We start from the raw sequence: 56,556 nt of genomic DNA, 5'->3' as shown, positions 1-56,556 counted from the left end.
GCCGCCGGTGCGATCGCCCGGCTCGAGCGGGCAGTTGCCGACGTTGCGCTGCCCGGACCCGTCACCGTACCGGTGCTGCACGACGGCTTCGTCGTCGGTTACGTCGAAATGCGTGGCCAGGGGCATCAGTTCTTCGGCTTCCTGCTCGGCGGCGTCGGCGGCATCCTGGCCTGCCTCGCCGTTAGCGTACTTGGCGCCTATGTCAGCTCGAAGCGCGTGGTGCGCAACATCGTTGCCCCGCTGCGCGCGCTGGCAGGTGTCGCCCACGCAGTGCGGCGCGAACGCGCGTTCGAGCGACGGGTCGAGCCCGCGGCGATTGCCGAACTGAACCAGCTCGGCGACGACTTCAACGCCTTGCTCGATGAGTTCGAAGACTGGCAAAACCACCTGCGCAACGAAAACGCGTCGCTCGAACACAAGGCAACCCACGATGCGCTCACGGGTCTGCCCAACCGCTTGCAGTTCGAGGCGCGCCTCAAGCGTGCTCTCGGCGAGGCCACGGTGACGGAGCAGCGGGTCGCCGTTCTCTATCTCGACTGTGACCGTTTCAAGGAGATCAACGACTGCTTCGGCCATGACGCGGGCGACGCGGTGCTGATCGGCATCGCGGCGCGGTTGCGCACGCAGTTGAACGAGGTCGATCTGGTGGCACGCCTCGGCGGCGACGAATTCGCCGTGATGCTGGCACCGATGCGCGAACTGGCCAGCGCCGCCCGTATTGCCGAGGACATCCTGTCCGGCACGACGCTGTCGATCACGTTGTCCGATGGCCGCACGGTTGCCGCCATGATGAGCATCGGGATTGCGCTGTATCCCGATCACGCGCGCGACGCGAACGGCTTGCTGCGCGCTGCCGATGCGGCGATGTACCGGGCCAAGCGCGCGCGACCGGGCTCGTGGCAGTTCGCCGAAGGTGTTGCCGGGCCGGCTTGACGCGATGGCATGGCGCAGCAGCCCGAGCGTCGCAAGGATTCGAAACAGCGCGTGCGAAGCCGGCGCGCAAGAGGGGAATGCGATGAAGAAATGCTCGTTTCCTGCAAGGATCTGGCGATCAGGCATTGTGAGCGCACTGTTCCTGTGTTTGCTCCTTGGGGGCTGCAAGACGCCACCGCTCTACCGTGGTCTGACGCAGAAGCAGGTCCAGGCACTGACGTCTGCGGGATTCGAGGAGACCGGGCAGGGCTTCGAGTTCGGCTTGACCGGCCCCATCCTGTTCGACTTCGACCGCTATAACCTCAAGCCCGACGCGCGACGCACGGTCGAGCGGATTGGTCGCACGCTCACATCGGCGGGGCTCAACAGCGTGCGCGTCTATGGCTACAGCGACGGCGAGGGCTCGAACGCCTATGACCTGGAGTTGTCCAGACGCCGCGCCGAGGTCGTGGCGCTCGAACTTGTCGACACCGGCCTTCCTGCCGAACACGTCGAGATCATTGGGAAAGGCAAGCGCGACCCGGTTGGCGACAACCGCACGGAAGTCGGCCGCGCACAAAACCGCCGGGTCGCCATTGTCGTCTCGCCGCGCTGAGTCGGCGCGGCGTTTCGTTTATGGTGGCTTCACCCAAAATGCTTTGACTGCGTTTCCAGACTGCCTGTGGATGAGTTATCCGAACCAGTTCGATCGGTCGCGCTTAGCATTACGAAATCCCTTCGAGAAGGACAAACGTCCCGGTCGCTGCCCCGGCGCGCAGCGCCCTGGCTGCCTGGTATTCAGGGCTTTCATAGAACCGCTTGGCCTCGGCGAACGAATCAAACTCAAAGATCACATGCCGCTCGTGAGCCTCGCCTTCGAGGTTTTCATACTGTCCCGACGCCGCGATGAGCTTGGGGCCGAAATTGCGCATTGCGTCGCCTGCGGCTTTTGCATAGGCGGCGTATGCCGTTGCATCCGAGATGCTGACGTGTGCGATCAGATAGCCTTTAGGCATGTTTAGCTTTCCTTCAATGTTGGTCTGAAATTGAATAAGGGGCGGTTGCTTGCGATCGCCCCCGTCGTAGTGCCGGTATGCGGGAGGCGGTTCGCCTCCTCCTGACCCGGTGCGCCAATCGCCGTCCACATGCCGGCGTCAGCATTGCCGCCCAGCGTCATCGTGCTGAGGCACAGTTCGGACACATACAGCCCGGCGTTACCGGGTTGCTTGTATTTCATGGCGGTTCCCTTCGAGACAAGGACATGGGAACCCAGTCTACTGAGTTACCATTGAGCTATAAATCAGGCCAGAGAGAACGTTCTGTTACTCACCGAGTGAACAATGCAAAACCTCGATGCACTTTTGATCTTTGCCCGTGTTGCTGAAATGACGAGTTTCACGCGTGCGGCTGAAAGCCTGGGTCTTCAGAAGGGACGTGTCTCTTTGGTGATCCGCGAGCTTGAGCAGGATGTGGGCGTTTCTCTCCTCCATCGGACCACGCGGAATGTTCAGCTCACGGAAGATGGCCGCGCCTTTTATTCACGCGCACGCGACCTGCTGGCTGAAGTGCAGGAGTTGCAATCGATGTTCGCGAATAACGGTGCGTCGTTACGGGGGAAATTGCGCGTAGACATGCCGACGGAGTTAGCGCAAACCGTAGTGGTTCCCGCGCTGCCGCAATGGCTGGCGGCGCATCCAGAGCTGGAACTGGAGCTGTCCAGCACCGATCGACGTGTCGATCTCGTCCAGGAGGGTTTCGATTGCGTGGTTCGTCTGGGCCCGATTGTCGACGAGACGTTGATTGCCCGCCCGCTTGGCAAGCTGCGCATGATTAATGCGGCGAGCCCGAGCTATCTTGCGCGGCATGGCACGCCCCGCACGCTCGACGAACTGCGCGGTCTGGGGCACCAGATGATTCACTACACGCGCACACTCGGCGGGAGGCTTGCCGGGTGGGAATATCCAGACGGCGACGGCTATGCAACGCTTGCTTTGCCCGGCGCGATGCAAGTCAACAACGTGCAGACCTATCATGCGGCCGGACTTGCTGGCATTGGATTGATCCAGGCGGGATATTCGGCGCTTGCGCATCACATCGAACGGGGCGCGTTGGTGGAGGTACTGCCCGATCTGCGACCTGAGCCACTTGCCGCGTGGCTTGTCGTTGCCCATCGACGTAATTTGTCGCAACGGGTCCGGGCTTTCATGAAGTGGATGGAAAGCGTATTGGAGCCGTATTTTGATCAACCGGCAAATAGAGCGGTCTAGGTAATTGGCCAGCCACCGTCAGGTCTCGACGGCGGATTCAACCTCGGTGTCTGACTTTTCAGGCTACGCTGATCAGCGAATCTTTGCGATGGCGGTGTCATCCTGTTTGGACGTATCCCGCAGTCGTATGAGGAAGTCGTCCCGCGGTGGGTATGACTGTCATTCCGGAAGACCTGTTGCGCCCGCTGCCAGACCGTCGCTACCGTCCGGCGTCGCAGTGAACGCAGCAGATTGCGACCGGCCCGCGGAAAATTGCCCTTTCGGCAAGCCTGGTTGAAGCGTAAGGCGTTCAGCGCCGCGATGATGCCATGTCCTCCTCAATGAAACGCAGGACGGCCTCGGTTAGCGCTTCGCGCGGATAGGCATTTCCGGTCACGAAGATGGCACCGATCGCGGAATGTCTCCGCGCGATTGGCACCGCAATCGCCCAGTGGTCTGCATTCACATAACCGAGTAGCGTGCTTCCGGGGATCACCTGGTCATAGAAGATCATCTGACTGTCGTTGCGGGCGTCGATGCGTGCGAGCTTGTCGTAGCTTCCCTTAAGGATGGATGAGATGCGCTCGGGTTCCGGAAATGTGACGACTGAGTAATAACGCAGGCCGGGCGGAAGCGGGTGTTGCGCGAGCCAGGCCCTGCGCGTTGCGGGGCGCAGGCTTTCTACTGCGCCACCGTCGCCTTTGGTGCACGTCGCGCCCGGAAAATACTGGAGCCATTCTGCCTGGGACTGGTCGGCGTCGTTTGCGAGAGGCGAGCCTCCCACTGCGCCGGCCACGCTGACCACGGCTGCTACCCGGGAACGCATTTCCGGATACTCGGCCAGGGCTTCCAGAATGTCGGGGGCGCCCTTCGAGTAGCCGATCAATACCAGGCGCGGAGTGCCCGGTTCCGCTGGCATGGCCATGACCTCGTCGCGTATCTGGCGCGCGTTGTGCCCGGAACTCGATAACGCATCGACCGGAAGCAGCATGGCGTCATAGCCAGATTTGCGCAAATGCAGGGCAACAGTACCCGCCGGATCGAGCCAGGATTCGAAGCACTCGTATCCAACACCTGCCACGATCGCGGCGACCAGTCGTTGCCTCGACGGGCCGAGATCAACAAGCTTGCCGGTTCCTGCCAGTTCTGCGCCCACTCGCGTCAGGGCGTCGTCGCACGGTCTGTAGTCGGGTAACTCGTGGGCATGTGCGTCCAGTACGGCGCAATATATTTCCCGGAATCGCGCTCGCTGGTCAAGCACGCCGGCTTGTGCGGCGGGAACGAGTACAAGCGGAGGCGTATCGGTCGAAAAAGGGACGAGTGGCTTCGTTGCACAGGCGCTGAATGCGAGGATCAGGGCAAGCGTTTCGAGCAGGGTACGGGCACGCCGCAAGGTGCTGGACAAGCTGCGGTTGCCGTGCGCGTGGCCGTCCTGAACGACAGCGGTGCGATCACTTGTGCTCATTGCTGCCCGCCTCCTCATCAGCAGACTCGTGCGGCTGAAGGTACGGTACCCAGTTCAGGAACTCGACATCGGACAGGCTCAACGGTCGTGTCGCAAAAAATAGTACGGCGCGCAAACCATCGGTATGGTAGGTCGCGCCGTCCAGTGTCGAGCGAGGATGGGTTCGCGGCGCTGGCTCGACGCCATGCACGAAGCCAAGCTTCTCAAGACCACCCGAATACATCATGTCCTGAACGAAGTGGTTTCTGGCCTCGTCAACATCCTGCTGCAAGATGAAACTCGCATCTTCGCGTGATATGAACCGTCCGCCGATGGGACGCCCAACCTGCACCAGATAGACTGGTTGAGTTCGAAAACGTATGGGCACAAGCCACATGCGAAGCCATATAGCAGGTGCATCCCCGGCCGCCTCCTTGCGCAACACCACATCGGGGACGCGACCGTCAAGCCGCTGATTCAAATCGTCCGCCCGCTTGTAGCTGTGGTAGTCGCGTCGGACCAGCGCCGCAGCCAGATCGTCGAGATGGCCCACGAACACCGCATTGAGCGGATCGCCCTGTTCCGTACCACTCGTATCGGTTGCGCAGCACGGCATCCGTTCAAGGGCGCCTCTTAACGAATCAGGATCGTTATAGTCAGTGACTGCGGAGTCGGCGTAGCGATACTGTGTTTCCGTGAAGCGTGGATCTCCGACATCATCCGGCACAGGCAGGAACAGCGAGAAAGGGATGAGCGTCCTGTTTGCGAACAGGTCGATGTTGCAAATTTTCGTTCCGCGATCTGGATTGGTGAAGAGCATGCCCGCCTGCGTCTTTCCTGGCGGTATGGGGTTCTTGAGGCTGAGTTTGGTGAAGTATTCGTCGATGCGTTTGTTTCTTTCGCCGCCGAACATTGAATGCAGCGACCACGCGACTTCAAGTGGCGAGAAGTAGCGCGGGTCGGTTCCGGTGCGCAGGAGCCACAACGCCTGCGAGGTTCCATTGCTGACTTCGATCCAGACTGGCTGTACGCCAAAGACAGCGAGGTCGGCGCCGAGCATCCGCGTGCTGTCGTCTCTTCCGAGCACGGCGGCACGCACCTGCACCCCGCGACCTGTTGCCGGGACTGCTCGCTCGCGCAGGGGCCCGTCGTCGACGCTCGCAGGCTCGCGCCACGTCGTACAGCTCGCAAGGGCGAGCAGCAGACTGGCCCAGAGCAGCGCGCGGCGCCACGCAAGACGGGGCGGCCACGACGGCGTCATCGATCGGCTCCCGGGATGGCACCCTGGCCATCGTTGCCTGTACCCCACTGGAAGAAGGCAATGCCAGATAGCGAGGTCGGACGCTGGTCGAATACCAGCACCACGCGAAATCCGTCCGTGTAATAGGGGTCCCCCGTCAGGTTTTCTCCAGGGGCGCTTTGTGGCGCAGCGTCGGCTCCCTTCACGGCTCCGATCTTCACAAGATTTTCGGAATATGCCATGTCCTCCGTCAGGGCGGCGCGTGCCTCGTCCACATCGGGGTCGATCTTGTGGGTCGTGAACGTCGGTGTGTGAGTCGTGAACCGGATTCCGATGTCCCGGCTGATCTGGCCAATCCACACCGGCTTGTTGTGGTAGCGCATGCGGCTTAACCAAAGCCTCAGATGGTTGCGTTCATGAATCGTGTCCCGGGCTGTCTGCAACGCCAGATCCTGCGGGCGTCCAAACAGGTAAAGATCACTCACTGGCGCATTGACGTAGGGCTCTCCCGCAAGAAAAGACTTCACCATTTTCATGATGGCCCCGGACCATTTTTCCTCGGTTGGGGCCCACCCGCGCCGCACAAGTGCAGGGAACGCATCGTCCAGGCCGCCCACGACCACCAGGTTGAGAGGATCACCATTCTTCGTGCCGTCCTCGTTGGTTGCACAGCACGGGAGCGCTTCCAGTGCTGCCCTGAATGCCTCGTCTTCGGTGTAGTTCACGACTTCTCCCTGCGGATAGATGTCGCGCGAAAAAACCCTGCTCGCCTTGTAGTCGGCCTGGAAACCCGGTACTTCGGTAAACAGGGAAAATGCTTTGGCGCGCTGGCTCGCGACGAGGTCGATCTGTACGAACTTCACGCCCTCGTCGAGATGGGTCATCACGAAACCGGAGGTAGTTTGACCGGGCGCCACGGGATTGTGAAACGCCAGCTCGCCAAACCGGACGTCAAGTGCCGCAAGTGTGCGTTGCGACTCTGCGCCTGCAAACGTCTCCGCGACTTCAGACGGCGGGAAGAAGCGTGGGTCGAGGCCTGGTGAAAGCAGAAAATAGCTATGGTCGTCGCCGTTATGGACTTCGATCCAGACCGGTTGAACTCCCTTCGTTGCGAGGGCAACGCCGTAGACAGACCGGCTTTCCTCAGCGGAAAGCGGAGCCGCTGCAACCTGTACGCCGCCTTCGCTGCGCGTGACGACACGGCTCCTGTACCCGGCTTCGAATGCGCCCGGCGAATGCCGCGCGCAACCTGCCAATACGAATGCCGTGAGTGTCACGGCGAGCAATGGGAAGAGGATGGGGCGCATAACGATCGCTGCTCGATCGAGGTTCGACCGTGGCGACGGTCTTGTTGGCTGGACGATCGAATCACGGATCCAGCGAATGCTACGGCTTTCGCGCAGCCTCGCGTCAACGGTGCGCGCCAGTCCGGCGTTGCTGGCGAGATGAGTGAAACGTCCGCTGCATCCGGTTAGCCGCAGGCATTGACGGAGCGGTTCATCCCCGTAGCGTTTTGATATTCGATATCCGTTCACACACCGTCAATTCAGTTCGTCGTCCGCATGGTACCTGGACCCTTTGGCGGTGAACTCGACCGCAAGACCTTGATCGGTGAGCTGAAAAAGCCAGTTGCCAGGCGCCACCGCAATTGCACCCTCAAACGAGGCCCCGGTGTCACCGGTCTTTGCCGCAGCGGTTGCGTGTCCGCCGGACTGCCATCCGGAAGTCATGAATTTCTTCAGGGCGCTCTCGTTCTCAAACACCCCGATCTGCTGAGATTTCTTGACTCCCATCCCAAGGCCCGCCTGAAGCTCCGCCATCTTCATGCAGGTCTTTTCTTTTGTCTTGTTGTTGACCGCGACACCTTCACCCTTGCCGCTACCGGCCAGGAGGATCTTCATACCAAAGTCGCTGAAGGCCGCATATCCCGCAGCAGATTGCACGCCTTTGCGCGCCGACGGTTGCGCTTTGAATAGTGCATTTCGTGCATCTTGAGCTGATTTGCGCACTCCGCCTGCTTTTCTTCCTTGCTTGCGACGAACGCCATCTCCGGCAATGCGAGCGCGAAAGATAACGTCAGGCTTGCCAGGCGACGATTCATGATAGCCTCCTTCCGAAGACGGACGCTGCAATCGGCAGAGACAGGAACCATTCGACGCATCCGGACCGGGCGATTGCGAAATCGTGCCGCTACCGGTGCCCCACGAACGCGCGACCGGCAAATGGGTCGCGATTCCGACACACGATGTAGCGTCGAAGAAAAAGGCTGCCAACCCCCTTAAGCATAGCTTGTCGCGTAGGGATTTGAGGTCAATCTGATCCTGGTTTTACAGATGCATATCGCAACGGCATGTTGAATGCCTGTTGAAACCATGGTTGAGGGAAAGGCCGCGAACGAAGACATCGTTTAGTGCAAGGCCGGCATGGCCAAGGTCTCACCGTTTCAACGTTTCGTTGCACGCCGGGATTGCGAGCAGAATGGAAGTTAGCGGGCTTCGAAACGGGAATGCCCTGCGGGCGAAGCCACGAGTGCCCCGGCATCTTCATGTGGTGTGGAGTTTGTTCAACTGCTTGCCTGGCAACGTATGTTCGTGGTGAACAAGCATCAAGTTAATCATCCGTCGTATTACTATAGACGACGAAATTCGCTGTCTCTTTCACGTTCAATCTCGCAGAACGGGTAATGCAGAAGTTTTCTGATAATTCGAGTGTGGAAGCAAGAACGGAGCCAGGGGTTGTCTCGGTGGCATTGAGGTCGTGCGAAAAAAACGCCATCTTTGAAAGCGGTTAGCGATTTGAAAAACCTGAAGATGAAGATCTTGAGGTATTAATATGTTAATTAACAAGGTTGGTGAATTTTTCGGAAGAATTTTCTTCCAGCGATGTTTCTATTTGTTCGTGGTATTGATGGTCTTTGTCTGTACTGCTCCGTTTGTGGAGCCTACACCGATTGGACGTTTCGCGATCAACTGTGCGAATGCGTTGATTATCATCGCGACGGTGGCGTCAGTCGGCCGCTCAACGCTTTCCTTCGTGATTGCCGTACTTCTCGCCAGCCCGGCGCTGGCTTTTCAATGGATAGCGGTATCGGGAACCGACCCACATGCGGTTGCAAAATCGTGGCTTTTTGGGGCCTTGCTCTACGCGACAACGATCGCATATCTGCTGCGCTACGTCTTTCGGCACGAGGTCATGACTGCTGACAAGCTGTTTGGCGCAGCATCCGCTTATCTTCTCCTTGCTGTCTTCTGGTCATTCATCTATGCACTTGTCGCTCATTTTTACGAAGGATCATTTGCACTTTTTGGAAACCAGGCATCGTTGACGTTCTATGATTTCGTGTATTTTAGCTTCACCGTTTTGACTAGCACGGGTTTCGGCGACATTACGCCGATAAGTCGCCAGGCGCGGGGGACTTGTGTAGTTGAACAGATTGTCGGCGCATTGTTCGTTGCCATTTTGATAGCACGGCTCGCAGGAGTGTATCCACCAGTAAACGACCGAGGGAAACCGTGAGCCGTCCGGAGCTCAGGCGGGCGTATTGCGCCGGAGGATTGCTGACGTCGCGTCAAAACCGGCTGAATGCTCTCAGTCGATGCCTTCGAGTCGCAGAGCAAGGTCGAAGGCGTTGTCGTCGAAATTCACGATTGCAGCGGTGTTGAACGGTCCGGATTTTGATGCCTGGTTTCCACCAGAGGAACTGGCGCATCTACTCCGTGCCGCTCAGCGACAGCTGACCCCAGTTTCAACCAGACAGGAAGGAGCCTGGAAATGGTCGAATCAAGAAGCGGACTTTGGAAGCGCACGGGAGCAGCACTGGTCGCAGCCGGACTCCTGGCGCTCTCGGGCGCTGCCTCGGCTACCAACCAGTCGCAACAGCGACAGCAAGGCAGGAACGCCAACCAGGCTGCCAAACAGGAAGCGCGCGCGGGTAAGGTCGACTGCCGGGCTGCAAACCAGAAGAGCAACTCCCAGTGTCGGCAAGACAAGCGCAACACGAAGCAGGAGGGTCGCCAGCAAAAGCGGGACATCAAGTACTAGCGCGGATTGCAGCCGGGTTTGGGGGAACAGCTGGAACTCTTCGGCGAGGTGCCAGTGAGATCCGTCTGGCAAAAGGCGAAATGCCCAAACGACGATCGGGTGGCGAAGTATTGGTCACCGGAGGATGGCCGCGCGGTCGACGCGGCTTTCAGGGTGCGAGCTTAGTCGCGTCCGTTGCACCACGAGACCTTCGACCTGCACCGCCGGATTGTTATGGCCCAGGCAGAAACTGGATGTCACGATACCAGGCCCGTGTCGCAGTAGCGGTATTGTCGGTGTCGTTGAGCAGGCCGTAGCCGCTGATTCGTCCTCGCGGTTCGTGAAAGACCATTCCATAGTAGTGCTACACAATTTATCGACGCAAAGATTGCCGCTGGCCAGCATTGCCGGGCTGTCCGGAAACGACAATCATCTGGACACGGGCTGTGTGAGGGTTGGCAATGACACCGCCTCGCGGAGCCGAGTTCGACCAGACGTACATGAGCGTCGCGAGCAGGACGCCAACAAGCCGTGGGTGCATCAACTCGTCGCCGCCTATCAGTCCCCCGAAGTGAAGCTGTTCATCCTGTCGCGCTATAAAGGCGCGATGATCCCGGCGTTCTGAGCAGCACGCGGCTGCTTGCGGCGGCCCAACCGACGCCCATCTGCCAGGCAAATGGCAAATCGAAAGTTAGCGTCGCGATGCTGACGTTGACGCGGTCGATATAGGCGACAAAACGGCACGATGCGCCGCGCGCTTGCGGTAGAGGGCGATGGCGCGAACGGCCCCGCGGAGTGCCCGATGGCGGGGATTTCGCGATGACTGGGTACGCGCGCCTTCGGCATGGCGCGCGCATTGTTCGGCAAATGCGGCCACTCCATTCGGCGGCAGGCTCTTTTTCGCGCCCCGCGTACCCTCTACATTGTCGTTGAGCACCGACGCAAGCCGCGATGCGGCAAGCGGACGGTTCAACCCATATTGGAGGTTTGTCATGGCCAGGCTCGAAGGCAAAGTCGCGCTCGTTACGGGCGCATCGAAGGGAATTGGCGCGGCGATCGCCCGTGCGCTCGCGAAAGAGGGCGCGGCGGTCGTGGTGACGTATGCAAGCAGTAAGGCGGGCGCGCTGGCGGTTGTCGAGCAGATCCAGGAAGCGGGCGGCAAGGCGACGGCCGTGGGCGGCGACGTCTCGCAGCCCGCCGACGCCGCGAAGCTCGTGCAAACTGCCATCGACTCGTTCGGCCGCCTCGATATCGTCGTGAACAATTCGGGCGTGTACGCGTTTTCGGCGGTCGAGGACATTACCACCGAGGAATTCCATCGGCAGTTCGACACCAACGTGCTCGGCCCGCTGCTCGTCACGCAAGCGGCGGTGAAGCACCTTGGCGAAGGCGCGAGCGTCATTAATATCAGCTCGGGCGTCACGCGTATCACGCCGCCCGCGAGCGCGATTTACACCGGCACGAAGGGCGCGCTGGACGCTATCACGAACGTATTGGCGCTGGAGCTTGCCCCGCGCAAGATCCGCGTGAATTCGATCAACCCCGGATACGTGGAAACGGAAGGCACGCATAGCGCGGGCATCACCGGCTCGGACATGGCTTCGGACTTCATTGCGAAGACGCCGCTTGGCCGCGCCGGCCAGCCGGAAGATATCGCCGATGTCGCGGTGTTCCTCGCGTCCGACGAAGCGCGCTGGCTGACCGGCGAGCATCTGCTGGCGGCGGGCGGCTTCCGCTGATCGTCCACGCGTGCGCAAGGCACGCATTGCATGAATGGCAATCAGGCGCCGCCTGCGTTCGCGCGGGAGGCGCCTGAGTCGTCAATTCGCTGGTCTTGCTTCCAAAGCGCTGTGGCGAAGCGCACCTCACATTCTCATCAAAAAAAGCGCACGATCACGCGGCACCGCACGCGCATCTGGTGCTTTTCTCGCCCGCGAATACGCATTCGCGCACCATCATCGAGCAGGTGAATCCCCGATTGCGCGGGAATTATTTTTTCACTTGCGCCGTGGTTTTTTGATTGTGCACTATGTGTTGTGCACAGCACAAACGTACGCCACGTACCGATGAGGATGTCCATGAGTGTCTCAGCCATTGCAACTCCGCACGCGGGGGAAATCGCTTCGACGCACGCGTCGGGTACGGACCGCCTGATGGTCCATCAGCTCAGTCATGCGTTTCGGACTGCCGACGGTATCGACGTGCCGATTTTCGAGCGGCTCGACTTCAGCGTACGCAGCGGCGAGATCGTCTCGATCGTCGGCCGCAGCGGCGCGGGCAAGAGCACGCTGTTCAATCTCGTCTCGGGGCTGATCGAGCCGCAGTCGGGGCAGATCGGCGTGGGCAGGCGCGACGACGGCAGTGCCGGGCGCATCGCCTACATGTTGCAAAAGGACCTGCTGATGCCGTGGCGCACGGTGCTGCAAAACGCCGTGCTCGGCATCGAGCTATACCGCAAGGTCAAGGCCGCCGACATCGAGCGCGCGCGTCAGATGCTCGCGCGCTACGGTCTGGGCGCGGTCGCCGATGCGTATCCGCATTCGCTCTCGGGCGGCATGCGTCAGCGCGTGGCGCTCACGCGCACGCTGCTGGTCGATCCCACGCTGGTGCTGCTCGACGAGCCGTTTTCCGCACTCGACTACGAAACGCGCCTCGCGCTGGAGGACGACGTGATGGCGCTGCGCGAGCAGAACGGCACGAGCGTCGTGCTCGTCACGCACGATATCGAGGAAGCGATTGCGATGAGCGACCGCGTGATCCTGCTAGGCGGCCGCCCGGCGCGCATCGAGGACGATATCGACGTGCGCCTGACCACGCACGGCCCGCGCACGGCGGTCTCGGCACGCGAGGCGCCCGAGTTCCGCACCTTCCATTCGCGCGTCTGGAACGGACTGCGCAGCCATACCATCCAGCACGCGGGAGCCACGGCATGAGCGATATTGCGATCTCAACGAATGCGCCAGCACGCCGGCGCGCAAAACCGCGCCGCGCGGCGAAGCTCGGCACCACGGGTGCCTTGGCGCTCATCGTCGTGGCGCTGATCGCGCTGTGGCAAGTGGCGGTCTCGGCAGGCTGGATCAACGGCAAGCTGCTCGGCTCGCCCGTGGGCATCTGGCAGGCCGCGCAGCAAGGGTTGAACGGCGGCACGCTGGTGCCCGACACGCTGGTCACGCTTTACGAAACCGTGGTGGGCCTCGTGGTGGGCAGCGGCCTGGGTATCGGCCTTGGCCTGCTGCTCTGGTTCGTGCCGCGCGTTTCCGGTGTCGCGGAAGGATTGTCAGTGATCCTGAACAGTATTCCGAAGATCGCGCTCGGGCCGCTGATCGTCATCTGGTTCGGGTCGGACATGACGTCGAAAGTGTGGCTCGCGGGCATTTCCACCTTCGCCGTGGCGATGATTTCCTCGTGCGCCGCCGCGCGCGAAGTCGACAAGGATCTGCTCAACCTGTTCCGCTCCTTCAACGCGAAGCCCTCGATGATCTTCACGAAGCTGATCCTGCCCGGCGCGCTGCCGTGGGTGTTTTCGACGCTGCGCGTGAACATCGGCTTCGCGCTGATCGGCGCGGTGGTGGGCGAGTACATCGCTTCGCAGGCGGGGCTCGGGCATGAGGTGTTCGTCGCCGGATCGCTGTTCGATCTGAATACGGTGTGGCTCGGCATTATCGTGCTCACGCTGATGGCGACGCTGCTGGGCTGGATCGTTCAATTCACGGAAGCAAGGGTCATTTCATGGAAGTCAGCACGATGAAACGAGTAAGCACGATTGCCATTGCGGCTGCGGTGACGGGGTTGAGCGTTCAGGTCTGCGCGCAGGCGGCGGAGCCGGTCACGGTGTATCAGGCATTTCAGTCGATCCAGTATTTGCCGCTCTACGTGGCGATCGACAAGGGCATCTTCGCGAAGAACGGACTCGACGTGAAGAAGGTCACGGCCGGCAGCGGCGCGGCGGGCGTGGCGGCGGTGATCGGCGGCCATGCTGATTTTTCGCTGCAAGACCCGATGACGGCCGTGCTCGCGAACCTCAAGGGCGCGAACGTGATGGCCGTCGCGAACGTGGTGGCGGGCGTGCCGGTATGGGTGATCGCGCCGCCCGACGCGGGCGTGCATCAGCCCGGCGACATGGCGAGCAAAAGCGTGGCCACGGCGCTGCCGCCCTCGACCAGCACCTATCTGCTGCAACGCTTGATCAAGGATCAGAAGATCGAGAAGGTGTCGCTCAACACGGTGCAACTCGGCACTGAACTCGCGCCCGTGAGCGCGGGCCGCAGCCAGGCGGCGGCCGTCTACGAACCGCAGGCGGACACCGGCATCGCGCAGGGCTACAAGGTCGTGTACGGTTTCCCGAAGGCGTATCCGGGCGGCTATGCGTTCTCGACCATCGACACCCTGGCCTCGACCATCAAGGACAAGCCGCAGATGGTGGCGGCGTTCGTGAAGTCGATCGGCGAGGCCGAGGCGCTGATTCACGAGTCGCCGGAGACCGCCAAGGCGGTTGCGAAGACGGAGTTTCCCTCGCTCGACGCGAAGATCGTCGAAGCGGCGGTGGGCCGCCTGATCGACCAGAACATCTACGCGCCCACGCCCGAGATTTCCGGGCAGGCGTTTCGCAACGCGCTCGATTTGCAGGAGTCGATCGGCAATATCAAGCCTGGCAGCGTGACCTATGCGAGTGCCGTCGACAATTCGTTTGCCGCGACCGCCGCGAAGAAGTAAGCGCCGCGCCGCCCGCTATCGCGCCGGCGCGCTGCGCCGGCGCTTCGAAGGGAAGGACAGGATGAACGAAGCCAAACCGTCGTTCGTGGCGGCCCTGATCGCGCAGCGCGGCAATCCAGCCGCGAGCCGCGCGCGGCTCGACGAGGCTGTGGCGCGCGCCGAGGCGCTCGAATCGCTGCACGCCTTCACGTATCGTCCGGATGCGTATGTCGAGCCCAACGCGTATGCGCCGCTCGCGGGCCTGCCCGTGGCCGTGAAGGATCTGATCGACACCGTCGACATGCCGACGTGCTACGGCTCGCCGATCTGGAGCGGTCATCGTCCGCAGGCCGACGCGCCCATCGTCGCGCAACTGCGCGAACTCGGCGCGCTGGTGTTCGGCAAGACCGTGACGACCGAATTCGCCTGGCGGCAGCCGGGGCCGACCGTGAATCCGTGGCGCCGGGATCATACGCCGGGCGGTTCGTCGAGCGGATCGGCGGCGGCCGTGGGCGCGGGCATCGTGCCGCTCGCGCTCGGCACGCAGACGGTGGGATCGGTGATCCGTCCCGCCGCGTACTGCGGCGTAGTGGGCTACAAGCCGAGCTACGGCACGATCTCGCGCGAGGGCGTGCATGCGCTCGCGGCGTCGCTCGATCACATCGGATTCCTCGCGCGCGACGTGGAAGTGGCGGCGCTCGCGCACGCGCTATTCGTCGCCCAGCGCGTGGAAGCGATCGACAGCGCCGACGCCTGGCGCGCGTGGTTCGCGCCGCTGCCCGCGCCGCCGCGACTGGGCGTCGTGCGCATGCCGTTCGACGCGCGCTTGCAGGACATGCAGAAAGTGAATTTCGACGGCGCGCTCGCGCAGTTGCGCGCGGCGGGCGCGGAGATCGTCGAAATCGAGTTCGACGCCGATCTCGAAGAGATCGTCGATGCGTTGCAGGTGATCCTGCGCGTGGAAGCGTGCTATGCGGTGGGCCCGGAGGCGCGCGCGCATCGCGACCAGTTGAGCGAGCCCATGCGCGCGCTCGTGGACGAAGGCGCGGCGATGCCCGAGGCGCGCTATCGGGCGGCGCTCGCGTTGCAGGCGCAGTGGCGCGCGCGCTCGGCGGAACTGCTCGCGGGGTGCGATGCGCTCGTGAGCGTGCCGGCCACGGGCGTCGCGCCGCAAGGACTCGACGACACCGGCGACCCCACTTTCTGCGCGCCGTGGAGCCTGCTCGGCATGCCCGCCGTGACCGTGCCTTCAGGGTGGACCGAGATCGGTTTGCCGCTGGGTTTTCAGACCATCGGCGCGTTTGGCGAGGATCTCGCGACGCTGCGCGTGGCGGCGTGGATCGAGCAGGTGATCGGCGCGCGGCGCGAGCTGGAACCCGCCGCGAGTGTGGAAGCCATCGCCTAGCGTCAACGCGACCCGCGAGCGACCCGCAAGCGACCAGGGAGGCAACATGGGCAAGCCGTATCGCACGATTCAGGAGTACGTACTCGGCACGCTGCGCGCGGAGATTCTGAAGGGCATCCACAAGGCGGGCACGCGCATGCGCCAGGAGGAGGTGGCGAAGCGGCTTGGCGTGAGCACGACGCCGGTGCGCGAGGCGTTTCGCGATCTGCGCGCCGAAGGGCTGGTGGCGATCGACCCGAACAAGGGCGTGGAAGTGCGCGGCCTCACTGCCGACGACGTGAGCGAGATCTACGAGTTGCGCATGATGCTCGAACCCATGCTCGCCGCGCGCGCGTGTTTGCGCACGAGCCCCGCGCAACTCGATGCGGCGCAGGCGAGCCACGCCGCCATGCGCCACGCCGCGCCAACCACCGAACAATGGGCCTTGCTCAACGAGGATTTCCATCAGCATCTGATGCAATGCGAGGCGCACACACGGCTGTTCGAAGTGGTGCGCGGGCTTTCGCTGCACGCGCGGCCATACGTGTCGTTGTCCATGCATGTGCAGCCGGACATCATGGCGAGCAACAACGACGAGCATGCGCAACTGCTCGCGGCCTGGCGCGCGCGCGCCGCTGCGACCGTGCACGAGCAGACGCGCGTGCATCTGCTCAACACGCGCAATGCGATCGTGGCCTGCGTCGACCAGTTGGCGCACGCGATGGCTGCGTGAAGCCGCCTTCGGCGGGAAACCCCGCCGTTGAGGAGGCCGAAAGATCAAAGCCAGTGCTGCGCGCGCACCTTTTCGCCGTCGGTGAAGCGCGAGAGCCGGAAGGGCGCCGCATTGACGACGGGCGTGTCGCCGCACACCAGGTCGGCGGCGAGGCGCCCCGCAGCGGGCGCAATGCCGAAGCCATGTCCCGAGAAGCCCGTTGCCACGACCACGCCGCGCAGCGCATCGACCTTCGAAATCACGGGAATCGCGTCGGGCATGGTGTCGATCAACCCGGCCCACGTTTGCGAGACCTCCGCTTTGCCGAACGCGGGCATGTCGCGCTTGAGGTCGGCGAGCATGCGTTCGAGGGTCGGGCGGTGCGGCTGCGGATCGAGTACCCGGATCGCCTCGTAGATCGAGGGACGATCGGCCGTTCCAGGTCGCCAATGCAGCGCCTCCTCAAGGAAGCGCTGGCCGAAACGGACCTTGAGCGCCGAGCGTTCGGTGAGGTAGGCAGGCAGGAACTGCGGGAAGAAACGGATGGCGTCGGGCGTGACGTCGGCGACGTTGGTCGCGGAAGTCGCCACGGTCCAGCCGCCGTCCAGGCGCTGGCGGAACGCCACATTGCCGAGACTCACGCACGGCTCGATCGGCACGGCAAGCGGACGCGTACGGAGTACGCTGGAAAGCACCTTGAGTTGCGGCAGTGGCGTGTCGAGCCCCTTCATGAGCAGGCGCGACCAGGCGCCGCCCGCTACGACCACGGCGTCGGTGCGAATGCGGCCTTGTTCGGTGACCACATGCGTCACGGCGCCGTTGCTCGTCTCGATCGCACGCACCGCGCATTGCTGCTGGAGGTTCACGCCGTGGCGCATCGCGGCGTGCGCCATCGCCGAGGCGGCTTGTTGCGGTTCGGCACGGCCGTCGCTGGCGGTGTAGAGACCGCCCACGCACGAGCCGGGAAGTTCGGGCAGATGCCGGCGCAAGTCGTTCGTGCCCAGCACGCGGCTCTCGATCCCGTGCGCGCGTGCCTCGGTGGCCCACGTTTCGTGGCGCTCGAGCTTTTCCTTCGTTTTCGAGGCGTAGAGGATGCCGTGCCGACGGAAACCGGTTTCGCGCCCGGTATCGACGTTCATGGTTTCCCACATGCGCATGCTTTCGACGATCAGCGGCAACTCGCGCAGGTCGCGCCCGGTCTGGCGGCACCAGCCCCAGTTGCGGCTCGACTGTTCGCCCGCCACGATGCCCTTTTCGACGACGACGGCATTCACGCCGCGCTTTGCGAGCGCAAGCGCCGTGGCCACACCGACGATTCCGCCGCCCACGACCACCACTCCCGCATGACGCGGAAACGCCGTCGAGGAGACGACGGTGTCTACCACTGGTCCCATACCCAACCACCTCTAGTTCCGTTTCATGTTGAACAAACGCCGCCGGGCCCGCACGCTCACGCGCCGGGCCCGGTGAACGGCCAGCCAGCTACGCGCGCCCCGGCGCGGTCAGGCGCCGGTCGAGCGGATTCAGATTCGGTGCGACACGCGCGACTTCTTCCTTCAGGAGTGCCACGCACTTTTCGATGAGCTCCGGGGTGAGCCGCGCGGAGAGGAACGTCAGTCCGAGCGACGCCACGGGCCCCGACTCCACGGCGAAGATCGGCACCGAAATGCCTGCGACGCCCACGAGCAGCTCGCCGCGATCGAGCGCGTAGCCCTGCGCGGCGGTTTCGCCGACGAGCGTGCGCACGCGCGCTTCGGTGAGGCTCGCATAGGTGCCGATGCGCGGCAGGTTGCGCGCGATGATCGCGTCGCGCTCGCCCTCGTCGAGAAACGAGAGCATCGCGAGACTGCCGGTGCCCACGCCTAGCGGCACATAGCCGCCGATCGCGCCGGTGAGCGTTTGCACGAAGCACTCGCCGTCGAGGCGGTCGATACAGACCGAGTCGTCCTGGTCGCGCGCCATCAGCACGACGGTTTCGCCCGTCGCCTCCATGAGCCGTTGCATGGCCGGCAGGAACTGGCTGCGCAGCCCCGGCCCGTTGGCCGCCTTGGCGCCGTACACGAGCATCTTGGTGCCCAGCCGGTAGCGCCGCCCCTTGTCCACCTTGGTCAGCAGGTTGTGGCCGACGAGCGTGGAAAGAATGCGGTGGCAGGTGGCCTTGTTGAGCTCCGTGTGGTCGCAGACGTCCTTGAGCGTGATGCCGGTGTCGCGACTGTTGGCCACCAGGTCGAGGATGAGCACGACCCGATCGATTAGTTGGGCGCCTGGTTTTGCGTTGCTTTCGGTCATGGCGGGTTTCTCAAAGTTCCATAATGTAGAACATAACATATCAAAAACACACAATGTGAGATTTTTCTTGACGTGGTGTTTTTGGCTTTTCATGATGATTTCACGACATCGGGGATGCGGCTGGCCACTGCGCTCTGGAATCGGGGTCTCCATGGGCGTTCGGCAAAGACGTCGGGCGCAGGGGTTGAAAGATCAGCGAGCAGGGGTGCGAGCGTGCGCGGCGCGCGACATCCAGGCGGCGCGATCAGCATGTCGCAATGCATAGCCGTCATCGACAGGAGCTTGCAATGAAGCAGTCGCAGTCGCTTTCACTTGACCACACGGCCCCGGCGCATGCGCCGGAGGCAACGGCGGCGCCGGCCGATCACGCGCATACCACGCGTTATCGCAAGGTCATCGTCGCATCGGCCCTCGGATGGGGCCTCGACGGTTTCGATCACACCATGTTCGCGCTCGCCCTCGGCGCGATCCTCACCTCGTTGCAGCTTTCCATCGGCCTGGGCGGCACGATCTCCACCGCGAGCCTCGTAGCCTCGGCCGTGGGCGGCATGTTCGGCGGTGCGCTCGCGGACCGCTATGGCCGCGTGCGCGTGCTCGTCTGGGTCGTGCTCGGCTTTTCCGTGACGACGGCGCTCACGGCCACGGCGCAAAACGCCACACAACTGGTGGTCTGGCGCACGCTCGAAGGCCTGTGCTTCGGCGCCGAGTGGCCCGTGGGCGTGGCCTTGCTTTCCGAATACGCTAAGGCAGAAAGCCGCGGCCGCCTGATGGCGTTCATGCAGAGCGCGTACTCGATCGGCTGGGCCGCCTCGACCATCGCCTATTACTTCGTGTTCTCATTCGCGCCCGCTCACGACGCGTGGCGCTGGCTGTTCGTGCTCGGCCTGCTGCCCGCCATCGCCATTTTCATCATCCGGCGCGGCATGCGCGACCGTGTGGTGACGGGCGAGCACAAGCCGCTCAATCCGTTCCAGGGCATCGCACGGCTCTTTCACCGCGATCTGCGCCGCACCACGCTGTCGTCCACGCTGTTCCTGGTCGGCGCGCACGGCAACTACTACGCGATCGTCTCGTTCCTGCCGCTTTATCTCGCCACCGAGCGCGGGCTGCATGTGGCGGGCACGACCACCTTCATGCTCGTGCAGATCGTGGGCGGCTTCATCGGCTACAACTCGAGCGGCTGGTTCCACGACCGCTTCGGCCGCCGCCCCACGCAAACGGCTGCGTTCGCGTTCGCCATTGCGAGCATTGTCGCGTTCCTCTACACGCCGGTGCAGTCGCTCGCGCTCGGTTACGTGCTGGTGTTTCTCGTCGGCATGAGCATTTCCTCGGTGGCGGGCGGGCTCGGCGCGATTCTCTCCGAGCAGTTCCCGACGCGCATTCGTGGCGCGGGCGTGGGCTTCACCTACAACGTCGGGCGCGGCATCGCGGCGTTCGGGCCGATGCTGATCGGCTTCATGGCGAGCCGCTATGGCCTGGGCTGGTCGATGATGGTCGTCGGCATCTGTCTCGCGCTGCTGTCGACGGCTGCGCTCTGGACGCTGCCCGAAACGCGCGGCAAGCAAATCATTCACAGCGGCGAAGTGTGAGCGCCGCGCGCGAGGCCCATTCGAGTGCCTTCGCGCGAACCATCAGGCACGTGTCGATTCGTCGACGGTAATTCAACTTTGGAGCAAGGACTGACCATGAGCTGGCGCATAGGTGTGGACTCGGGAGGCACTTTCACCGATATCTGCCTCTTCAACGACGAAACTGGACAGCTGGAAATCTGGAAGGTGCCGTCCACTCCGGACGATCCTTCGCGCGGCATCATCGAAGCCGTGCAGCAGGGGCTCGAGCGCGTGGGTGCACAGGCGGGCGAGGTATCGTTCCTCGGGCACGGCACGACGGTCGCGACCAATGCGCTCATCGAACTGAAGGGCGTGAAGACGGGTCTCGTGGTCACGGACGGCTTTCGCGACCTGCTCGAAATCGGGCGCCAGAAGCGACCGAGCCTTTACGACATGAACGCCGAAAAGCCCGACGTACTCGTATCGCGCGACCTGCGGCTCGAAGTGGTCGAGCGGCTCGACAGCACGGGCCGCGTGGAAGTCGCGCTGCGCGAGGACGACGTGCGCGCCGCGGCACAGCGTCTGAAGGACGCGGGCGTGGGCGCCGTCGCCATCTGCTATCTGTATAGCTTCCTCAACGCGGAGCACGAGGCGCGCACGCGCGCGCTGCTTGCCGAACTGCTGCCGGGCGTGTTCCTCAGCACGTCGAGCGACGTCGCGCCCGAGTTCCGCGAATTCGAGCGCTTGTCGACGACGGTGGTGAACGGCTTTCTCGGCCCGGTCATGTATCGCTATGTCGAGCGCCTCAAGCACCGGCTCGTCGAGATCGGTCTGCGCGTCGCGCCGTGTCTCACGCAGTCGAACGGCGGCGTGATCGGCTTCGACGCCGCGGCGACGTTGCCCGTGCGCACGCTGCTCTCGGGCCCGAGCACGGGCGTGGTCGCCGCGCAGGCCATCGGCAGGCAGGCGGGCTTTCCCAACGTCATCACCTTCGACGTGGGCGGCACGAGCAGCGACGTCGCGCTGTTGCAGGACGGCATTTGCAAGCTCACGAGTTCGGCGGAGGTGCATGGCTATCCGATCAAGGCGCCGATGTTCGACATCCACACGGTGGGCGCGGGCGGCGGCTCGATCGCGGGCATCGACAGCGGCGGCCTGCTCAAGGTCGGCCCGCGCAGTGCGGGCGCCGATCCGGGCCCGGTCTGCTACGGCCGCGGCAACACCGAGCCGACCGTGACCGACGCCAACATCGTGTTGCAAACGCTCAACCCGAAGGAGATTCTGGGCGGGCGCATGAAGGTGCACCGCGATCTCGCGTACGAGGCGATCGGCAAGATCGCCGAACGCCTCGGCATGGAGACGATGGACACGGCGCAGGGCATCATTTCCGTGCTGACCGCGAACATGGCGAAAGCGATTCGCGTGATCAGCGTGCAGCGCGGCCACGACCCGCGCGACTATGCGTTGATGGCGTTCGGCGGCGCGGGTCCATTGCACGCGGCGCGGCTCGCGAAGGAACTGGACATGTCGCACGTGATCGTGCCGCGCACGCCTGGCACGCTCTGCGCGCTCGGCTTGCTGCTCACCGACCTGCGTTCGGATTTCGCCCTCACGCGATTGCTGCCCCTCGCTGAAGACGCGCTCGGCGCGTTGCGCGACGGCTACGGCGAATTGCAGGCGAAGGCGAAACGGTGGTTCGACGGCGAGAACATTGCCGCGCCCGCCCGCCAGCTCACGCGCACGATCGACCTGCGTTACGTTGGTCAGAACTACGAATTATCGGTGCAACTGCCCGAGGGCGATATCACTGCGGACACGCTCGACGCGCTGCGCGCGGCGTTCGAGCAGGCGCATCGTCAGCGTTATGGCTTTGTCGCCGAAGGCGAGGCCGTGCAGATCGTGGCGATGCGCGTCGAAGCCCTCGGCCGCGTCGCGAAGAACGAATTCCAGCCGCAACCCGATATGGGGCCCGACGCGTCCGCCGCTCGCGGCGGCGCGCGCGAAGTGTGGCTGCCCGAGGCGGGCGGTTTCGTGGAAACGCCCGTGTACGAGCGCTCGCTGCTGCGCGCGGGGAACGTGATCGATGGCCCGGCCATCGTCGAGCAGATGGACACGACGACGGTCGTGCTGCCTGGCATGAAGGCCAGCGTGGACCCTTACCTCAACCTCATTCTGGAGTTCGTGTGATGCAGATCACCGTCGACCCCATCACCGTGGAAGTCATCGGCAGCGCGTTGACGTCGATTGTCGAGGAAATGGGCGAAGCGCTTGTGCGCGCCAGCTACTCGACCAACATCAAGGAGCGCCGCGACTGCTCGACGGCCATCTTCGACCGCAACGGCCAGGCGCTGTGCCAGGCCGAGCACATTCCGATGCACCTCGGCAGCTTCATCGGCGTGATTCCGCACATTCTCAAGCGCAACGCCGTGGAGGACATTCGCCCCGGCGACATCTTCATCGCCAACGACGCATATGAAGGTGGCGCGACACACTTGCCCGACATCGTGATCGCCGAGCCGATTTTCTTCGACGGCAAGATCGTGAGCTGGGCCGTCAACACGGCGCACCACGCCGACTTTGCCGACCGTGGTCACGCGCACATCTATCAGGAAGGGCTGCGCATTCCACCGATTCGCCTCTACCGCGAAGGCGTGCTGCAAAAGGACGTGCAGGAGTTGATCCTGCTGAACTGCCAGGTGCCGCACGAGCGTATTTCCGATTTGCGCGCGCAATGTTCGGCGAACCGGCTGTGCGTGGAGCGCATGGAAGCGCTCTACCGCAAGTACGGTGCGCAGCAGGTGGTCGCGACCGGCGACGCGTTACAGGACTATGCAGAGCGCAAGATGCGCGCGGGCATCGCGCGTATTCCTGATGGACGCTATCGTTTCGCCGATCGTTACGACGGCGTGCAGTTCGACGGCGAGATGACGCTGGGCGTGGAAATCGAAGTGAGGGGCGACGAGATGCGCCTGCACTTCGAGTCGCCCGCGCAGGTGCGTGCCGGCATGAACGTCACTTACACGGGCCTGCTCGCGACGGTCTACTACGCAGTCAAATCGATCGTCGATCCGAGCATCTTGCCGAACGCCGGTCTTGCGCGCCCGATTACGGTGGCGGCGCAGAAGGGCACGCTGCTCAACTGCACGCACCCGGCGGCGGTGGACGGACGCATCGGTGCGTGTCAGCGCGTGGTGGACGTGATCAACGGCGCGCTCGCGCAAGCCGTGCCCGAGCGCGTGCCGGCAGCGGGCAACGGCGCCTGCACGGTCGCGAGCTTCACGGGCACGCGTGACGACGGCAGCCTCTGGGTGTATCTGGAGACGATTGGCGGCGGTAGCGGCGCGCGCCCACATGCCGATGGCCTGAGCGGTGTGCACGTTTCGATGACGAACACCTCGAACCTTCCGGTCGAAGCGCTCGAACTCGAATATCCGCTCACGCTGCTTCGCTACGAGCTTGTGGGGGACTCGGGTGGCGCCGGCGAATTCCGCGGTGGCATGGGACTGCGGCGCGTCTATCGCATCGACCGCGATTGCGTGGTGTATCTCGAAGGTTCGCGCCTCATGTCGTCGCCGTGGGGGTTGCATGGCGGCGAAGAGGGCGGGCGAGGCCGCTTTGATTGCGGCGAACCGGGTGCATCGCTCAAAGGCTCGGTCGCGCTCAAGCGCGGGCAAACGCTCGATATCGTGACGCCCGGTGCCGGCGGGTACGGCGATCCCGTGAAGCGACCGCATGACCAGGTGCAAGCGGACCTCGCACAAGGTCGCATCTCGCCGGAAACGGCGCAGCGAGTGTATCGCTACAGCGTGTAAGTGTGTTCTGTTGGGTCGTGCGGCGTTCGACGTCGCACGACGCATCGTCTTACCCCGATTCAAATGATTTGGTCAATATTTAGTATGCCAAATCAACTGATTTGATTATGGCGTTTCTTTGGCGCCACCCACTTCAAGAGGCAGATTCAAATGGCAACTCCGCAAGTCGAAAAACTCAAATCCGGCAGCGTGTTCGAAGACAAATACAGCTATTCGCGCGCCGTGGTCGTGGACAACTGGATTCTTGTCGCCAATACGGCGGGACGTAACTATCAGACGCGCGAGATCTCGAACGATGCCGCGGAGCAGACGCGCCAGTGCCTCGCCAACGTGGAAGGCGCGCTGAAGGCCGTGGGGGCGTGTTTCGCCGATGTGGTGCGTTCGCGCGTGTTTATCCCGCGTCTCGAAGACAAGGACGCCGTGATGCACGTGATCGCCGAGGCGTTTCGCGGCGTCGACCCTGCGAGCACGATCACGGCGACGCCGCTGGCGGGTCCGGAGTATCTCGTCGAGATCGAGGTGACGGCGTATCGCGGCGCGGGCGCGGCGCAGGTGGAGCGCATGCGCGTGACGCTCTGACGATGCGTGCGTCACAGAAAAAATAAAGCGGAGGCCACGCGGTCAATGTGCTTCGCATGACGAAGCCACTCCGGGAAATGTTGCAACAATTCAGGGCTTGGGGAAATTCGATGAAAAAGGTCATGATGATGGTCGTGTGCGGCGTGGCGGCGGGCGCCACGCACGCGCAAAGTTCGGTGACGCTCTACGGGGTCGTCGATGAAGGGCTGCAATACACGAACAACCAGGGCGGTCACGCCTCGTATGCGATGTCGCAAGGCGGGCTTGGAAGCAGCAAGTGGGGCCTGACGGGCACTGAAGATCTGGGTGCGGGCCTGCGTGCGTTCTTCAAGCTCGAAAACGGCTTCAATCCGGGCAACGGTGCGCTTGGCAACAACGGCGCGCTATTCGGGCGCTCGGCGTATGTGGGGCTCGGCAGCGACCGCTATGGGCAGCTTCGCCTTGGTCGCCAGTACGACCTGCTGTTCGAAAGCCTTGTGCCGCTTTCGGCGGCGGGCAAGTTCGCGGGCGGCCTCGGCGCACATGCGGGCGACGTGGACAACGTGTGGGGCGACTTCAACCTCAATAACGCAGTGAAGTATCTCTCGCCCACGCTCTCCGGCTTGCAGTTCGGCGCGGCCTACGCGTTCGGCAATGTTGCCGGGTCGATGGGACGCAACCAGACGGTCAACTTCTCGCTTACGTATGCGAACGGGCCGCTCGCCCTGGCCGCCGCCTACCTCAAGGTCAACAATCCCGCCACGGCCGTCTGGAGCGCGACCGCTACGCCCGTGGAAGGCGCATCGTGGACGAATCCGCTCACCACGCCGATCTATCGCGGCTATGCGAGCGCGTCTTCGTTGCAGATCGCGGGAGGCGGCGCGAAGTATCAACTTGGCGCGTCGAACCTGGGCTTGCTCTACACGAATGTGCAGTTCCACGATGCCGTGGTCACGTCGACAACGCCGCTCGGCGGCAATGCTCATTTCAATACGCTCGAAGGCAACTACACGTTCAACGTGACGCCGGCTTTCCTCCTCGGTGCGGCCTACAGCTACACATGGGCTAACGACGCGCATTACGGTCAGCTCAATCTCGGATCGACGTATCTGCTGTCGAAACGCACGCTGCTATACGTGAGCGGCGTGTGGCAGCACGCAAGCGGCACGAATTCGGTGGGCACGGAGGCGATGGCGGCGAACAATAACATCACGGCTTCGACTACGCCCAATCAGGTCGTCGTGCGCGTGGGTATGCGTCACAGCTTTTAGGCATGGGGTGAGGCTGATCCGGAATGCCGGGTCAGCCTCAGGACGGTATTGGCAAGTTGAAGTTGGCGCGGGGTAGTGTGGCACTGGCGGTACGGCCGCAATACCCGGCCTTCCGGCGGCGAACCCCTACCTGACCATGTCGCGCAGCTGGCGCTGCAAATCCTGCGCCTGGGCCGGATCGGTAAAGAGATCGGCCGGCTGCGTCAGCCGCCTGGCGACGATATTGGCCTGTATGGCGGAGGCGGTGCCCGGCTCAGGCAAACCCGCGCCCGCGCAGACCGCGTCGCCAGACGGCAAGCTGCCTTGCAGCAGATAGTTCGCCACATACTCGTCCATGCACGCATCGTTGGTGAACAGCGCGCCGTGGGTATAGCTGGTTTCCTGCAATACGAACTTCGAATGCTTCAGGATGGCCGCTGTTTCGCGCGCACCGGCCAAAGGCGTCTTGGCGTCGAACTCGGGTTGCAGCAGCAATAAGGGCAGCGCCGCCGCGCGCGCGAAGGTCGGCGGATTCCGGGGGGCGAACGACCAGTACAGACAATGCTGGACGCTGCCGACGACTCCCCCTCCAAACAGCGAGGACTGTGCCAGCGCGTTGCCAAGACTCGTCCAATATGGCTGGTCCCGATGCAGCGGCGCGGCATCGTTGCAGATGACCGACCTGCTCGTGGCCTGGCTGGCGTCTAGCGCGATGGCTTGCGTCTGACCGGCAAGGAAATCGCGGTAGTACGTAGCCGCGTTAATTGCGACCTGATGCGCGGCGACTTCCTGATCCGCCGCCGCAGCGGGCAGGAATTGCATCGCGTCAAGGGCGGCATAAAGATCATCCGGGGAGATCGCGGGGTTCCCTTGCAAGATGGCACCGACCGCCTTGCTCACCACCAGATGAACGATGACGCCGTTGACATCATCCTGGTTGCCCAACAAGTCGTACAAGCCCCCGGCAAGCCAACTCGTCAGCCAGGCCGGACCGCTACGGGCGATCTGCCGGATGCCGTCCACGTCCGAACCCAGACCGAAATAGCTGTCATGGGCGGCGGCATAGGGTGCGATGATGTCGTCCAGTAGATACTGCATGGACGGAGCCTGACCGAGAAAAGCATCCGGCAGCGGCAGGCCGATATCCATCAGGCTATCGAGGATCATGTGGCCAGTGCGATTGGCGAACAGGTCGGCATAATAGGCACCCAACCGCGTCCCATACGAGGCCCCGTAATAATTGAGCTTGTCGTACCCCAGCGCGGCGCGAATGACATCCATGTCCCTCGCCGTGTATTCGGTATTGATCGTCGGGGTCAGCGGATTGCCGCCGCAGGCGGCGGCCACCGCGCGGTCGTAGGCGATCTGCGAGTTGATGCCCTCTGCGGAACGGTCAGTGTCGTTGACCGCCGGCAGCGACGTCGTCGAGCTACAGGTGAGCGTAGTGCTGACGCCCACTCCGCGTGGATCGAAGCCGATCAGGTCGTAGGAATCAGACAAGCGCAGAAGCTTCGCGCCGACCGGATTGGCCGGGTTGGCCAGGAGCCACAGGCGACTCAGGGCCAACGGCATGTTCAGCCCGCTTACGCCCGGTCCGCCCGGATTGGTCCACAGCGCACCCAGCCGGTTTTCCTGTGTGCCCGCCGCCACCTTCAAAACGCCGATGCTGACGCTGCCTTTGGAGACGTCGCTGTAGTCGAGTGGCACCCTCACCATGGCGCACTGGGTTCTGCCGGACAACACCGGCCGAAGATCCGGCGCGACGTTGGCGAACGTGCCGGTACTACAGTCGCTCCAGGCCACGGTCTGCTGGTAGAAAGGCTCCAGCGCCGCATCACGGGAGTTGTCCGATCCGCCGCAGCCGGACAGGCCGAGAGTCACGAGCAAGGACGCGGCGGCGCCGGCGCGCTTCAGGATTTTTTTGTTCATGTTGATCACCAGCTAAATTGCAGCCCGGCTCATTTGTTCCGTGAACCACAATCAACCCGGTTGGTTGCAGTGGGTTGCAGTTGGTTGCCGGATCCCTCTTGCGGGCCATTGAGCCGCGCTTGTCAAAATGGACAGATCCCCGGCCGCTGTCATTCGCACCGGGGTCGCGGCCTGGCGAGCAACCGACCCGCCAGTTCCGCTGCCGAAGGCTTTTGGGCGCGATTGCCGAATGTTTTCCAGATTGCCGTACGACTGCGCGCTTGCCGTTCCAGCCACACCCAGGAAAAGGACGTTGCGCCAATCAATAAAAATCGACTCAATCTAAAATCAGGCATCCTTATTTAACAAGGTAATAATCCGATTTGTATGAAAGTCGAATCCTTCAATCCACCAGCATATCTTTCCACCCGGCTTCCATCGCAACGCTTCAGCCAGAGCTTGCTGGTGTACATAACCGTCGCACACGTCTACGCGCTCACGACAATGCAACGGGGCGCAGCATGCGCCGCGTTGCATGTCCCGCATGTCGGCTCACTGGGTACGCGGATAAATATCCGTGACGTTGACGTTCCACGTCGAATCTGTCGCCATCAATGCCTGACTCAGATTCGCCGCCACTGGCGTCGACGCGAGATCGAATTCCTCCATGCTGAATTCAGGCGTAGCGGGGAGGAAACCTGTCAGTTTCGCTGTCTTGATGTCGTAGTCTGCGGCAAGGACACGCACCTTGTCGCCCGGTTCAGGTAACGGCAAGATTCGGGGCACACGATCAGCGAGCGACGACGTCGTGCCGAACGCGACCCACACTGGTGTACCTTGCGTACCGATATATTCTTGATACATGAGATAAGTCAGCTCCCCATTCAGCTCAACTGGAACCACCCAGTATTGGTCGCCATCGTCGTCAGCACCAACATAGCCAAGAATCACCGGATAGCCGTTGAGCGTGAGCCAGTTACCCGACAACGGTGCAGTCAAGGAGATTGAGGCCCTGAAATTTTTGGCATTCTGGTAAATGGGCATACTGCCTACCAGCGTCGCCTGGCCGTCCGCTCCCACATTCGAGAAAAGCAGGTTGTCGACCAGGACGATCCCCGCATCGCTGCGGACATCGGCCGCGATCGCTCCTCGCGTGACAACGGCGTTGATGTAGCTGATATGCGGCCTGGCTTCGATCGCGGCAATATATTTGCTCGTGAAATCCCGGTATCCAGCTGAAAAACCGATGGTCTGATACTGAGCGGATCCCGATTGGCTCGCGAGAGATCGCGACGGAAAATAGACAGACAGCCCGGATGAACCGCTGTAATCCGCCGTGGTGTTGTTATACACCACAGCCTGGCTGATCGCGTTAGCCAGCGCAACAGACCCCTGAGCGGTATCGGCAATGCTTCGTGAAAACTGCTTCAGATCGACCAGATCAAGGTCGCGGCTGCTGTCAGCGGCATTGCCTGTTCCGCCGAATCCCAGCGAGGTCGCCCGCTTCCAGACGACATTGACCCAACTGTCATCCGAAGAGGCAACCTTCGACAACACGGACCCTGACCACGACTCAAGGGCGGTCTGTACGCCTGGCATCTTGCTCAGGTCGATCAACGACAGCGTTCCGAATTCGCTGTCCTCGTCCTGTTTTTCGATGTACGAATCCGCAACCGACTTGCCGAACGTGCGGGCATCCTGCGCCGCAGAGGCCACGACCGAAGTCCAGTTCCAGCCGGCCCCAGGTTCCAGCTCCTGTGATGCGAGCAGATAGCTGGAATACGGGCTCAGCGCGCTCGCAACTTCGACAGTCGCCATCAGGCACGCGTCAAAACCGATCAGATCGAAGTGAATATTCGCTGCCCGGGTGCCGTCCGAGATCGCTTTTGACAAATCCGGCAACGTCATTGACGAGTCCGCCCCGGACGCACTCCGGAAATTCTCGTCGCCGCCAAAACCGTACCAGCCGGCCCCGTGGTCCCACAACAGCAACTTGTAGTTGCCCGCTGGATAGTGCTGTTTCGCCCATACGATAAAGTCCGACAAGGTTGAGGGCGCACCCATATCGATCTTGCCAAGATCGGCGACCTGCTGAATCTTGCCGTTGGCGAGTACGTGGCGTTTGACATTGACCCAGTCCGGAACCGGTCGGGAACTGTCGTCTACGACATTGGCGCCACCGGTTTCGATCACGATATTGGTACTGGCTGGCAGCGTCGCCTTCAGCATCTCGTTGATGTTCGCGGTACCGCTTTCCCAGTTGCTCTCGAGGTTGGAGCCGACCATGTAGACCATCACGGTAGTGGCCGCCTGCGGCTGAGGCGTTGGCGATGTCGTGTTGTCTCCCCCGCACGACGCCAGAAATATGACGAGTGTCAGCACCGTCACTTTAAGCGAATAAGATTTCATGATCTGCACTCTATTTTTATAGTAAAACGAGAACGTTTATTTAGAGCTAGCGTGTGATAGGTCTGCCCTGATTTCCCCGCCATGGCTATCTGGAGTCGCAACCGGGCGAAGCGACTCCGGGTGCCTGCCAATGCATCAATCGGGGCACAGGAACATGGGACCAGGCAGCTATCGAGCAGGCATTGACCGATGCGTCTCTCCAGACGGGAATGCCCACACCCCCAAACTTCAGAGGAATTATGCAAAGCGAAGACGAGTCGCCATATCACTGAAACCAGGTATTTTGTGACCGCCCGCTTCAAGAACCCTTTGAGGGCAGCGATTAGCTGGGGGCAGACAGTCGGCCGGATCCAACAGGCGATGTATCGTTGCCGCGAGCGGGTTGAGCTGTTGTTCCTCCTGACAACGGGCGATGTCGTGCCCCCTGCCTGAGCTGGCGGGCGCACCGAGATTGCAGTCCGTAAGACCGACCCGGATTCATGTGGGTATCCGCCAGTATTGGCGCGCCCTCGACAACCTCGAAGCATGTACGCGCAGCGTGCCGCATTCGCGCGGGTGGAGTGAGTTCCTGCGCGATAGCGGCGGCGCGGGCTTCTGGCATGAAAGCGATCGCCGGCATGCCGATTCAATTGGCGCCAAGACGTGCACATGCACCGTGGCTGTCGAAGACCTCGATATCGTCGTGCAGAATGCGCCGGATTTCAAAAATCGCCTCCGGTGTTTCCTGAACGCTATGCCCCGAGACGATCACCTTTTCCGAGAGCGCGCCGTCGAGATGCGCACTGCGATAGGGGACGACTCCGTCATCGGAATCTTCGAGCGGGCCCGTCTCACGGCGCCGCGCAATAATCGAGTGAAAGCACACACTCTGGCTGATCGGTAGCCGTGAAATCGACTGGATGATCGGATCGGTTTCCCGCAACTGCTCAATGCTGTTGGGAATCGCGATGGTCTTTCCTGCCCGCTGGGTGCTATCCGCGTTGGTCGCGCTTTGCAGCATGTCGTCGATCTCCTTCAGCAGCGCAAGCGGCAAGCGCACCAGATTCGCGACCCAGCGAGACAGCCTGTTGCTCGCGAACGGCGTGCCGCGGTGTGGCGTGGCGATAAAGATCGCGCGCTCGATCTGTGGCATCGGCGTAAAGCGGAGCAGACGATTGAGCCGTTCATCCTCGCGAACGAGGTCGACCCCTTCGGGCAGGTATTGGTTCTGGATGGTGACCCACAGAACATCGTCGGAAGACGAAACGAGCAGCCGTGCGAGCACACCGCCCATGCTGTGGCCGATCAGCACCATGCCGTTCGAAGCGGGCAGCACGCCTGCGGGGTCGAAATGCGCGAGCGTGAGTTGCACCGCCTGCCGTATTCTCGCGAGGTTCACGAGTATGGGCACGTTGGTCGGGTAGTAGACCTGCCAGACCTGGAAATGATCGCGAAGTATTTCGTCACCCTGAATATCGTTGGCGACGTTGACCCATGCCTCGGGACTGCTGGCCAGACCATGCAGCATCAGCACGATGCGGCGGTCGGGATTGAACGGTTGCATCATGTAAATGCGTGGGCGATCGATGCCCCTCGTGCGGCCGAGCATCGAAAGCAAGGACTGTCTGGCAAAGCCGGAGCGGGCAAGCCAGATGCCGTAGCCTGCACTGAAGTTGGCCGCGAGCGGTACGGTCTGGCCATTCAGCTCGACGTATTCCACGCGATACGGATCGTAGGCGGAGAAGACCACGTCGTGCGAAGCGAGCACCTGTTCGAGCGTGCCGCCGCCAAACGACAGCAGCGCCGTGACATTTGGCGAAGGCATTTCGTTGAACGGACGCGAGCCCGGTGCGAACCAGAGCGTGGCGCCCGCGTTCGAATCAGGATTGCCTTCGGCGGTTGGCTCGCTGTTTGCCGCGCTGTTTGGTGTGCTGCTGGCCGGGTTGGGCGCGGCGGCCTGGGTGACCGCAACCAGTTCCGCGCCCAGGCCGTCACGGCGATAGGTATTGTGCAGTCCCGCGAACGACAGCCTCGAAGCCGGAATGACTTCGCTGAGTTCGCGTATGCCCTCGGGCAGCCGGACTTCTCTCAGGTCAATATGAACGGTCCACGCTCCGATGAACTGATTTTCCGGATCGCGATTGCCATGGTTCGTTTCAGACGTGCTGCGCAGAAACAGCGCGCCGGCAAGTTCCTGCACCGCATAGTTGTAGTAGTCGCGAATCTGCGTCTGGCGATCCTTGAATGCCCGTTCGCCAGCCGTGCGTTGACCGAGGAATAAAAACGCATACGCGTAGCGCGCTGTCTTTAGCCACGAATCGAATTGAGCGTCGCTCCAGGGGGTGCCCGCAGGCGGCGTTTGCGCAAGTGCCATCTGGAGCGATAACTCGGCAAGGCTGGCGAGGCGCTGATCGGTATTGAGTCCGCGGACGGTTGCAATCGTGTCGATACACGCTTGCGGCGCGCTTTGGCACGAACCTGCGTCCAGTGCCGCAACCCGCAGCGTGGCCTGCGTCGCCGCGCTCAAGTGGCCGGTCGAGAGAATATCGCCCCGGCGCATGGCAAAGTACTGCTGCGGGCCGAGCGAGTTCACGCGCACCATCGCGCAGCCGGATAGCAGCGCGACAATGAGAACGGCCAGCACCTGGGCCGATATATCGGCCAACCGATGAGCCGGCCGAGGGCAACGCGGCATGCGTGATGAGTAAGGGCGCGTCATGAAGGATCCAGGCCATTCGCGCGCGTGAGGACAAGCGTGTGACGAAACGGGGGGCGATGCAGCGCGGCGGCGAGCAAAGCGATATATACCAGCCTGATCTGGATCGCGTTCGCACGGTGATCCACGGCATGCAGGTGCGCGCTCTTAGGCCGACTGGCGGCACCAGGATCCACAGACTCCAGTCACCATCGATCCGCAGGGCAGAGAACCCGGCCAACCTGAATCTGATTGAAAGCGAGCCGAATGGCGTGCGTGGAGTCGTGGCACAGGCACGCCCGTGTGACGTGCTCGTGCGCGGTTGTGGATGGCTGAAAAGCGACCTGAAGCTGCCTGACGAAGTGCGACATCTGAGCGACCGCAATGGCCGAAGATCCATCCGATGCGATCCCGGCACGGCGGTCGTTCCACGTAAGCGCCAGTTCTCGGCGCGTAACCCCGGTCAGCAGGACTGGCGGCGCACCGGCTTGCCTTCTGCCGTTCCGGGCGCCTGCCGCGGTGCGGGCTGCCGCATCCGGCATTTTTCCGGGCAGGCGAGGCGCTACGCGGGTTACAGTGGAAAGGCGCGTCCGCCGATTTCTCTCTGAACCGGGCCACCCCCGAGCAGGGGGCATCCGCGCGATGATCGGCACTCAGGAACTCGTCGTTGAAGGTGCTGACACGGTGTGAAAGGCGCTTCGTGTTTTCGTTGCATGCGCCAAGGCGGATTTCGCGGACTGCCTGATCGAGCGTTCCGGGTATGTGGCTGAGTGCGAGTCCACGGCAACTCTCGACGTGGCGGCCTCGAAAGTTGCAGGGAGGCAGTTGATCAAGTCATCACGGCACAGGCCGATAAACTGGAAATTTGGAGCCACACATTCATGGCTAAACAACATAATCGTCGCCAACGTAAGAAGCTCCATCTCGGGGAGTTTCAGGAACTGGGATTCGCCGTGTCCGCCGTGCTGCGCGACGGCGTTTCCGAAGCCGACGCCGAGCGTGTTTGCGATGCGTTCATCGCTGACTGTATCGAGGACGCGCGATTGACCTATGGTGGAGCGATCGGGGACAAGCTTGATGGATTTGTCGTTCCCTTTGCCAATCTCGCATCGGCGACGGAGTCGCATCGAGCCGTTGTACGCGATTGGCTTGAAGCGAGGGCCGAACTGACGTCTGTCGAGGTTGGGCCGCTCGTTGACGCCTGGTATGGGCATGACTAAGAAAACTGGACGACCATGGATTTACCTCAACAACTGGATCTCGCGTGCTTGCTTGAGACGTACTGGCCGCTCGTGGTGGCAGCACATCCCGCAGGCTTGCCCATGAAATTCATCGCTGAATCTGCACCAAAGGTGGCGGTTCTGCAAAGCATCGGGGTATTGGACATGTTTTTAAAGGTCGATGATGATTTCAATAAAGTCGTGACTGAAGTGGCGAACGGACGTGGCGTCGATTCGTTAACCCGTGACGATTTTCGAATCATCGCTTCTCTCTATGCGGGCTGGTATCGCGCCGGGAAGTGAATGCACGGAAAACCAGCAGCGATAGCGACATTGTGCGGATTCTCCGCTGCACGTAAGGCGCGATCGGTGCGCTCAGGGGCCCTTTATTTCCCCGATCGAAATCGACGCTGGGGACTTGCTTGGTACCCAAATGGATACCAGCCGCCCTTGGCCAGTGATCTTGACTGAGTTTCGTTCCCGATCGGATACGAATAGATCGAAGCACGCCGATTGGCTTATCTTTCGTACCCGATCGGGTACGAGCAAAAGGGCCCCCCTGTGGATCAATCGGATTTCCCCATATCGGACGTTGCGGCGCTTGGCAACATTGTTCGCGCGGCCCGCATCGCTCAGGGGCTCACGCGTGATGACCTGGTCAACATCACGGGACTGTCACCCAAATTCATTACGCATGTGGAGTCTGGAAAGCCGACAGCCCAGATAGGCAAGGTTTTCGTTCTGCTTTCCGAACTGGGCATCATGCTCCGTGCGCAGACATCGATCGCCATTTCGGCCAGGACAGCGGAGCAGGCCCGCCGCAGGCGCAGGAGCCCGAATGCCGAATAGGGCGCTCGTAGCGTGGGCCAATGGCGAACGCATGGGGGTCGTAGCAGACAACGACGACATCTGGTCGTTCACGTACGACCCACAATGGTTCGCATCCAGAAGCGCCTTTGCGCGGCTACGCGCTTGACATCGGTCGCGCTGACGCGCGACGACGTGCTCGACAACATCACGCTCAATTCGCTGACCAATACGGGTATTTCGGCCGCACGTTTTTACTGGGAATCGCACACGCATTTTGCCTTTCCGCTGATGTCAACGTGCCTGCCGCAGTGAGCGCATTGCCCGGGGAAAATTTCCAGGCGCCGAAAAGCTGGACCGAAAAAGCCTATCACGCAGGGCGGGGCCCCGATCTGGACACACTGGTGGCCTCGTGCAAGAGAAGGAGGGTTCGCGCCTTCTACACAATGCCGACCCTGCACAACCCGCTTGGCTGGGTGATGGGCGCGACGCGGCGCCGCGAGCTTGCCGCCATCGCGCGACGTCATGGATTGATGCTGATAGAGGACGCGGCCTACGCGTTCCTGGTGAACGATGCACCGCCGCCATTGGCCGCGCTCGCACCGGAACTGACGGTCTATGTGTCGAGCTTGTCCACGAGTGTTTCGACGGGATTGCGCATTGGCTTTCTCCACGCTCCAGCCGAATGGATTCCGAAACTCGAACGGGCGATCCGGGCGACGACCTGGATTCCGCTCGAACAGGAGGTCCGTGCCGTTACGATCGCGATGGCATTGATGCGCGAGCGGATCTCCGTGACGACCGCGCTGCCGTTTTCCACATCGTCAACTGTGCCTCACGCCATTCGCCTGGCGATTGGCTCTGTCGATTTGACCACGCACTGAAGGCGGGTACGCGTCATTGGGATGGATGGCCGGCAGGTTTTGCGGGTGAAACGGTCATTGGAAGGGCGGCTTTAGCGATCGCACGAACGCCGCATACCGGCAGACAGCCGACCGATCCGGCCACCCGAAATCGACCCGTTGCGGCTCTCCTGCCCAAGCGGTAAGTGATGTCCGAAAACGAAACAGGACAGGACATTCCGGCGATGCGTGTCATCGGCGGTTTCTCGTCTTGAATGACAGCTAACGCCGAATGCGGCTGCGGCGCGACGCGCCTGCACCCTGGCAGCGCTTGCCCGATGTACGCGCAGCGACCCGGCGTGGCGAGAATGCCCTGAAGCGGGGCGCGCCGCGCGAGTGCGAGGCGCCGCCGCCGTGCACTGGCAACGTGAATCGCTGCACCGCCCGGCAACATGAAACGGCCCACGATGGCGCGCGATCTTCGCGGTAAATCGCTGGATCGACACGCTGTCGATTGCCCGAAAAGCTTGTGCGGACAAGCGTTTGCCGCTCGCTTTATCGCATCTGGCATGGATGCTGCGTGGCGCACTTCATCTTGTATTCAAGATTGAACTCATGCCACGCACCGCTGTGTTGAAGGTCCACGACCTGCTCGACGCCTATCGCCGCAGCGAGACTTCGCCGCGCGACATCGTCGCTACCGTGCTGCAACGTCTCGCGACCACGCATCGTCCCGAAGCGTGGATCCTGCGCGTGCCCGAGGCCGATCTCGTCGCGCGCGCCGCGCAACTCGAAGCGTTGCTCGCCGATGAAGGCCCGGCGCTGTTCGTGCGCATGCCGCTGTTCGGCGTGCCGTTCGCGGTCAAGGACAATATCGACGTCGCGGGCCTGCCGACAACCGCCGCTTGCGAAGCGTTTGCCTACACGCCCGACGAAACCGCGTTCGCGGTCGCGCGTTTGCTGGAGGCGGGCGCGATCCTCGTCGGCAAGACCAATCTCGATCAGTTCGCGACCGGCCTCGTCGGCACGCGTTCGCCCTACGGCGCGGTGCGTCAGATCGAGCGCGACGCGTACGTTTCCGGCGGCTCCAGTTCGGGGTCGGCGATCGCGGTCGCGGCGGGCATCGTCGCGTTTTCGCTGGGCACCGATACGGCGGGATCGGGGCGCGTGCCGGCGGGCTTCAACGGACTCGTCGGTCTCAAGCCGTCGCTCGGCCTCGTGAGCAAGCGTGGCGTGGTGCCGGCGTGCCGCACGCTCGACACGCTCTGCGTGTTCGCGCACGACGTCGCCGACGCATGGACGGTGCTCGACCGCCTTGCCGCCTTCGACGCGCGCGACGGTTACGCCAAGCGGCTCGCCTCGCGCGGCTTGCAGCACGCGCCGCTGCGCATCGCCGTGCCGGACACGCTGACGTTCTTCGGCGACGACCGCGCGGCCGGCGCGTTCGCCGCGACGCTCGACGGCATCGCCGCGCATCTCGCGCTCACGCCTTCGACGTTCGCGTTCGCGCCGTTGCAGCAGGTCGCGGCGCTGCTCTACGACGGGCCGTGGGTGGCGGAGCGGCGTGCCGCGCTCGGCGACTTCTTCGACACGCATCGCGCGGACATCGACCCGACCGTGGCGAAGGTGATCGGCCAGGCGGCGCGTTTCGACGCCGCCGCGGCGTTCGACGGCCAGTACGCGCTCGCGGCCCTGAAGCGCGACGCCGAGGCGCTGTTCGAGCATGCCGACGTGCTGATCGTGCCGACCACGCCGACGCATCCGACCATCGCCGAGGTAGAGGCGAATCCCGTCGAGGTGAACAGCCGCCTGGGCGTGTACACGAACTTCGTCAATCTGCTCGACTGGTGCGCGCTCGCCGTGCCCGGTGCGCCGCGCGCCGACGGCTTGCCCGCGGGCGTCACGCTGATCGCGCGCTCGGGCGCCGACCAGCAGCTTGCGGTGCTCGGCGCGCGCATTCAGGCGTGCTTCGACAACGCCGCCGACGCGCGCGCTGCCGACGCAATCGCCGCGCAGCCGCTGCCGCTCCAGGAACCGACCGTCACGCTTGCCGTGGTCGGCGCGCATTTGCGCGGGGAGCCGTTGAACTGGCAACTCCGGCAGGCCGGCGCGCGCTTTCTCGAAGCGACGACGACGGCGCCGTGCTACCGGCTCTATGCGCTGGCAGGCACCGCGCCACCGAAGCCCGGCCTCGTGCGTCAGCGCGACGCTAAGGAGGGCGAGGAAGGCTCGCAAGGCGAGGCCATCGACATCGAACTCTGGGAGGTGCCGCTGCGCACGTTCGGCGCGTTCGTGGCCGCCGTGCCCGCGCCGCTCGCGATCGGCTCGCTCGACACCTTCGACGGACGCACCGTGAAGGGCTTCGTTTGCGAGTCGTGCGCCATCGCCGCCGGCGCGGGCGCCGTCGACATCACCGCGTATGGCGGCTGGCGCGCCTATCTGGCACATCACGTTGTGCACCGCGCGCCGCCACCGCACGCCTGACGTCTCCGATCCGCCATTCCAAAACGCAGTGAAACCCGAACGCAGTGAACGACCCACTCAAGGAATCCACACCATGACCCAACGCCGCGACTTCATCAAACAGGCCGGCGCGCTCGCGCTCGGCAGCCTGCTGCCGCTCGAAAGCGTGTTCGCCGCCGACAAGCTGACGGTCGGCGTGGTCTACGTCGGCTCGAAGGGCGATTACGGCTACAACCAGGCGCAGGCGCAGGCCACGGCGGTCATCAAGAAGTTGCCGAACGTGAAGGTGGTCGAGGAAGAGAACGTGCCGGAAACGGTCGCGGCGCAGAAGTCGATGGAAGCGATGATCGAGCAGGACGGCGCGACGCTGATCTTCGCGACCTCGTTCGGCTATTTCGATCCGCACGTGCTGAAGATGGCCGCGAAGTATCCGAAGATCCGCTTCGCGCATTGCGGCGGACTCTGGAAGCCGGGCAATCCGCCCAATATCGCGAGCTACTTCGGCTATATCGACGAATGCCAGTACCTCAACGGCGTGGTCGCGGGTCACATGAGCAAGAGCAAAAAGCTCGGCTTCGTCGCCGCCAAGCCGATTCCCCAGGTGCTGCGCAACATCAACGCGTTCACGCTCGGCGCGCAGTCGGTCGATCCGTCGATCACCACGCACGTGATTTTCACGGGCGACTGGTCGATGCCGGTCAAGGAAGCCGAAGCGACCAACAGTCTCGTCGATCAAGGCTGCGACGTCCTGACCTGCCATGTCGATGGTCCGAAGGTGGTGATCGAAACGGCGGAGAAACGCGGCGCGATGAGCTGCGGCTACCACGCGAGCCAGGCCGCGCTGGCGCCGAAGGGGTATCTGACCGGCGCCGAATGGGACTGGGCGACGCCGTACAGGACGCTCGTGGCCGACGCGCAGGCGGGCAAGCCGCAGCCGAACATTTTGCGCGGCGGCTTGAAGGAAGGCTTCGTGAAGATGTCGCCTTACGGCGCGAAGGTCACGCCCGCCGCGAAGACGAGCGCCGACACGATCAAGGCGCAGATGGTGGCCGGCCAGTTCGTGATTTTCAAGGGACCGCTGAAGGACAACAAGGGCGGCGCGGCGATCGCGGCGGGCACGAGCTACGCGCAGACCGATATCACGCTCGAAAGCATGAACTACCTCGTCGCGGGCGTCGTCGGCCAGATCTGATCGATGTCCACGTCGATGCCCACCTCGCGCGCCATCGCATAACCGCCACGTGCCCACGGCCGCCCCCCTCGCAAGGAGAGATCATGCGCGCTCGCGCTTCCTCGGTGACTTCAGTCGGCGCCGCCCGCGTGCTGATCGGCGTGCTGCCCGCTTTGCCGACGCTCGCGGCGATCGTCGGCACGTTGCTGCTGTTTTCGCTGTTCCTGCTGATCCAGGGGCAACCGGCCGGCGACGCGATCGTGCTGATCGCGCAGGGCGCGTTCGGCTCGTCGTTCGCCTGGCAGAGCACCTTGCTGCGCGCCGCGCCGCTGATGCTCACCGCGTTGTGCGTGGCGCTGCCCGCGCAGGTCGGGCTGATCGTGATCGGCGGGGAGGGCGCGCTCGCGCTCGGCGGCCTCGCGGCGGCGCTCATGCCGCAATTGCTGCCGGCCGCCACGCCCTGGTTCGTCGCGACGCCGCTCATGGCGGTGGCCGGCATGCTCGTGGGCGGCGCGTGGATCGGCGCGGTGGGCGCGTTGCGCCAGTGGCGCGGCGTGAACGAGACGATCAGTTCGCTGCTGATGTCGTATATCGCGATCGCCGTGTTCAAGTTTCTCGTGGAAGGGCCGCTGCGCGATCCCGCGAGCCTGAACAAGCCGTCCACGCCCGCGTTGCCCGACGCGTTTTCGATCGGCTCGCTGCCGGGGCTCGACGTGCACTGGGGCCTGTTCTGGGGGGCGCTCGCGTGCGTGGCGGCGTGGGTGTTCGTGCGTCATAGCACCAAGGGCTTCGCGATGCGCGTGACCGGCGGCAATGCGCGCGCCGCGCGCCTCGTCGGCCTGCCGGTGAATTCACTCGCGTTGACCGCGTGCGTGCTGGGCGGCGCGGCCGCGGGCCTCGCGGGCATGTTCGAAGTGGCGGCGGTGCAGGGCAGCGCGAACGCCTCGCTGCTCGCGGGCTACGGTTACGCGGGCATCCTTGTCGCGTTCGCGGCGCGCCAGAATCCGCTCGCGATCGTCGTGTGCGCGGTGATGATCGGCGGCATCGAGGCGAGCGGCAGTCTGCTGCAACGTCGTCTCGATCTGCCCGACGCGACCACGCTGGTTCTGCAAGGTCTGCTGTTCGCGAACCTCCTCGCGTGGGAAGCGCTGGGCGGACGCCTCGCCGCGTGGCGCGTGAAGCTTCAGGCCGCGGCGCAATCCGAAGTCTCGCCTTCGCTGGAGCAAACTCATGCCTGATCTGCAATCGCCGTTCGCCGTGCTGATGCTCTCGCTCGTCGCGGGCGCTATTCGCGTGAGCACGCCGTATCTGTTCGTGAGCCTCGGCGAATGCCTGACCGAAAAGGGCGGGCGCGTGAATCTCGGCCTCGAAGGCATTCTGGTGTCGGGCGCGATGAGCGGTTACGCGGGCGCGTATCTGACCGGCTCGCCGTGGGCAGGCGTGCTCATCGCGGGCGGCGCGGGCCTGCTGCTCGGCTGTCTGCACGGCCTGATCTGTTCGTTGCCGCGCGTGTCGGACATCGCGTTCGGCATTGCGCTGATGCTGTTCGGCACCGGTCTTGCCTTCTATCTCGGCAAGCCGTTCATCGAGCCGCAGGCGCCGATGCTGCGCTCGTTCGATTTCGGCGCGTGGAGCGCCTCGCCGCAACTGCATAACGCGATGCACGTGAACCCGCTGTTTCTGATCGGCGTGGCGCTGGCGTTCGTCCTGCAATGGGGGCTGCGCTCGACGCGCTGGGGCATGACGCTGCGCCTCGTTGGCGAGAACGTGGAAAGCGCGCGGGCGATGGGCTATGCGGTCACGCGCGTGCGCATCGTCGCGACGGCGGTCGGCGGGTTCTTCGCGGGCGTGGGCGGCGCGTATCTGTCGCTCGTCTATCCGGGCAGCTGGAACGAAGGGCTGTCCAGCGGCCAGGGGCTGATGGCGGTCGCGCTCGTGATCTTCGCGCGCTGGCAGCCGCTGCGTTGCCTGTGGGCGGCGCTGCTGTTCGGCGCGGCGGGCGCACTCGGCCCCGCGTTGCAGGCGATCGGCGTGACGAGCGGCTATTACCTCTTCAACGCCGCGCCCTATGTGTTGACGCTCGCGATCATGATCGTCAACTGCCGGCCGGATCGCACGCTCGCGGGCGCGCCCGGCGAGTTGAGTCTCACGCGCTGACGTTTTCCTTCGCCATCGAATCCATCCGTCTCACCGGAGACCGACATGACCCGTTTCATCGACGCCCGGCCTTACCCATGGCCTTATGACGGCGCGCTGCGCGCCGACAACACCGCGCTCGTCATTATCGACATGCAGACCGACTTCTGCGGGATCGGCGGCTATGTCGACAAGATGGGCTACGACCTCTCGCTCACGCGCGCGCCGATCGGGCCGATCCAGCGCGTGCTCGCCGCGATGCGTGCGCAGGGCTTCACGATCATTCACACGCGCGAGGGGCATCGGCCCGATCTCTCCGATCTGCCCGCGAACAAGCGCTGGCGTAGCCGCCGCGCGGGCACGGACGGCGTCGGCATCGGCGACGACGGTCCGTGCGGCAAGATTCTCGTGCGGGGCGAGCCGGGCTGGGAGATCATCGACGATCTCGCGCCGCTGACGGGCGAGATCGTCATCGACAAGCCGGGCAAGGGCTCGTTCTGCGCGACCGATCTCGAACTCGTCCTGCGCACGCGCGGCATCGTCAATCTGGTGCTCACGGGCATCACCACCGACGTATGCGTGCACACGACGATGCGCGAGGCGAACGATCGCGGTTTCGAATGCACGATCCTCGCGGACTGCTGCGGCGCGACCGACAAGGGCAATCACGACGCGGCGCTGAACATGGTGCTGATGCAAGGCGGCGTGTTCGGTACGGTGTCGGATTCGCAAGCGCTGCTCGCGACGCTGGGGCGCTGATCATGTCCACGCTCGCCAGCATGAAACCCCTGCCGTCCCGCGGCGGCGCGCTTGGCATCGAAGTGCTCGGCGCGAGTAAGCGCTTCGGTGCGTTTCGCGCGCTCGACGACGTCACGCTCAAGGTGCGCGCGGGCACCGTCCACGCCTTGCTCGGCGAAAACGGCGCGGGCAAGAGCACGCTCGTGAAAGGGCTCGTGGGCTACGGCGTGCTCGACAGCGGGCAGATCGTCGCCGATGGGCGCGAGGTGCGCATCGCCTCGCCGCGCGACGCGCAGGCGCTCGGCATCGGCATGGTCTATCAGCATTTCACGCTGGCGGCGGGCTTGTCCGTCGAAGAAAACCTGCTGCTCGCGCGCGGCAAGCTGCCGTTTAAAATTGATTGGCATGCCGAACGAAAGGCGCTAGACGCGTTCATGCGCGCCATGCCGTTTCGCCTCGCGCTCGACGCGCCGGTGTCGGGTCTCGCGGCCGGTGAAAAGCAGAAGCTCGAAATTCTCAAGCAGTTGTATTTGCGGCAGCGCTTGCTGATACTCGACGAGCCGACTTCCGTGCTGACGCCGCAGGAAGCCGACGAGGTGCTCGGCCTGATGCGCGATCTCGCCACGCGTAACGAGCTGACCGTGCTGATGATCACGCATAAGTTCCGGGAAGTGATGGCCTATGCCGACGATGTCACGGTGTTGCGCAAGGGGCGTCTCGTGGGCAGTTGCGCCGTGCGCGACACCGATCGCGATCGCCTGGCTTCCTGGATGATGGGCGGCGATAGCAGTGTCGACGCGCGCGCCACGGCCGGCATCGACGATGGACAGCCCGCGCGCAAGGCGATCGACGCCGATGGGCCGGTCGCGCTCGAACTGTCGAAGCTGACGGTGGTGGACGATCGTGGCCATGCCGCGGTGCGCGAGGCGTCGCTCGCCGTGCGCGCCGGGGAAATTCTCGGGCTCGCGGGCGTGTCGGGCAACGGCCAGAAGGAACTGGTCGAAGCGCTGGTCGGGCAGCGCCGCGTGCAGTCGGGCGCGATGCGGGTAAAGGGCGAGACGTACCGCGCGACGCGCGAAGCGATGACGCGCTTGTCCGTGTTCGCGTTGCCGGAGGAGCCGCTGCGCAACGCGTGCGTGGCGAACTTGAGCATCGCCGAGAATCTCGCGCTGCGCGATTTCGATCGCGCGCCGCTGCGCGCGGGTGGCTGGCGGCTGAACTGCCGCGCCATGCGCGAGCGTGCCGAACAGCGCATCGCCGAATTCAATGTGCGGCCGCCGGTGCCGGACCGCGCGATCGGCACGCTCTCCGGCGGCAATGTGCAGCGCGCCGTGCTCGCCCGCGAACTCGGCCAGCCCGTCGACGTCCTGATCGTCGCCAATCCGGTGTTCGGGCTCGACTTTGTTTCGGTCGCGGATATACACGCGCGCATCCTGGCCGCGCGCGACGCGGGCGCGGCCGTGCTGCTGGTGAGCGAAGACCTCGACGAATTGCTGGAACTGGCCGACCGCATCGCCGTGATCGCGCAAGGGCGGCTGGTGTTCGAAACCCCCGTGGAAAACGCGGACCGCGTGGTGCTCGGGCGCCACATGGCCGGCCACGGCGACGATCGTCAACCCGACGCGGCGGTGCCGTCCGCTGCTTTTCATGGAGCCTGAACGATGAGTTCGAGTGGACTCGGCGGCTTGAACCGCTCGCCTGCGGGCGTGGTGATCGGCCTCGTGCAACTGCGCAATCCCGATATCGAAACACCGGCGCAACTCGCGGCACAAACGCAGCGCATCGTCGATCTGGTCGGCAAGGCGCGGCGCAACAACGCGGCGATGGATCTCGTGGTGTTTCCCGAATACGCGCTGCACGGCCTTTCCATGCGCACCGACGACGCGATCATGTGCACGCTGGACGGCCCCGAAGTGGCCGCGTTCAAGGCCGCGTGCGTGGCGTTTCGCATCTGGGGCTGCTTCTCGATCATGGAGCGCAACCCGCACGGCAATCCGTACAACAGCGGCCTCATCATCGACGATAAGGGCGAGATCCAGTTGTATTACCGCAAGCTGCATCCGTGGGTGCCCGTCGAGCCGTGGGAGCCGGGTAATCTCGGCGTGCCGGTGTGTGTGGGACCGCGCGGCGTGAAACTCGGCCTCGTCATTTGCCACGACGGCATGTTTCCGGAGATGGCGCGCGAAGCCGCGTACAAGGGCGCGGAAGTGATCCTGCGTACGGCGGGCTATACGGCGCCGATCCGGCACGCGTGGCGCATCACCAATCAGTCGAATGCGTTCCAGAATCTCGCGCAAACCGCGAGCGTGTGCCTGTGCGGTAGCGACGGCACGTTCGACTCGATGGGCGAAGGCATGTTCTGCGATTTCGACGGCACCGTGATGGTGGACGGCAGCCATCGTCCCGACGAGATCATCACCTGCGAGATGCGGCCCGACCTCGTGCGCGAGGCGCGCGCGCACTGGGGCGTCGAGAACAATATCTATCAGTTCGGCCACCGCGGCTATGTGGCCGTGAAGGGCGGTGCGCGGGATTGCCCGTACACCTTCATGCAGGACATGGTGCGCGGCGAGTATCGTCTGCCGTGGGAAAGCGAGGTGCGCGTGACCGACGGCACCTCGTGCGGTTTCCCCGCGCCCGAACGCACTTACAAGGGTTGATCGACCATGCCGGTTCTTGCTGGCGCGTTGCCTTCTCCTTTCTCGTACGAGGCGTCAAAGACCGCGCTCGTGGTGATCGACATGCAGCGCGATTTCATCGAGCCCGGCGGCTTCGGCGCGGCGCTCGGCAACGACGTGTCGCTGCTGGGCGGCATCGTGCCCGACGTCGCGCGGCTGTTGCGGCACGCGCGCGAGCGCGGCTGGTTCGTCGTGCATACGCGTGAATCGCATGCGGCGGATTTGTCGGACTGCCCGCCCGCGAAACGTTTGCGCGGGCAGCCGAGCGCGCGCATCGGCGACATGGGTCCGATGGGCCGCATTCTCGTGCGCGGCGAGCCCGGCAACGCGATCGTCGACGCGCTCGCGCCCGTCGGCGGTGAACTCGTGATCGACAAGCCGGGCAAGGGCGCGTTCTACGCGACGCGGCTCGGCGAGGAACTCGCCACGCGCGGCATCACGCATCTGGTGTTTGCGGGCGTCACGACCGAGGTGTGCGTGCAGACGTCGATGCGCGAAGCGAACGACCGCGGCTACGATTGCCTTGTGATCGAGGACGCCACGGCGAGCTACATTCCCGCATTCAAGGACGCGACGCTCGCGATGATCCGCTCGCAAGGCGGCATCGTCGGGTGGACCGCGACGCTTGCGCAACTTCTGGAGTCCGATCCAACATGACGCAACACAACCTCGCACCGGTGATCGACGATCCGGCCATCGTCGCCCAGGTGACGGCGGCGTTCGAAGCCTACGAACGCGCGCTGATCGACAACGACGTCGCTGCCATGAACGTGTTGTTCTGGGACGCGCCCGAGACGGTGCGCTACGGGATCGCCGAAATCCAGCACGGCGGCGCGGCCGTGCGCGCGTGGCGCGAATCGTGCGCGCCGGTGCCGAAATCGCGGAAGCGGCATCGCACGGTGGTGACCACGTTCGATCGCGACTACGCGACCGTGAGCACCGAATTCACCAGCGACGCCACGCCGCTCGTTGGCCGCCAGATGCAGACGTGGGCGCGGCTCGGTGCGCCTGATGCGGCGTTCGGCGGCTGGATCATCGTTGCGGCGCACGTGAGTCTGATCGACGCGCCGGATGCGCTGGCGGCTTACGCAACCCTCGGTTAATCCACGCTTGGCACGCAAACGCGCGCAGGAGAACGGTCATCGAACCCAAACGGCAGATCGACGCGAAACAGGCCGATTCACAGGCGCCGGATGACGCGACCGTGGAGGCAAACGAAGACGCGATCGGGGACGTGAGCTCAGGCGCGGCGAAAGTTGTATATGGCGCGAATCCGCTGGCGGAGCAGGTGTATCTGCAACTCAAGCACGACATCTTCGACTTCCGGCTCTTTCCCGGCGACCGTTTTTCGGAAACCGACATCGCGCAACACTACGGCGTTTCACGCACGCCGATGCGCGACGCGCTGTTCCGTTTGCTACGCGAGGGCTATCTGGAAGTGGGTTTCCGGCGCGGCTGGAAAGTGTGCGGCATCGATTTCGATCGGCTCGATCAGCTCTACGATTTGCGCATCGTGCTGGAACTCGCCGCCATCGAACGCGTGGCGAGCGCAGGGCCGTCGCATCGCGTCATCGACACGCTCAAGGCAGTCTGGTGCGTCGCGCCCGAATTGCGCGAGAGCGACCCCGCGCGCATGTTCCGGCTCGACGAGAGCTTTCATCGCGGTCTGGTCGAAGCGACCGGCAACGCGGAAATGCTGCGCGTTCACAACGAAGTGACGGAACGTATCCGCATCGTGCGGCGGCTCGATTTCCTCAAGCCGCATCGCACCGACGCGACCTACGACGAGCACGCGACCATGCTCACGCTGATCGAGCGCGGCAAGCTTGCCGAAGCGGCCATCCTGCTGCGCGCGCATGTGACGCAGAGCAAGCTGGAAGTGCGCAAGATCACCGTTTCGATGCTGGCACAGGCGCGCCATAGCAAACTGCCGTTCGTGAGTTGAAGCGTGGTTCGCGCAGGCATATCGGGCCACGAACGCAGGTGCAAAGGTCTTTCCGTGCTTCGTGCCGAGTCGAACGGCTTACTGGTCAGGCTTCCGGCTGGAGGCTGAACGTTCGCATCGGCTCTGTCACGTTGACGTGCGTGAGCGTGTGCGAAAAATCAGGTTTACTGATTAACGGACACCATTGGCGGCGGCGTCGGCTGGCTCGATTCGTCCGTTCAACGCTCCATCTGCGAAGCGCCTATCGGCTTCAAGGAACTCGCACCCCGAGCCATCGTGTCACTGAATGAAGCGCCGCAATTCCACTGTCGACGGGCTGCCGAAAATTTCCTCGGGCGGTCCGCTTTCCCACACTCGGCCTTCGTGCATGAACACCACGGTGTCGCTGACCGCTCGCGCGAAGCGCATTTCATGGGTGACCATGATGAGCGTCATGTCCTCGCGCGCCAGGTTTTCCACAACACCCAACACTTCGCCCACCAGTTCGGGGTCGAGCGCCGACGTGATCTCGTCGCAGAGCAGTACGCTCGGCTTCATGGCGAGCGCGCGTGCAATGGCGACGCGCTGCTGTTGTCCGCCCGAGAGTTGATCCGGATACGCGTCGAATTTGCCGCCGAGGCCAACACGCTCCAGCATCTCCTGCGCAATTGCGCGCGCCTCCTTGCGTGACGTCTTCTTGACGACCTTTTGCGCAAGTATCACATTCTCGCCAGCGCTCAGATGCGGAAACAGGTTGTATTGCTGAAAGACCATGCCGACCTTCAGTCTCAGCGCGCGCAGGTCCGCGTGCCGCGCATCGACGTGTTCGCCGTCGATTTCGATCGATCCCGCGTCGATGCTTTCGAGTCCGTTCAGCGTGCGCAGCAAGGTGCTTTTGCCGGAACCGCTGCGTCCGATGATGCAGACGACCTGGCCGCGCTCGACGGCGAGGTCGATTCCCTTGAGTACATGGTGGGCGCCGTACTGCTTTTCGACGCCCTCGGCTTTAACGAGCGGCATGCCATTTCCTTTGAAGCGCCCGCGCAAACCGCGTAAGCGGATAGCACAGGGCGAAATAAATCAGCGCAACGAGTCCGTAGACGAGAAACGGGCGAAACGTTGCATTCGAAATCTGGGTGCCGGCCTTTGTGAGTTCGGCGAAACCGATGATCGACACCAGCGCCGTGTCCTTGATGGCCTGAACGCCGAAACCCACGGTGGGTCCTATGGCGATGCGCGCGGCTTGCGGGAGGATCACGTGCCACATTTGCTCGAAATATCCCATGGCGAGACTGGACGACGCCTCCCACTGGCCCTTCGGCACCGCCTCGACACAGCCGCGCCAGATCTCGGCGAGATAGGCGCTGGTGAAGAACGTGAGGCCGAGCGTGGCGGCCGTCCACGCGGAGACGTCGATGCCTAGCAACGGCAACCCGAAGTAGACGATAAAGAGCTGCATCAGCAACGGTGTGCCCTGGAACACCTCGATATAAATGCGCACGACCGAGCGCAGCACGAACGAGTTGGATACACGCATCACGAGGAGCAGCAACCCTGCCACGCCGCCGGTCGCGAACGAGACGAGCGAGAGCAGGACGGTCCAACGCGCGGCCAGGAGCAAACCCTCGACGATCTGTGCGAATGTGAATTCAATCATCGCGCACCTCGTACGTTGCGCGTGAACAAGCGCCGGCCGGCGGCGTTAAGCGCGCCGCGTAAGAGGAGCGCCATGACAAGGTAGATGCCGGCGATGAGGAAATACGTTTCGAAAGCGCGGAAATTGCGCGATTGCACATAGCTTGCCGCATACGTGAGATCCGCGACTGAGATTTGCGAGACGACCGCCGAGCCAAGCATCGTGATGACGATCTGACTCGCCAGAGCAGGGAACACCTTTGCGAACGCTTGTGGAAGGAGCACGTGTATAAACGTTTCGCGGCGCGACATCGCCAGCGCCGCAGCAGCCTCGCGATGTCCGCGCGGCACGGCCTCAATGCCTGAGTGCAGAATTTCCACGGAGTACGCGCCGAGGTTCAACGTCATGGCCAGAACGGCCGCCGTATATTCGCCGATGTGCACGCCAAGGGCCGGGAGCCCGAAGAATACGAAGAAGAGCTGGACGAGAAAAGGCGTGTTGCGAATCGCCTCCACGTAGGCATGAACGGCTGCGCGCGGCATCGCGCGGGGGCTCTGGTACGCAGCGGCACCCGCAACGCCGAGGCTGATGCCGAGTACCGTCGAGGCCGCAGTGAGCGCGAGCGTGACGGCCGCGCCGCTTGCGAACATGCTGGTGTAGGCGCTGAGGTCGCCGAACTGAAGCTGATAACTCATGAAAGAACGAGGGTTGCACAGCGGTGAAAGCGCCCGCCGCGCGTGGCGGCGGCGGGGGACGTCAGAGATTGGCTGGCAAGGGCTGGCCGAACCATTTCTTCGACATCGCCTGGAGCGAGCCGTCTTTTTTCGCCTGCTCGATGGTCGCGTTAACCTTGGCGAGCAGTTGCGGCTCGTTTTTGTCGAGGCCGACGAAGCACGGCGAGTCCTTGATGACGAACTTCATCTGCGGTTCGCGCGGCGGGTGCTTGGCGAGAATCGCTGCGGCGACAATATTGCCTGCGGCGATCAACTGCACCTGGCCGGAGAGAAAAGCCTGGATTGTGGCGTTGTTATCATCGAAGCGGCGGATGGTGGCGTTGGGTGCCATGTTCGTGAGCGCAACTTCCTCGAGCGCGCCGCGCGTCGCGCCGACGGTCTTGCCGGTGAGGTCCGCCGGGCCGCCGACCTTGATATCGGCAGGCCCGAAAACGCCCTGAAAGTAGGGGGCATAGGCCTGTGAAAAATCGATGACCTTCTCGCGATCCGGCGTCTTGCCTAGTGATGAGATGACGAGGTCGACCTTGTCGGTTTGCAGATAGGGAATCCGGTTTGCGCTGTTGACGGGCACGAGCTGTAGCTTGACCTTCATCGACTTCGCCAGCAGTGCGGCCATGTCGATGTCGTAGCCCTGCGGTTGCATGTCCGGGCCAACGGCACCAAACGGCGGATAGTCTTCCGGGACGGCGACGCGTAGCGTGCCGCGTTTGGTGATGGCGTCGAGCGCGTCGGCGTTGGCCGCTTGTGCCGCGAAAACGGTCAGCGCGGGAACGGCCAGGAGCGCAGCGAGCCAACGACGACGTTGAAGTGATTGGGTCTTGTTTTCCATCGTGGGATTTCCAAAGAGGTCTGTCGCCCGCAATTGACGTCAAGCACGAGCGTGCCGTGGGCTAAGCAAGGACTGCGCCAACTTCATGCGTTGCGCTTGTTCACGGGGAGTCTAACGGGCAGTCCATGGAATCGTTGCGCGGGCATTGGCCTCATTTCGGACGATATTCACCAGATCGGTGCATACATGCTGATGCGCCGCTTCAGCCGGTGCGGCGCTATCCAAAGAAACAGTTAGGTCGCCGTGTACGTGACGTCATCTACCAACGTCTGCGAGATGACTTCCGGGCCACGCATGACGGTGCCACTAGCGCCGGGAATGGCGCTGCCGAGCGCCCGCGACGGGTTACGCGGGGCCTCTCGAACACCGGAAGCAAGTCGGCCGCTCGGCCTCACAGGTCCGTGGGCAGCGGTGTGCGCAACCATTTTTGCGAGATCGTATTGAGCGTGCCGTTCTTCTTCGCGCCCGAGATCGCATCGTTCACTTTCTGCATGAGGCGCGGCTCGTTCTTGTTCAGACCGACATGATCGGGTGAACTAAAGAGTGAAAACTTCTGTTCGGGGTCGATGGACGGGTGACGCGCAATGATGGTCGCGCCCACGTCGTTACCGACGACGAGCAACTGCGCCTGGCCGGAGAGGAATGCTGAGATCGCCCCGTTCGGATCGTCGAAGCGCTTGAGCGTCGCGCCTGCTGGCGCGACCTTCGTCACGCTCAGGTCCTCCAGCGTGCCGCGCGCCACGGCGATGGTCTTGCCCGCAAGATCGGCCGAGCTTTTCACGGCAAGGTTTTTCGGCCCGAACACGGCGAGGTAGTACGGCGCATACGCCTGCGAGAAGTCGATGACCTTCGCGCGCTCCGGCGTTTGGCCGACCGACAGCAGCATGTCCGCCTTGTGGTCCGCGAGGTAGGCCATGCGGTTGTCGCCCGTTACCTGGACAAGCTCGACCTTCGCATTGAGTGCCTTGCCGATTAGCGTGGCCATGTCGATGTCATAGCCCTGCGGCTGCATGTCGGGGCCGATCGAGCCGAATGGCGGGTAGTCTTCGAACACGCCGATCCGCACGACTCCGGACTTCGCGATCGTATCGAGGGTGTCGGCTTGCGCGAACGGCGCGACGGTGAGCGCGCTCATGCAGGCAAACGTGACGGCGGCGCGGGCGAGCAGCCCCCGGGCGGGGTGAGTGGATTGGGCGGAGATGTTCATGGCGGGCTATGTCCTTGGGAGGTTCTGGCAGGAGAGGGTTTCGCCGCCGCGCTCAGGCGGCTGGGCGGGCGGCAATGAGCTTGCAGGCATGCGGCGGCAGTTCGGCGAAAACAGGCATTCCTGTGTGCAGGGCCGGCGATTCACGCGGTGTCGTGGTGGCCGTCAGGGTGAAGCCTTCGCACGCAATGGTGGCTTCAATCGAAACGCCCACGTCGCGCACGAACGTCACGACGCCCGCAAGCGTGTTCGGTGCTGCGGCGTCGCCACGCGAGCGCAGGTACACGTCTTCCGGGCGGATCAGCAGACGCATGTCGCGTCGAGCATCATCCGCGTGCGCCGCTTTCGCTACGGCGAGGCGCTGGCCGCCGCGCAGCATGATTTCGCCGTTGCCGACGTCCTCAACGGGCAGGATGTTGCCGAGGCCGATGAAATCGGCGACGAACTCGTTGACGGGATTGCGATAGATGTCGAGCGGCTGCCCTGTTTGCTGGATCCGGCCTTTGTCCATCACGACGATCTCGTCGGCCATCGTCATCGCTTCGCGCTGGTCGTGCGTGACCATGATCGTGGTGATCGCGAGCCGTTGTTGCAGCAGCTTGATCTCGACCTGCATTGCCTCGCGCAGCTTCGCGTCGAGTGCCGAGAGCGGCTCATCGAGCAGCAAGAGGCGCGGCGACGTGGCGATCGCGCGTGCAATCGCCACGCGCTGGCGCTGGCCACCGGAGAGTTGCGTGACGAGGCGGTTCGCGACGTGCGGCAAGCGGATCATGTCGAGCAACTCGGCAACGCGGCGCGATTGCGTGGTCGCGTCGGTTCTGCGCAAGCGCAACGGATACGCAATATTCTGCGCGACTGTCATATGCGGAAACAACGCGAGCGACTGGAATACCATCCCGAAGTTGCGCCGGTTCGCGCTCACGCGCAACAGGTCTTCGCCAGCAAAGGTCATCGAGCCGGACGTGGGCGTTTCGAGCCCGGCGATGATGCGCATCAGGGTGGTCTTGCCGCAGCCCGAGGGGCCCAGAAAGCACACGAGCTTGCCGTCGGGGACGTTCAGGTTCACGTGATCGACGGCGTACGCATCGTTGAAACGCTTCGCCACGTCTTGCAGTATCAACTGGGTCATCGTCATTCCTTGGTCGGGGGCGGCGAAATGAGTGTCCGGCGGCTAAAGCGCGACCCCGTTGTCACCGACGAGCTTTTCGAGCAGCCAGATCAGCGCGAAGTCGATTGCGACGATGAAGACCGCAAAGGCGAATACGGTCGGGTCGAGCGACGAGACGGTCCGGCTATAGAGCCAGACCGGCAGCGTCATCGTGTCGACGTTGTAGAGAAAGAACGTCACGGTGAACTCGTTGAACGACACGATGAAGGCAAACAACATGCCGGCGAGAATGCCAGGCCTCATGAGCGGCAGCACGACGTCGCACAGCGCACGTCCGGGGCTCGCGCCCATCAGGCAGGCTGCTTCCTCGAACTCGGGGCCGATCGCCGCCACCGACGCCGCACAGTTTTTGACGGTGAACGGCAGCGTGAGAATGACGTGCGCTGTGACGAGGCGCAGCAAGCCGAGCTCAACGGGCAGTGCGTTGAAGACGAGTAGCAGCGCGAGTCCGAGCATCACGACCGGATAGACGATGGGTAGCGCGACCAGTTGCTCGACGAGCGTGCGGCCGCGAAAGCGATAGCGCGCGAGCGCATACGCGGCCGGCACGGCGGCCAGCGTCGAGACAAGCATCGTGGCGACGGCGACGATGAGACTCGTGGTGAGTGCCGCGCCCATCGACAGCGCGTCGGTGTCGTCGGGCGAGACGAACGTGCGCCACGCCGCGCGGTACCAGTGCAGGCCGAAATGCGCGGGCGGAAACTCGAGCGTGTCGGCCGTGCCGAACGACATCACGATCATCGTGAGAATCGGCAGGGCGGCGAGAAACAGAACGAGGGCGGCGAGCCATGCGGTCGAGCGGCCGAGGCGTCCGGGCAGCGCCGCGCTGGGCAGGAAGCGGTTCATCGGCCGGGCTCCACGGTGCGCTGCCGGTGGCGCGCGAGGCGCTGGGACACGGCCATCACGGAGAGCGTCGCAGCCATCAGCACGATACCCGAGGCCGACGCGGCCGGCCAGTTCAGCAGCGGGGCAACCTGATCGTGCACGAGCACCGCGAGCATCGGCACGCGCCGGCCGCCGAGCAGGAGCGGCACGGCAAACGCGCTCGCGTTGTACGCGAACACGAGCAGCGCGCCGGACACGATGCCGGGCATCGCGAGCGGCAGCGTGACGTGCCGGAGTGTTTGCCAGCGCGAAGCGCCGAGCGTGGCGGAGGCTTCGTCGAACGAGCGCGACACGGCGCGCAGCGCGCTCGACATCGGCAGCACGCCGAGCGGAAACGCGGTCTGGATCAGACCGAGCAGCACGCCCTGTTCGCGGTACAGCCACATCACAGGGCGTTGCACCAGCCCGGCCGCCTTCAATGCATGGTTCAACACGCCTGCGGGGCCGAGGATCACGAGCCAGCCATATCCCTGAAGCAGCAGGTTGACGAGCAGCGGCAGCAGCACCAAGGCCAGCATGAGGCGGCGTGCAAGCCGCGATTCGGTGCGCGCCATCGCCAGCGCAACGGGAGTTGCCAGCAGCATCGCGCAGACCGTGCTCTCGAACGCGAGCCGCACCGTGAGCCAGAGTGACTTGAGGAAGTACGCGTCAGCGAGATCCGCGTAATTTTGCAGAGTGAACGTGTGCCATTCGTTGCCTGGCACACCGAAACTCATGCGCAGCACGACGAGCGAGGCGGCAACAAGAACGGCAAGTACGACGAGGATCGGCGCGAGCAGCAGCCAGGGCGGCATGCGCGCGAGCGCTGGCCGGTCGCGCCCCCGGCACGCACGCGGTCCGGCGGATTGTGCTGCGGCTGATGAAAGGGCAGACATGACGTCAGGCAGCGAAGAGACCGGTGTAGCGCTTGATCCACGCGGCCTGTACGGCAGCGAGTGCCTTGTCGTCGTGCAGTATGGCCTTTTCGGCGATCTGTTTCGGTGACGGCACGAATGCGCGGCTTTCAGCGGGAATCACCGCACGGGCGTTGACGGGGCCATTCAGCACGTCGGCCGCCATACGTCCCTGAACACCCGCGTCGAGCGAGTGGTTGATGAACGCGTGAATGAGGTCGAGGTCACCGGGATGCGCTTTCGGAATCACCGTAAACATGAGTTGCGTCGCGAAGCCCTCTTTCATGCCGTACGTGATGCCCAGGTTGTACTCGGGCTTGCGGATCTGGTCGGGGAAGAACGCAGCCGAATAGATGCCGCCGATATCAAGGGAGCCCGTACGAAAGAGGTCGGCGACCTGGTTCGGATTCTCGCCGAGCGTCATCACGCGCTCCCTCAGTTCACCGAGCTTGCGAAAGCCTGGCTCGATGTTCTGCTGCGATCCTCCCGCGAGTTTGGCCGCAATGATCGTCAGGTCGACGGCTTCGGCCCATTCCGGCGGCGGCAGGAACAGGCGCCCTGAGTACTTTGAATCCCAAAGCGATTCGTAGCTCGCTGGCGGCGTTTTCACTGTCGAGGTGTTGTAGACGAGCCCGTCCGACCACAACAGATACCCGACGCCAAACCCGTTCGCTCCTGTGCGATAGGCGGCAGGCACGTCCTTGAGGTTCGGCAGGCGGCCGAGGTCGGGCTGGGCAAGCAGTCCAGCGTCGGCAAGACCGGCCGCACCGACACCTGCGAGCGTAATCACGTCGTAGGTGGGGCGATCGCCCGCGGCCTTGACCTTCGCAACCATGCCCGATGTGCCGTCCGCGCGATCGGCGATGACTTTTGCGCCGGTTTGCTTGCTGAACGTCTGGGCGATATTGCGCAGAGCGGCCGCGCCGGTATCGTCCGACCAGGTTAGAAGACGAAGCGTTTTGCCGGCAAAATTGTGGTCCTGCGCACGGGCCGTCTGAATGAACGGCATTGGCAGCGCGCAGGCACCGAGCGTGCTGCCGATGATCTTCATGGCCTGCCGTCTGCCGGGTTTCAAACTCTGCACGATTCTCTCCTGGGGAATGACGCTGCCTCAAAGAGGCGGTGGGCTGCACCGTGCCCGAACGGGGCGTTGACCGCTGTTCCGCAGTGCGGTGTGAGAAAGGAATGTAGGTAGCCCAAATTCCCCGGACAATCGAAATCTCCTCATGGGCCGCATGAGATTCCCTCATGGCGCCGCACGAGAGAAGGCGCTCAGGCGAGGCGGGCCCCCCGTTTTTTCCTGACATGCGGCGAGCCCGAACGAGCAGAGTTCGCGGCCTAGCCTGTTCTGGCTGTAGCCGTCTCACGAGGGTTGAGCAAAGATCCGCTTGTGGCGTGTCGAGCCACACCATGCCGCGCCGGACGCGGCGTCACGAGTTACCGCAGTTGCAACGACGCCGTACCACGTCTCGGTGGCCGTGGCGACGGCCCCTGCCTCGCTATCGAACGCGCTTACGCGGGGCGCAGCGCCGAAGATCTCGTCGCGCCAGAGCCCACCGTCGATAGAAACGTCGGCGAAGCTCGTCGAGCAGACGACATCGCCGGGGTCGCCCGGGCAGCGACCCGCGCGCTACCTTTTGCGGTCGGGTGCGTACTGTGCACAATTCTTGAGCGGGCTGAACTGAACGCCCGGCACGAACGGATTGCCCTTGAGCGCTTGTGATTCGCGAAATGGGATGGCGCCAATATGCGGTGCCGGGGCGATGGCGGGCGTTCAATACATGGCAACGCATTTTCATTCGCAGGCGCGTCGGGAGGCAGGGGTTGCGTGTCAAATAATCAGCGTAGCGGCCCCAGAAATTATTTTTCGATAATCGCTTGACGGGTGATTCAGCGACCTGCATAATTCGCCTCCTTCGCTGATCGCTGCGAACGAAAACGCAGCGATTAAGACGAATTGCTCTTTAAAAATTTACAGCCGATAAGTGTGGGCGCTTGATGCGGTGGCGCGGCCTGACCTTGTTCTCCGGAATAAAGTCGGGAGTAGCGAAAGTATCAAGAGTCTCACACTAAAGTAAGTCAGGTTTTTGAATTTATTCAGAACCTGTCAGCTTTGAGTGAGCGACTG

At 63.4% G+C, this 56,556-nt stretch carries 51 protein-coding genes and 6 pseudogenes (1 of these 57 only partly in view); 34 read left to right on the top strand and 23 right to left on the bottom strand.

The genetic code is table 11. The annotated features are described in order from the left end of the window. Both dgcN and yfiB read left to right on the top strand, forming a co-directional pair. A protein-coding gene (gene dgcN / locus C7401_RS36285; protein ID WP_112176866.1) for a diguanylate cyclase DgcN/YfiN crosses the window boundary here: on the top strand, nt 1-933 show its 3' portion. It extends 336 nt beyond the left edge of the window; only the last 933 of its 1,269 coding nucleotides appear in the window; its start codon lies beyond the left edge, outside the window; the stop codon is at nt 931-933. An 82-nt stretch (nt 934-1,015) separates the two neighbouring features. Continuing rightward, complete coding sequence (gene yfiB, locus C7401_RS36280; RefSeq protein ID WP_112176865.1) at nt 1,016-1,528, top strand: outer membrane lipoprotein YfiB; 513 nt, start codon at nt 1,016-1,018, stop codon at nt 1,526-1,528. Nucleotides 1,529-1,637: 109 nt separating this feature from the next. Here yfiB and C7401_RS36275 read toward each other — a convergent pair whose 3' ends face one another. Next, nucleotides 1,638-1,928: a DUF1330 domain-containing protein gene (locus C7401_RS36275; RefSeq protein ID WP_112176864.1), complete on the bottom strand. Its 291-nt coding sequence runs from the start codon at nt 1,926-1,928 to the stop codon at nt 1,638-1,640. Between the two features lie 83 nt (nt 1,929-2,011). Beyond that, nucleotides 2,012-2,149: pseudogene (locus C7401_RS36270) on the bottom strand (aldo/keto reductase); the annotation flags it as partial. Nucleotides 2,150-2,252: 103 nt separating this feature from the next. On the opposite strand from C7401_RS36270, the gene C7401_RS36265 reads away from it, so the two are divergent. Next, on the top strand, nt 2,253-3,179 hold the full coding sequence (locus C7401_RS36265; RefSeq protein WP_112176863.1) for a LysR family transcriptional regulator: 927 nt from the start codon (nt 2,253-2,255) through the stop codon (nt 3,177-3,179). Between the two features lie 289 nt (nt 3,180-3,468). Here the strand turns inward: C7401_RS36265 and C7401_RS36260 are convergent, their stop codons facing one another. The 5 genes from C7401_RS36260 to C7401_RS36240 form a co-directional block, all read right to left on the bottom strand. Next, nucleotides 3,469-4,623, bottom strand: a complete 1,155-nt coding sequence (locus tag C7401_RS36260; RefSeq protein WP_112176862.1) for a lipase family protein — start codon at nt 4,621-4,623, stop codon at nt 3,469-3,471. Further along, on the bottom strand, nt 4,610-5,863 hold the full coding sequence (locus C7401_RS36255) for an LssY C-terminal domain-containing protein (protein WP_112176861.1): 1,254 nt from the start codon (nt 5,861-5,863) through the stop codon (nt 4,610-4,612). The genes C7401_RS36260 and C7401_RS36255 overlap by 14 nt, the downstream gene beginning before the upstream one ends. Next, the gene (locus C7401_RS36250; RefSeq protein ID WP_112176860.1) at nt 5,860-7,149 is read right to left on the bottom strand and encodes an LssY C-terminal domain-containing protein; all 1,290 of its coding nucleotides are present in this window, start codon (nt 7,147-7,149) and stop codon (nt 5,860-5,862) included. The genes C7401_RS36255 and C7401_RS36250 overlap by 4 nt, the downstream gene beginning before the upstream one ends. 234 nt (nt 7,150-7,383) lie before the next feature. Further along, nucleotides 7,384-7,743, bottom strand: a complete 360-nt coding sequence (locus C7401_RS36245; protein WP_112176859.1) for a YSC84-related protein — start codon at nt 7,741-7,743, stop codon at nt 7,384-7,386. Continuing rightward, entirely contained in the window at nt 7,740-7,943 is a 204-nt protein-coding gene (locus tag C7401_RS36240) for a hypothetical protein (RefSeq protein ID WP_112176858.1), read from the bottom strand. The genes C7401_RS36245 and C7401_RS36240 overlap by 4 nt, the downstream gene beginning before the upstream one ends. A 731-nt stretch (nt 7,944-8,674) precedes the next feature. On the opposite strand from C7401_RS36240, the gene C7401_RS36235 reads away from it, so the two are divergent. Both C7401_RS36235 and C7401_RS36230 read left to right on the top strand, forming a co-directional pair. Next, nucleotides 8,675-9,358, top strand: coding sequence for a potassium channel family protein (locus tag C7401_RS36235; protein WP_112176857.1), 684 nt, complete (start codon nt 8,675-8,677; stop codon nt 9,356-9,358). A 255-nt stretch (nt 9,359-9,613) separates the two neighbouring features. Beyond that, a complete protein-coding gene (locus C7401_RS36230; RefSeq protein WP_112176856.1) occupies nt 9,614-9,883 on the top strand; it encodes a hypothetical protein in 270 nt (89 codons plus the stop codon). Nucleotides 9,884-10,094: 211 nt separating this feature from the next. Here C7401_RS36230 and C7401_RS36225 read toward each other — a convergent pair. Beyond that, nucleotides 10,095-10,364 (bottom strand): annotated as a pseudogene (locus C7401_RS36225) (DUF3047 domain-containing protein). Nucleotides 10,365-10,370: 6 nt separating this feature from the next. On the opposite strand from C7401_RS36225, the pseudogene C7401_RS36220 reads away from it, so the two are divergent. Together C7401_RS36220 and C7401_RS36215 are read left to right on the top strand one after the other, a co-directional pair. Next, nucleotides 10,371-10,487 (top strand): annotated as a pseudogene (locus C7401_RS36220) (MetQ/NlpA family ABC transporter substrate-binding protein); the annotation flags it as partial. A 367-nt stretch (nt 10,488-10,854) separates the two neighbouring features. Further along, the gene (locus C7401_RS36215) at nt 10,855-11,601 is read left to right on the top strand and encodes an SDR family NAD(P)-dependent oxidoreductase (RefSeq protein ID WP_112176855.1); all 747 of its coding nucleotides are present in this window, start codon (nt 10,855-10,857) and stop codon (nt 11,599-11,601) included. A gap of 137 nt (nt 11,602-11,738) precedes the next feature. Here the strand turns inward: C7401_RS36215 and C7401_RS44645 are convergent, their stop codons facing one another. Beyond that, nucleotides 11,739-11,942 (bottom strand): hypothetical protein, encoded by a 204-nt coding sequence (locus tag C7401_RS44645; protein ID WP_146758055.1) that lies wholly within the window; start codon nt 11,940-11,942, stop codon nt 11,739-11,741. Here C7401_RS44645 and C7401_RS36205 point away from each other — a divergent pair. From C7401_RS36205 to C7401_RS36185, 5 genes are all read left to right on the top strand, one after another. Then, a complete protein-coding gene (locus C7401_RS36205; protein ID WP_244314939.1) occupies nt 11,941-12,795 on the top strand; it encodes an ABC transporter ATP-binding protein in 855 nt (284 codons plus the stop codon). The two genes, C7401_RS44645 and C7401_RS36205, sit on opposite strands and share 2 nt — an antisense overlap. After that, entirely contained in the window at nt 12,792-13,610 is an 819-nt protein-coding gene (locus tag C7401_RS36200; RefSeq protein WP_112176852.1) for an ABC transporter permease, read from the top strand. The genes C7401_RS36205 and C7401_RS36200 overlap by 4 nt, the downstream gene beginning before the upstream one ends. After that, nucleotides 13,607-14,575, top strand: coding sequence for an ABC transporter substrate-binding protein (locus C7401_RS36195; RefSeq protein WP_112176851.1), 969 nt, complete (start codon nt 13,607-13,609; stop codon nt 14,573-14,575). The genes C7401_RS36200 and C7401_RS36195 overlap by 4 nt, the downstream gene beginning before the upstream one ends. Nucleotides 14,576-14,636: 61 nt before the next feature. After that, nucleotides 14,637-15,959: an amidase gene (locus C7401_RS36190; protein WP_112176850.1), complete on the top strand. Its 1,323-nt coding sequence runs from the start codon at nt 14,637-14,639 to the stop codon at nt 15,957-15,959. A gap of 46 nt (nt 15,960-16,005) precedes the next feature. Continuing rightward, nucleotides 16,006-16,671: a GntR family transcriptional regulator gene (locus C7401_RS36185; protein WP_112176849.1), complete on the top strand. Its 666-nt coding sequence runs from the start codon at nt 16,006-16,008 to the stop codon at nt 16,669-16,671. A 44-nt stretch (nt 16,672-16,715) separates the two neighbouring features. On the opposite strand, the gene C7401_RS36180 is transcribed toward C7401_RS36185, so the two are convergent. Both C7401_RS36180 and C7401_RS36175 read right to left on the bottom strand, forming a co-directional pair. Next, entirely contained in the window at nt 16,716-18,044 is a 1,329-nt protein-coding gene (locus C7401_RS36180; protein WP_112176848.1) for an NAD(P)/FAD-dependent oxidoreductase, read from the bottom strand. An 88-nt stretch (nt 18,045-18,132) separates the two neighbouring features. Continuing rightward, nucleotides 18,133-18,939 (bottom strand): IclR family transcriptional regulator, encoded by an 807-nt coding sequence (locus tag C7401_RS36175; RefSeq protein WP_112176847.1) that lies wholly within the window; start codon nt 18,937-18,939, stop codon nt 18,133-18,135. A gap of 287 nt (nt 18,940-19,226) precedes the next feature. Here C7401_RS36175 and C7401_RS36170 point away from each other — a divergent pair, with 287 nt between their 5' ends. From C7401_RS36170 to C7401_RS36150, 5 genes are all read left to right on the top strand, one after another. After that, nucleotides 19,227-20,528: an MFS transporter gene (locus C7401_RS36170; RefSeq protein ID WP_181565780.1), complete on the top strand. Its 1,302-nt coding sequence runs from the start codon at nt 19,227-19,229 to the stop codon at nt 20,526-20,528. Nucleotides 20,529-20,624: 96 nt separating this feature from the next. Next, nucleotides 20,625-22,676 carry a hydantoinase/oxoprolinase family protein gene (locus tag C7401_RS36165; protein ID WP_112176845.1) on the top strand — a complete coding sequence of 684 codons (2,052 nt, stop codon included), beginning with the start codon at nt 20,625-20,627 and terminating at the stop codon, nt 22,674-22,676. Then, a complete protein-coding gene (locus tag C7401_RS36160) occupies nt 22,676-24,301 on the top strand; it encodes a hydantoinase B/oxoprolinase family protein (protein ID WP_112176844.1) in 1,626 nt (541 codons plus the stop codon). Before C7401_RS36165 ends, C7401_RS36160 begins: the two co-directional genes overlap by 1 nt. A gap of 150 nt (nt 24,302-24,451) precedes the next feature. Then, entirely contained in the window at nt 24,452-24,880 is a 429-nt protein-coding gene (locus C7401_RS36155) for a RidA family protein (protein WP_112176843.1), read from the top strand. A 110-nt stretch (nt 24,881-24,990) separates the two neighbouring features. After that, nucleotides 24,991-26,130: a porin gene (locus tag C7401_RS36150; protein ID WP_112176842.1), complete on the top strand. Its 1,140-nt coding sequence runs from the start codon at nt 24,991-24,993 to the stop codon at nt 26,128-26,130. Between the two features lie 126 nt (nt 26,131-26,256). Here the strand turns inward: C7401_RS36150 and C7401_RS36145 are convergent, their stop codons facing one another. Both C7401_RS36145 and C7401_RS36140 read right to left on the bottom strand, forming a co-directional pair. Continuing rightward, nucleotides 26,257-28,038: an alpha/beta fold hydrolase gene (locus C7401_RS36145; protein ID WP_112176841.1), complete on the bottom strand. Its 1,782-nt coding sequence runs from the start codon at nt 28,036-28,038 to the stop codon at nt 26,257-26,259. A 531-nt stretch (nt 28,039-28,569) separates the two neighbouring features. Next, entirely contained in the window at nt 28,570-30,426 is a 1,857-nt protein-coding gene (locus C7401_RS36140) for a clostripain-related cysteine peptidase (RefSeq protein ID WP_112176840.1), read from the bottom strand. Nucleotides 30,427-30,838: 412 nt separating this feature from the next. On the opposite strand from C7401_RS36140, the pseudogene C7401_RS46190 reads away from it, so the two are divergent. After that, a pseudogene (locus C7401_RS46190) lies at nt 30,839-31,021 on the top strand (hypothetical protein); the annotation flags it as partial. Between the two features lie 30 nt (nt 31,022-31,051). Here C7401_RS46190 and C7401_RS36130 read toward each other — a convergent pair. Continuing rightward, the gene (locus C7401_RS36130; protein ID WP_309252016.1) at nt 31,052-33,070 is read right to left on the bottom strand and encodes an esterase/lipase family protein; all 2,019 of its coding nucleotides are present in this window, start codon (nt 33,068-33,070) and stop codon (nt 31,052-31,054) included. 110 nt (nt 33,071-33,180) lie between these two features. On the opposite strand from C7401_RS36130, the gene C7401_RS44640 reads away from it, so the two are divergent. The 16 genes and pseudogenes from C7401_RS44640 to C7401_RS36050 all read left to right on the top strand — a co-directional run bounded on the left by C7401_RS44640 (nt 33,181) and on the right by C7401_RS36050 (nt 47,100). Next, nucleotides 33,181-33,708 carry a hypothetical protein gene (locus C7401_RS44640; protein ID WP_146758054.1) on the top strand — a complete coding sequence of 176 codons (528 nt, stop codon included), beginning with the start codon at nt 33,181-33,183 and terminating at the stop codon, nt 33,706-33,708. Between the two features lie 273 nt (nt 33,709-33,981). Next, the gene (locus tag C7401_RS36120) at nt 33,982-34,320 is read left to right on the top strand and encodes a YggL 50S ribosome-binding family protein (protein WP_112176838.1); all 339 of its coding nucleotides are present in this window, start codon (nt 33,982-33,984) and stop codon (nt 34,318-34,320) included. Nucleotides 34,321-34,335: 15 nt separating this feature from the next. Then, nucleotides 34,336-34,623, top strand: a complete 288-nt coding sequence (locus C7401_RS36115) for a hypothetical protein (RefSeq protein ID WP_112176837.1) — start codon at nt 34,336-34,338, stop codon at nt 34,621-34,623. A 258-nt stretch (nt 34,624-34,881) separates the two neighbouring features. Beyond that, on the top strand, nt 34,882-35,169 hold the full coding sequence (locus C7401_RS36110) for a helix-turn-helix domain-containing protein (protein WP_112176911.1): 288 nt from the start codon (nt 34,882-34,884) through the stop codon (nt 35,167-35,169). Nucleotides 35,170-35,304: 135 nt separating this feature from the next. Next, nucleotides 35,305-35,501, top strand: a pseudogene (locus C7401_RS36105) (epoxide hydrolase); the annotation flags it as partial. Further along, nucleotides 35,502-36,011: pseudogene (locus C7401_RS36100) on the top strand (aminotransferase class I/II-fold pyridoxal phosphate-dependent enzyme); the annotation flags it as partial. A gap of 573 nt (nt 36,012-36,584) precedes the next feature. Beyond that, nucleotides 36,585-38,453 (top strand): allophanate hydrolase, encoded by a 1,869-nt coding sequence (gene atzF / locus C7401_RS36095; RefSeq protein WP_112176910.1) that lies wholly within the window; start codon nt 36,585-36,587, stop codon nt 38,451-38,453. Nucleotides 38,454-38,526: 73 nt separating this feature from the next. Next, the gene (locus C7401_RS36090) at nt 38,527-39,624 is read left to right on the top strand and encodes a BMP family ABC transporter substrate-binding protein (protein ID WP_112176836.1); all 1,098 of its coding nucleotides are present in this window, start codon (nt 38,527-38,529) and stop codon (nt 39,622-39,624) included. An 83-nt stretch (nt 39,625-39,707) separates the two neighbouring features. Continuing rightward, a complete protein-coding gene (locus C7401_RS36085) occupies nt 39,708-40,841 on the top strand; it encodes an ABC transporter permease (RefSeq protein ID WP_112176835.1) in 1,134 nt (377 codons plus the stop codon). Further along, nucleotides 40,834-41,760: an ABC transporter permease gene (locus tag C7401_RS36080; RefSeq protein WP_112176834.1), complete on the top strand. Its 927-nt coding sequence runs from the start codon at nt 40,834-40,836 to the stop codon at nt 41,758-41,760. Before C7401_RS36085 ends, C7401_RS36080 begins: the two co-directional genes overlap by 8 nt. Nucleotides 41,761-41,805: 45 nt before the next feature. Continuing rightward, nucleotides 41,806-42,498: a biuret amidohydrolase gene (gene biuH, locus C7401_RS36075; RefSeq protein ID WP_112176833.1), complete on the top strand. Its 693-nt coding sequence runs from the start codon at nt 41,806-41,808 to the stop codon at nt 42,496-42,498. Nucleotides 42,499-42,500: 2 nt separating this feature from the next. Next, the gene (locus C7401_RS36070; protein WP_112176832.1) at nt 42,501-44,135 is read left to right on the top strand and encodes an ABC transporter ATP-binding protein; all 1,635 of its coding nucleotides are present in this window, start codon (nt 42,501-42,503) and stop codon (nt 44,133-44,135) included. 3 nt (nt 44,136-44,138) lie between these two features. Next, nucleotides 44,139-45,137: a formamidase gene (locus C7401_RS36065; RefSeq protein ID WP_112176831.1), complete on the top strand. Its 999-nt coding sequence runs from the start codon at nt 44,139-44,141 to the stop codon at nt 45,135-45,137. 6 nt (nt 45,138-45,143) lie between these two features. Next, nucleotides 45,144-45,812 (top strand): cysteine hydrolase family protein, encoded by a 669-nt coding sequence (locus C7401_RS36060; RefSeq protein WP_112176830.1) that lies wholly within the window; start codon nt 45,144-45,146, stop codon nt 45,810-45,812. Next, nucleotides 45,809-46,258 (top strand): oxalurate catabolism protein HpxZ, encoded by a 450-nt coding sequence (gene hpxZ, locus C7401_RS36055; RefSeq protein WP_112176829.1) that lies wholly within the window; start codon nt 45,809-45,811, stop codon nt 46,256-46,258. The genes C7401_RS36060 and hpxZ overlap by 4 nt, the downstream gene beginning before the upstream one ends. A 122-nt stretch (nt 46,259-46,380) precedes the next feature. After that, nucleotides 46,381-47,100, top strand: coding sequence for a GntR family transcriptional regulator (locus tag C7401_RS36050; protein ID WP_112176909.1), 720 nt, complete (start codon nt 46,381-46,383; stop codon nt 47,098-47,100). 279 nt (nt 47,101-47,379) lie between these two features. On the opposite strand, the gene C7401_RS36045 is transcribed toward C7401_RS36050, so the two are convergent. The 9 genes from C7401_RS36045 to C7401_RS36005 form a co-directional block, all read right to left on the bottom strand. After that, entirely contained in the window at nt 47,380-48,099 is a 720-nt protein-coding gene (locus C7401_RS36045; protein WP_112176828.1) for an amino acid ABC transporter ATP-binding protein, read from the bottom strand. Further along, nucleotides 48,086-48,736 carry an amino acid ABC transporter permease gene (locus C7401_RS36040; RefSeq protein WP_112176827.1) on the bottom strand — a complete coding sequence of 217 codons (651 nt, stop codon included), beginning with the start codon at nt 48,734-48,736 and terminating at the stop codon, nt 48,086-48,088. The genes C7401_RS36045 and C7401_RS36040 overlap by 14 nt, the downstream gene beginning before the upstream one ends. Then, entirely contained in the window at nt 48,733-49,410 is a 678-nt protein-coding gene (locus C7401_RS36035; RefSeq protein ID WP_112176826.1) for an amino acid ABC transporter permease, read from the bottom strand. The genes C7401_RS36040 and C7401_RS36035 overlap by 4 nt, the downstream gene beginning before the upstream one ends. 61 nt (nt 49,411-49,471) lie before the next feature. Beyond that, nucleotides 49,472-50,278 carry a transporter substrate-binding domain-containing protein gene (locus C7401_RS36030; protein ID WP_112176825.1) on the bottom strand — a complete coding sequence of 269 codons (807 nt, stop codon included), beginning with the start codon at nt 50,276-50,278 and terminating at the stop codon, nt 49,472-49,474. Between the two features lie 391 nt (nt 50,279-50,669). After that, nucleotides 50,670-51,485, bottom strand: coding sequence for a transporter substrate-binding domain-containing protein (locus tag C7401_RS36025; RefSeq protein WP_112176824.1), 816 nt, complete (start codon nt 51,483-51,485; stop codon nt 50,670-50,672). 52 nt (nt 51,486-51,537) lie between these two features. Then, nucleotides 51,538-52,611 carry an ABC transporter ATP-binding protein gene (locus C7401_RS36020; protein WP_112176823.1) on the bottom strand — a complete coding sequence of 358 codons (1,074 nt, stop codon included), beginning with the start codon at nt 52,609-52,611 and terminating at the stop codon, nt 51,538-51,540. Between the two features lie 42 nt (nt 52,612-52,653). Next, nucleotides 52,654-53,496 (bottom strand): ABC transporter permease, encoded by an 843-nt coding sequence (locus tag C7401_RS36015; protein WP_112176822.1) that lies wholly within the window; start codon nt 53,494-53,496, stop codon nt 52,654-52,656. Next, nucleotides 53,493-54,410: an ABC transporter permease gene (locus C7401_RS36010; RefSeq protein WP_112176821.1), complete on the bottom strand. Its 918-nt coding sequence runs from the start codon at nt 54,408-54,410 to the stop codon at nt 53,493-53,495. Before C7401_RS36010 ends, C7401_RS36015 begins: the two co-directional genes overlap by 4 nt. A 4-nt stretch (nt 54,411-54,414) precedes the next feature. Beyond that, nucleotides 54,415-55,512 carry an extracellular solute-binding protein gene (locus C7401_RS36005; protein ID WP_112176820.1) on the bottom strand — a complete coding sequence of 366 codons (1,098 nt, stop codon included), beginning with the start codon at nt 55,510-55,512 and terminating at the stop codon, nt 54,415-54,417. Nucleotides 55,513-56,556 lie beyond the last annotated feature (1,044 nt).

Origin of the sequence: Paraburkholderia unamae (assembly GCF_003268775.1) — a bacterium.
In the GTDB taxonomy this organism is placed as follows: domain Bacteria; phylum Pseudomonadota; class Gammaproteobacteria; order Burkholderiales; family Burkholderiaceae; genus Paraburkholderia; species Paraburkholderia unamae.
This window is presented reverse-complemented; position numbering and strand designations above follow the sequence as displayed.

Bases quoted from the DNA above. Each gene is read 5' to 3' on its own strand.
- yfiB (WP_112176865.1), top strand. From the start codon at position 1,016: ATGAAGAAATGCTCGTTTCCTGCAAGGATCTGGCGATCAGGCATTGTG.
- C7401_RS36275 (WP_112176864.1), bottom strand. From the start codon at position 1,928: ATGCCTAAAGGCTATCTGATCGCACACGTCAGCATCTCGGATGCAACG.
- C7401_RS36265 (WP_112176863.1), top strand. From the start codon at position 2,253: ATGCAAAACCTCGATGCACTTTTGATCTTTGCCCGTGTTGCTGAAATG.
- C7401_RS36260 (WP_112176862.1), bottom strand. From the start codon at position 4,623: ATGAGCACAAGTGATCGCACCGCTGTCGTTCAGGACGGCCACGCGCAC.
- C7401_RS36255 (WP_112176861.1), bottom strand. From the start codon at position 5,863: ATGACGCCGTCGTGGCCGCCCCGTCTTGCGTGGCGCCGCGCGCTGCTC.
- C7401_RS36250 (WP_112176860.1), bottom strand. From the start codon at position 7,149: ATGCGCCCCATCCTCTTCCCATTGCTCGCCGTGACACTCACGGCATTC.
- C7401_RS36245 (WP_112176859.1), bottom strand. From the start codon at position 7,743: ATGAAGATCCTCCTGGCCGGTAGCGGCAAGGGTGAAGGTGTCGCGGTC.
- C7401_RS36240 (WP_112176858.1), bottom strand. From the start codon at position 7,943: ATGAATCGTCGCCTGGCAAGCCTGACGTTATCTTTCGCGCTCGCATTG.
- C7401_RS36235 (WP_112176857.1), top strand. From the start codon at position 8,675: ATGTTAATTAACAAGGTTGGTGAATTTTTCGGAAGAATTTTCTTCCAG.
- C7401_RS36230 (WP_112176856.1), top strand. From the start codon at position 9,614: ATGGTCGAATCAAGAAGCGGACTTTGGAAGCGCACGGGAGCAGCACTG.
- C7401_RS36215 (WP_112176855.1), top strand. From the start codon at position 10,855: ATGGCCAGGCTCGAAGGCAAAGTCGCGCTCGTTACGGGCGCATCGAAG.
- C7401_RS36205 (WP_244314939.1), top strand. From the start codon at position 11,941: ATGAGTGTCTCAGCCATTGCAACTCCGCACGCGGGGGAAATCGCTTCG.
- C7401_RS44645 (WP_146758055.1), bottom strand. From the start codon at position 11,942: ATGGACATCCTCATCGGTACGTGGCGTACGTTTGTGCTGTGCACAACA.
- C7401_RS36200 (WP_112176852.1), top strand. From the start codon at position 12,792: ATGAGCGATATTGCGATCTCAACGAATGCGCCAGCACGCCGGCGCGCA.
- C7401_RS36195 (WP_112176851.1), top strand. From the start codon at position 13,607: ATGAAACGAGTAAGCACGATTGCCATTGCGGCTGCGGTGACGGGGTTG.
- C7401_RS36190 (WP_112176850.1), top strand. From the start codon at position 14,637: ATGAACGAAGCCAAACCGTCGTTCGTGGCGGCCCTGATCGCGCAGCGC.
- C7401_RS36185 (WP_112176849.1), top strand. From the start codon at position 16,006: ATGGGCAAGCCGTATCGCACGATTCAGGAGTACGTACTCGGCACGCTG.
- C7401_RS36180 (WP_112176848.1), bottom strand. From the start codon at position 18,044: ATGGGACCAGTGGTAGACACCGTCGTCTCCTCGACGGCGTTTCCGCGT.
- C7401_RS36175 (WP_112176847.1), bottom strand. From the start codon at position 18,939: ATGACCGAAAGCAACGCAAAACCAGGCGCCCAACTAATCGATCGGGTC.
- C7401_RS36170 (WP_181565780.1), top strand. From the start codon at position 19,227: ATGAAGCAGTCGCAGTCGCTTTCACTTGACCACACGGCCCCGGCGCAT.
- C7401_RS36165 (WP_112176845.1), top strand. From the start codon at position 20,625: ATGAGCTGGCGCATAGGTGTGGACTCGGGAGGCACTTTCACCGATATC.
- C7401_RS36160 (WP_112176844.1), top strand. From the start codon at position 22,676: ATGCAGATCACCGTCGACCCCATCACCGTGGAAGTCATCGGCAGCGCG.
- C7401_RS36155 (WP_112176843.1), top strand. From the start codon at position 24,452: ATGGCAACTCCGCAAGTCGAAAAACTCAAATCCGGCAGCGTGTTCGAA.
- C7401_RS36150 (WP_112176842.1), top strand. From the start codon at position 24,991: ATGAAAAAGGTCATGATGATGGTCGTGTGCGGCGTGGCGGCGGGCGCC.
- C7401_RS36145 (WP_112176841.1), bottom strand. From the start codon at position 28,038: ATGAACAAAAAAATCCTGAAGCGCGCCGGCGCCGCCGCGTCCTTGCTC.
- C7401_RS36140 (WP_112176840.1), bottom strand. From the start codon at position 30,426: ATGAAATCTTATTCGCTTAAAGTGACGGTGCTGACACTCGTCATATTT.
- C7401_RS44640 (WP_146758054.1), top strand. From the start codon at position 33,181: ATGCAGCGCGGCGGCGAGCAAAGCGATATATACCAGCCTGATCTGGAT.
- C7401_RS36120 (WP_112176838.1), top strand. From the start codon at position 33,982: ATGGCTAAACAACATAATCGTCGCCAACGTAAGAAGCTCCATCTCGGG.
- C7401_RS36115 (WP_112176837.1), top strand. From the start codon at position 34,336: ATGGATTTACCTCAACAACTGGATCTCGCGTGCTTGCTTGAGACGTAC.
- atzF (WP_112176910.1), top strand. From the start codon at position 36,585: ATGCCACGCACCGCTGTGTTGAAGGTCCACGACCTGCTCGACGCCTAT.
- C7401_RS36090 (WP_112176836.1), top strand. From the start codon at position 38,527: ATGACCCAACGCCGCGACTTCATCAAACAGGCCGGCGCGCTCGCGCTC.
- C7401_RS36085 (WP_112176835.1), top strand. From the start codon at position 39,708: ATGCGCGCTCGCGCTTCCTCGGTGACTTCAGTCGGCGCCGCCCGCGTG.
- C7401_RS36080 (WP_112176834.1), top strand. From the start codon at position 40,834: ATGCCTGATCTGCAATCGCCGTTCGCCGTGCTGATGCTCTCGCTCGTC.
- biuH (WP_112176833.1), top strand. From the start codon at position 41,806: ATGACCCGTTTCATCGACGCCCGGCCTTACCCATGGCCTTATGACGGC.
- C7401_RS36070 (WP_112176832.1), top strand. From the start codon at position 42,501: ATGTCCACGCTCGCCAGCATGAAACCCCTGCCGTCCCGCGGCGGCGCG.
- C7401_RS36065 (WP_112176831.1), top strand. From the start codon at position 44,139: ATGAGTTCGAGTGGACTCGGCGGCTTGAACCGCTCGCCTGCGGGCGTG.
- C7401_RS36060 (WP_112176830.1), top strand. From the start codon at position 45,144: ATGCCGGTTCTTGCTGGCGCGTTGCCTTCTCCTTTCTCGTACGAGGCG.
- hpxZ (WP_112176829.1), top strand. From the start codon at position 45,809: ATGACGCAACACAACCTCGCACCGGTGATCGACGATCCGGCCATCGTC.
- C7401_RS36045 (WP_112176828.1), bottom strand. From the start codon at position 48,099: ATGCCGCTCGTTAAAGCCGAGGGCGTCGAAAAGCAGTACGGCGCCCAC.
- C7401_RS36040 (WP_112176827.1), bottom strand. From the start codon at position 48,736: ATGATTGAATTCACATTCGCACAGATCGTCGAGGGTTTGCTCCTGGCC.
- C7401_RS36035 (WP_112176826.1), bottom strand. From the start codon at position 49,410: ATGAGTTATCAGCTTCAGTTCGGCGACCTCAGCGCCTACACCAGCATG.
- C7401_RS36030 (WP_112176825.1), bottom strand. From the start codon at position 50,278: ATGGAAAACAAGACCCAATCACTTCAACGTCGTCGTTGGCTCGCTGCG.
- C7401_RS36025 (WP_112176824.1), bottom strand. From the start codon at position 51,485: ATGAACATCTCCGCCCAATCCACTCACCCCGCCCGGGGGCTGCTCGCC.
- C7401_RS36020 (WP_112176823.1), bottom strand. From the start codon at position 52,611: ATGACCCAGTTGATACTGCAAGACGTGGCGAAGCGTTTCAACGATGCG.
- C7401_RS36015 (WP_112176822.1), bottom strand. From the start codon at position 53,496: ATGAACCGCTTCCTGCCCAGCGCGGCGCTGCCCGGACGCCTCGGCCGC.
- C7401_RS36010 (WP_112176821.1), bottom strand. From the start codon at position 54,410: ATGTCTGCCCTTTCATCAGCCGCAGCACAATCCGCCGGACCGCGTGCG.